The organism is Shewanella sp. SG41-3 (assembly GCF_014164545.1).
GTDB lineage: Bacteria > Pseudomonadota > Gammaproteobacteria > Enterobacterales > Shewanellaceae > Shewanella > Shewanella vesiculosa.
Genome location: NZ_JACJFJ010000008.1, coordinates 1 through 57,671, shown reverse-complemented (window position 1 = coordinate 57,671; position 57,671 = coordinate 1). Strand labels below are relative to the sequence as shown.

At 42.6% G+C, this 57,671-nt stretch carries 43 protein-coding genes (1 of these 43 running past the window's edge); 17 read left to right on the top strand and 26 right to left on the bottom strand.

What is annotated here, in order from left to right:
- The 3 genes from tyrR to phhA form a co-directional block, all read right to left on the bottom strand.
- Positions 1-1,461, bottom strand: partial view of a transcriptional regulator TyrR gene (gene tyrR, locus H5164_RS15605; protein WP_182757030.1) — the 5' portion only. 78 nt of this gene lie to the left of the window's left edge; only the first 1,461 of its 1,539 coding nucleotides appear in the window; the start codon lies at positions 1,459-1,461; the stop codon falls past the left edge of the window.
- Between the two features lie 161 nt (positions 1,462-1,622).
- Positions 1,623-1,964 carry a 4a-hydroxytetrahydrobiopterin dehydratase gene (locus H5164_RS15600; RefSeq protein WP_124016224.1) on the bottom strand — a complete coding sequence of 114 codons (342 nt, stop codon included), beginning with the start codon at positions 1,962-1,964 and terminating at the stop codon, positions 1,623-1,625.
- A gap of 83 nt (positions 1,965-2,047) precedes the next feature.
- The gene (gene phhA / locus H5164_RS15595) at positions 2,048-2,845 is read right to left on the bottom strand and encodes a phenylalanine 4-monooxygenase (RefSeq protein WP_182757029.1); all 798 of its coding nucleotides are present in this window, start codon (positions 2,843-2,845) and stop codon (positions 2,048-2,050) included.
- A gap of 295 nt (positions 2,846-3,140) precedes the next feature.
- Here phhA and galE point away from each other — a divergent pair, with 295 nt between their 5' ends.
- The 3 genes from galE to H5164_RS15580 all read left to right on the top strand — a co-directional run bounded on the left by galE (position 3,141) and on the right by H5164_RS15580 (position 5,394).
- Entirely contained in the window at positions 3,141-4,163 is a 1,023-nt protein-coding gene (gene galE, locus H5164_RS15590; RefSeq protein ID WP_182698863.1) for a UDP-glucose 4-epimerase GalE, read from the top strand.
- 273 nt (positions 4,164-4,436) lie between these two features.
- Positions 4,437-4,922 carry a ferredoxin-type protein NapF gene (napF, locus tag H5164_RS15585; RefSeq protein ID WP_124016227.1) on the top strand — a complete coding sequence of 162 codons (486 nt, stop codon included), beginning with the start codon at positions 4,437-4,439 and terminating at the stop codon, positions 4,920-4,922.
- Between the two features lie 112 nt (positions 4,923-5,034).
- A complete protein-coding gene (locus H5164_RS15580; protein WP_124016228.1) occupies positions 5,035-5,394 on the top strand; it encodes a polymer-forming cytoskeletal protein in 360 nt (119 codons plus the stop codon).
- On the opposite strand, the gene H5164_RS15575 is transcribed toward H5164_RS15580, so the two are convergent.
- The 7 genes from H5164_RS15575 to H5164_RS15545 form a co-directional block, all read right to left on the bottom strand.
- Positions 5,391-5,816 carry a GFA family protein gene (locus H5164_RS15575; RefSeq protein WP_182757028.1) on the bottom strand — a complete coding sequence of 142 codons (426 nt, stop codon included), beginning with the start codon at positions 5,814-5,816 and terminating at the stop codon, positions 5,391-5,393. The two genes, H5164_RS15580 and H5164_RS15575, sit on opposite strands and share 4 nt — an antisense overlap.
- Positions 5,817-5,855: 39 nt before the next feature.
- Positions 5,856-6,539 carry a DUF2982 domain-containing protein gene (locus H5164_RS15570; protein ID WP_124016277.1) on the bottom strand — a complete coding sequence of 228 codons (684 nt, stop codon included), beginning with the start codon at positions 6,537-6,539 and terminating at the stop codon, positions 5,856-5,858.
- 65 nt (positions 6,540-6,604) lie between these two features.
- The gene (locus H5164_RS15565; RefSeq protein WP_182757027.1) at positions 6,605-7,369 is read right to left on the bottom strand and encodes a YdcF family protein; all 765 of its coding nucleotides are present in this window, start codon (positions 7,367-7,369) and stop codon (positions 6,605-6,607) included.
- Positions 7,370-7,585: 216 nt separating this feature from the next.
- Entirely contained in the window at positions 7,586-8,491 is a 906-nt protein-coding gene (gene mak / locus H5164_RS15560; RefSeq protein WP_124016231.1) for a fructokinase, read from the bottom strand.
- 72 nt (positions 8,492-8,563) lie between these two features.
- Positions 8,564-9,364 (bottom strand): 3'(2'),5'-bisphosphate nucleotidase CysQ, encoded by an 801-nt coding sequence (cysQ, locus tag H5164_RS15555; protein WP_182757026.1) that lies wholly within the window; start codon positions 9,362-9,364, stop codon positions 8,564-8,566.
- A 372-nt stretch (positions 9,365-9,736) separates the two neighbouring features.
- Complete coding sequence (locus tag H5164_RS15550) at positions 9,737-12,358, bottom strand: exo 1,3/1,4-beta-D-glucan glucohydrolase (RefSeq protein WP_182757025.1); 2,622 nt, start codon at positions 12,356-12,358, stop codon at positions 9,737-9,739.
- Between the two features lie 10 nt (positions 12,359-12,368).
- On the bottom strand, positions 12,369-13,676 hold the full coding sequence (locus tag H5164_RS15545) for a sugar MFS transporter (protein WP_182757024.1): 1,308 nt from the start codon (positions 13,674-13,676) through the stop codon (positions 12,369-12,371).
- Between the two features lie 383 nt (positions 13,677-14,059).
- Between H5164_RS15545 and H5164_RS15540 the strand changes: the two genes are divergently transcribed.
- The 10 genes from H5164_RS15540 (at position 14,060) to H5164_RS15495 (ending at position 30,545) form a co-directional block, all read left to right on the top strand.
- Positions 14,060-15,391: a GH1 family beta-glucosidase gene (locus tag H5164_RS15540; protein ID WP_182757023.1), complete on the top strand. Its 1,332-nt coding sequence runs from the start codon at positions 14,060-14,062 to the stop codon at positions 15,389-15,391.
- A gap of 94 nt (positions 15,392-15,485) precedes the next feature.
- On the top strand, positions 15,486-16,814 hold the full coding sequence (locus tag H5164_RS15535) for a glycoside-pentoside-hexuronide (GPH):cation symporter (protein ID WP_182757022.1): 1,329 nt from the start codon (positions 15,486-15,488) through the stop codon (positions 16,812-16,814).
- Between the two features lie 55 nt (positions 16,815-16,869).
- Positions 16,870-17,874, top strand: coding sequence for a LacI family DNA-binding transcriptional regulator (locus H5164_RS15530; protein WP_124016237.1), 1,005 nt, complete (start codon positions 16,870-16,872; stop codon positions 17,872-17,874).
- 923 nt (positions 17,875-18,797) lie between these two features.
- Entirely contained in the window at positions 18,798-21,737 is a 2,940-nt protein-coding gene (locus tag H5164_RS15525; RefSeq protein ID WP_182757021.1) for a TonB-dependent receptor, read from the top strand.
- A 365-nt stretch (positions 21,738-22,102) separates the two neighbouring features.
- Positions 22,103-23,698, top strand: a complete 1,596-nt coding sequence (locus H5164_RS15520; protein ID WP_182757020.1) for a tryptophan halogenase family protein — start codon at positions 22,103-22,105, stop codon at positions 23,696-23,698.
- Positions 23,699-23,819: 121 nt separating this feature from the next.
- On the top strand, positions 23,820-24,542 hold the full coding sequence (locus H5164_RS15515; protein WP_124016240.1) for a SapC family protein: 723 nt from the start codon (positions 23,820-23,822) through the stop codon (positions 24,540-24,542).
- Positions 24,543-24,587: 45 nt separating this feature from the next.
- Positions 24,588-25,607, top strand: coding sequence for a cupin-like domain-containing protein (locus H5164_RS15510; protein ID WP_310736195.1), 1,020 nt, complete (start codon positions 24,588-24,590; stop codon positions 25,605-25,607).
- Positions 25,608-25,644: 37 nt separating this feature from the next.
- Positions 25,645-27,138 carry a tryptophan halogenase family protein gene (locus H5164_RS15505; protein WP_182721904.1) on the top strand — a complete coding sequence of 498 codons (1,494 nt, stop codon included), beginning with the start codon at positions 25,645-25,647 and terminating at the stop codon, positions 27,136-27,138.
- 5 nt (positions 27,139-27,143) lie between these two features.
- Positions 27,144-27,869, top strand: coding sequence for a DUF6445 family protein (locus H5164_RS15500; RefSeq protein ID WP_182757018.1), 726 nt, complete (start codon positions 27,144-27,146; stop codon positions 27,867-27,869).
- A 15-nt stretch (positions 27,870-27,884) separates the two neighbouring features.
- Positions 27,885-30,545 carry a glycoside hydrolase family 3 protein gene (locus tag H5164_RS15495; protein ID WP_259396837.1) on the top strand — a complete coding sequence of 887 codons (2,661 nt, stop codon included), beginning with the start codon at positions 27,885-27,887 and terminating at the stop codon, positions 30,543-30,545.
- Positions 30,546-30,637: 92 nt separating this feature from the next.
- Here H5164_RS15495 and H5164_RS15490 read toward each other — a convergent pair whose 3' ends face one another.
- Both H5164_RS15490 and H5164_RS15485 read right to left on the bottom strand, forming a co-directional pair.
- Entirely contained in the window at positions 30,638-32,269 is a 1,632-nt protein-coding gene (locus H5164_RS15490) for a methyl-accepting chemotaxis protein (RefSeq protein WP_182757017.1), read from the bottom strand.
- Positions 32,270-32,365: 96 nt separating this feature from the next.
- Complete coding sequence (locus H5164_RS15485; protein ID WP_124016245.1) at positions 32,366-32,851, bottom strand: DTW domain-containing protein; 486 nt, start codon at positions 32,849-32,851, stop codon at positions 32,366-32,368.
- Positions 32,852-33,064: 213 nt separating this feature from the next.
- On the opposite strand from H5164_RS15485, the gene H5164_RS15480 reads away from it, so the two are divergent.
- The gene (locus tag H5164_RS15480) at positions 33,065-33,679 is read left to right on the top strand and encodes a LysE family translocator (protein ID WP_182757016.1); all 615 of its coding nucleotides are present in this window, start codon (positions 33,065-33,067) and stop codon (positions 33,677-33,679) included.
- A 9-nt stretch (positions 33,680-33,688) separates the two neighbouring features.
- Positions 33,689-34,690, top strand: a complete 1,002-nt coding sequence (locus H5164_RS15475) for an NADH:flavin oxidoreductase (RefSeq protein WP_182757015.1) — start codon at positions 33,689-33,691, stop codon at positions 34,688-34,690.
- Between the two features lie 132 nt (positions 34,691-34,822).
- Here the strand turns inward: H5164_RS15475 and mdoH are convergent, their stop codons facing one another.
- The 11 genes from mdoH to H5164_RS15420 form a co-directional block, all read right to left on the bottom strand.
- Positions 34,823-36,961 (bottom strand): glucans biosynthesis glucosyltransferase MdoH, encoded by a 2,139-nt coding sequence (mdoH, locus tag H5164_RS15470; protein ID WP_259396836.1) that lies wholly within the window; start codon positions 36,959-36,961, stop codon positions 34,823-34,825.
- Positions 36,958-38,550 (bottom strand): glucan biosynthesis protein G, encoded by a 1,593-nt coding sequence (locus H5164_RS15465; RefSeq protein WP_182757014.1) that lies wholly within the window; start codon positions 38,548-38,550, stop codon positions 36,958-36,960. The genes mdoH and H5164_RS15465 overlap by 4 nt, the downstream gene beginning before the upstream one ends.
- A 749-nt stretch (positions 38,551-39,299) precedes the next feature.
- Positions 39,300-39,647: a hypothetical protein gene (locus tag H5164_RS15460; protein WP_124016249.1), complete on the bottom strand. Its 348-nt coding sequence runs from the start codon at positions 39,645-39,647 to the stop codon at positions 39,300-39,302.
- Positions 39,648-39,695: 48 nt separating this feature from the next.
- Positions 39,696-42,908: a DEAD/DEAH box helicase gene (locus H5164_RS15455; RefSeq protein WP_124016250.1), complete on the bottom strand. Its 3,213-nt coding sequence runs from the start codon at positions 42,906-42,908 to the stop codon at positions 39,696-39,698.
- A 675-nt stretch (positions 42,909-43,583) separates the two neighbouring features.
- Entirely contained in the window at positions 43,584-44,708 is a 1,125-nt protein-coding gene (locus H5164_RS15450; RefSeq protein WP_273058799.1) for a HupE/UreJ family protein, read from the bottom strand.
- 10 nt (positions 44,709-44,718) lie between these two features.
- The gene (locus tag H5164_RS15445) at positions 44,719-45,867 is read right to left on the bottom strand and encodes a lipopolysaccharide assembly protein LapB (protein WP_182757013.1); all 1,149 of its coding nucleotides are present in this window, start codon (positions 45,865-45,867) and stop codon (positions 44,719-44,721) included.
- Between the two features lie 141 nt (positions 45,868-46,008).
- On the bottom strand, positions 46,009-46,551 hold the full coding sequence (locus H5164_RS15440) for a cadherin-like domain-containing protein (protein ID WP_259396128.1): 543 nt from the start codon (positions 46,549-46,551) through the stop codon (positions 46,009-46,011).
- Between the two features lie 10 nt (positions 46,552-46,561).
- Positions 46,562-48,148 (bottom strand): DUF4331 domain-containing protein, encoded by a 1,587-nt coding sequence (locus tag H5164_RS15435; protein WP_182757012.1) that lies wholly within the window; start codon positions 48,146-48,148, stop codon positions 46,562-46,564.
- Positions 48,149-48,606: 458 nt separating this feature from the next.
- Entirely contained in the window at positions 48,607-49,320 is a 714-nt protein-coding gene (locus tag H5164_RS15430) for an anti-sigma factor domain-containing protein (RefSeq protein WP_182757011.1), read from the bottom strand.
- Positions 49,317-49,853, bottom strand: a complete 537-nt coding sequence (locus H5164_RS15425) for a sigma-70 family RNA polymerase sigma factor (RefSeq protein WP_124016254.1) — start codon at positions 49,851-49,853, stop codon at positions 49,317-49,319. The genes H5164_RS15430 and H5164_RS15425 overlap by 4 nt, the downstream gene beginning before the upstream one ends.
- 223 nt (positions 49,854-50,076) lie before the next feature.
- Complete coding sequence (locus H5164_RS15420; RefSeq protein WP_182757010.1) at positions 50,077-52,029, bottom strand: monovalent cation:proton antiporter family protein; 1,953 nt, start codon at positions 52,027-52,029, stop codon at positions 50,077-50,079.
- 162 nt (positions 52,030-52,191) lie between these two features.
- Between H5164_RS15420 and H5164_RS15415 the strand changes: the two genes are divergently transcribed.
- Positions 52,192-53,082: a GGDEF domain-containing protein gene (locus H5164_RS15415; RefSeq protein WP_182757009.1), complete on the top strand. Its 891-nt coding sequence runs from the start codon at positions 52,192-52,194 to the stop codon at positions 53,080-53,082.
- Positions 53,083-53,168: 86 nt separating this feature from the next.
- Here the strand turns inward: H5164_RS15415 and H5164_RS15410 are convergent, their stop codons facing one another.
- Positions 53,169-54,620, bottom strand: coding sequence for a RimK family protein (locus tag H5164_RS15410; RefSeq protein ID WP_182757008.1), 1,452 nt, complete (start codon positions 54,618-54,620; stop codon positions 53,169-53,171).
- A 50-nt stretch (positions 54,621-54,670) separates the two neighbouring features.
- Here H5164_RS15410 and H5164_RS15405 point away from each other — a divergent pair, with 50 nt between their 5' ends.
- Positions 54,671-55,789 carry a GNAT family N-acetyltransferase/peptidase C39 family protein gene (locus H5164_RS15405; RefSeq protein WP_259396834.1) on the top strand — a complete coding sequence of 373 codons (1,119 nt, stop codon included), beginning with the start codon at positions 54,671-54,673 and terminating at the stop codon, positions 55,787-55,789.
- Positions 55,790-56,332: 543 nt separating this feature from the next.
- Here H5164_RS15405 and H5164_RS15400 read toward each other — a convergent pair.
- Together H5164_RS15400 and H5164_RS15395 are read right to left on the bottom strand one after the other, a co-directional pair.
- Entirely contained in the window at positions 56,333-56,686 is a 354-nt protein-coding gene (locus H5164_RS15400; RefSeq protein ID WP_182757007.1) for a hypothetical protein, read from the bottom strand.
- 457 nt (positions 56,687-57,143) lie between these two features.
- Positions 57,144-57,449 (bottom strand): hypothetical protein, encoded by a 306-nt coding sequence (locus tag H5164_RS15395; RefSeq protein ID WP_182757006.1) that lies wholly within the window; start codon positions 57,447-57,449, stop codon positions 57,144-57,146.
- Between the last annotated feature and the right edge of the window lie 222 nt (positions 57,450-57,671).

Sequence of the window (57,671 nt, the reverse complement as noted above, 5' to 3'; positions counted from 1 at the left end):
TTGTCGTGTACTTGGGTACGCAGGATACAATCGACGCAATAAACCCGCTTCGTATTCTTTCATGGCTTCATCCAAGGTGCCTTCAAACTCTTCGTCGAAGTAACCAAAACCTTCGGCATAGGATGGTAATTTGAGTTGTTCAACGGTCAGCTCTGTCGAACCATCCCACATGGATACCGCCCTAAAAATGGCATTTTTCAATTGACGCACATTACCTGGCCACGCATAAGTAAACAGATAATCGCGGCAAGTTGCCGAGATCCGTCTTAATGGACTCGATAACTGCTGACTATAATGTTCTAAGAACATTTCGGTTAATGGCAGCACATCGACTCGGCGCTCACGCAGTGATGGCATGTGGTAACTTAATACATGAATACGGTAATATAAATCTTCTCTAAACTCACCCGCTTGGCAGAGTTCAGCTAAATGTTTTTGGGTTGAGCAAATAATGCGCACATCTGCGCGAACTTCTTCATCACCACCAATGCGTCTAAAGGTACCGTCTTGAAGTAAACGCAGTAATTTAACTTGCGCCGCTTTGGACATTTCGGCAATTTCATCCAGAAAAACCGTCCCGCCTTTGGCTTCTTCAAATAACCCGCGTTTTACAACTGTGCCATTGTTGACAAAACCAAATAATTCTTCTTCTGCGACGCTGTCTGGCAGTGCAGCACAATTAATCGCAATAAACGGATGCTCGCGGCGCATACTGGCATCATGACTAGCACGCGCCATGAGCTCTTTACCCGTCCCCGTTTCACCGGTTATCAGCAAAGGCGCATCGAGCTGTGCCATGCGCTTAGCTTGCTTGAGTATGTCTTTCATTTTATCGCTAACCGCTAATACGTTATCAAAACCTGTGGTTTGATTTTGCAGCGCATTAAATTGTTTACCGACTCTAGCAGGTGATTTGAGCGAAATAACGGCACCCGCTAAAATGGTTTTGTCATCATCGTCAGGTAAATAAATGGGTAGCATTTCGGCCAAATACTCGTTCGAGTTAATTTGCACTCGAGTGGCTTGAGCCAATACAGGTATTTCACTCATCCAACGGGCAAAGTTAAACCCCTGAACCCAATGGTTAAGTGACTCCCCTACCACTTCATGTTCAGCCATACAGAGTGTCAACAAGGCCGATTCATTAGCGATGCGCACTCGCCCTTTAGCGTCAGTTGAAAACACTGAGTCGGGTAAGGTTTTAAGTAAGGTTTTAAGGGCATAATGCTCTTGTTCTGACGGCATAAAAGACACAGTACGGACGTCATGAACACTTTCAACCTTACGAATTTGCGGCATTAACTCTCGTAATGTTTCAAAACTGATCTCAGCAAATTGCAGGAATAAGAACCCCTTATTACTGGCATCAATTGCGATTAAGTTAATTCCATGTTTTTCGAGCACGACGAGGATGTCTTTCGCTAAACCCACGCGATCAATACAGCTGACTTCCAAACGCATAATGTAACGATTCCCTATTTATTGAAGTTTTATTGCGGAAATTTGGCATAACGTTAGAGGGATATTGCTTCGGTGGCAAGTGAAGTTTACAGTAGAATTGTAACAGAGCGATTATTTCAGCACATTACGTTAACGTAATGTGCTGAAATCGATGACGATAATTACGCGTCTAACAACTGGTCTGTCTTGGCAGCCATGATAAAATCGTTTTTGTGTAAACCTTTAATTGAGTGTGACCACCAAGTGACCGTGACCTTGCCCCATTCGGTTAATATTCCAGGATGATGACCTTCAGATTCGGCTAAATCAGCTAACTTATTGGTAAACACCATGGCCAGCTTAAAGTTTTTAAATTTATAAACCCGCTCAAGCTGCATAATACCGTCACGAACTTCAACGCCCCAATCGGGGATCATACCGACAAGTTCAGCCAACTCAGCATCACTCACTTTAGGGGCATCTGCTTGGCATGCTTCACACTTCATCTCGGTTAATGCGTTCATTTTTACTCCTAGGCTTAATTATAATAATGTCTAACTTGCATACTGATGAGAAAACAATCCTCTATTCAGTAGCAGTAAATCGATTAAATTGCTTTGATTTTAGGGGCGAACTTAGGCTCAAACATGCCGAATTGGCGGGCCTTGGTCACCATGCTCATAATGTCCATACGGGCAATTTCATCTAAATAATCAATATGGTTAATCACGTAATAGATAGGCTGCATAATATCGATACGATAAGGAGTACGCAGCACATCAAGTAAGTCAAAAGGTTTACGTTCTGGCTCATCACTTAGCGAATAAAGCGTTTCACCAGGAGAGCTTAAAATACCACCACCGTAAATGGCTAATGGCTCATTTTTCGCCTGTACCAAACCAAATTCAATAGTGAACCAATATAGCCGCGCCAGAAATACTCGCTCTTCTTTGGATGCCGCAAGTCCTAACTGGCCATACATATGCGAAAAATGTGCAAATGATGGATTAGTCAATAATGGACAATGACCAAATATTTCATGAAATATATCAGGCTCTTGAAGGTAATCAAACTCTTCTTTGCTACGTATAAACGTCGCTACTGGAAACTCTTTATTGGCCAGTAACTCAAAAAAACGCCCAAATGAAATTAATGCTGGTACCGCTGCGGTTTTCCAACCCGTAGCATCTAATAACACTTTATCGATTTCGGGTAACTGCGGAATACGGTCACTCGACATGCCTAAGGCATCGAGTCCTTGCAGATAAGCATTACAAGCTTTACCCGGCATATTCGTCACTTGGCGCTGATACAATTGTTGCCATAATTGATTCTCATGCTCAGAATAATCAATGTAACCCTGGGCATCAGGTTGATGGGCAATATACTTTGTTGCTGTACTCATAGGTTCCACTTTACGTCAACTTCACTCCCTACATAGTGTGCTAACGTTGACGTTTTGTTAACTCCCTCACAGTTTATTTCATGCGGTTATGTTGCTTTAATCGTAAACAAATAAATACAAACGAGCTATAAGCCCCATGAGTAGGCTAAGGTTTTATCACCATAAATGAACACATTACAGCAAGACTTAACCCAAGTTAATTTAGCGCGCCATCGATAATTTAACTGACGATAGAGCTGGGATAATTTACAATATCATTCACACATGACTCATTAATTCATAGGATGATTTATTTATGGCAATTTTAGTAACCGGTGGCGCCGGCTATATTGGTACCCACACAGTCGTTGAGCTATTAAATGCCGGACAGGAAGTGATCATTGTTGATAATTTATCAAATTCAAGTGTTGAAGCCCTAGCCCGTGTTCATACTATTACTGGTAAGGATGTCACTTTTTATCAAGGCGATATTTTAAATAAAGCTTTGCTACAAAAAGTATTTGTAGACCATAGCATTGAGTCCGTTATCCATTTTGCAGGCTTAAAAGCCGTCGGTGAGTCAGTCGCCGAACCATTAAAGTATTATGAAAACAACGTGACTGGCACGATTATTTTATGCCAAGTTATGGCCGAAAATAACGTTAAAAACTTAGTCTTTAGTTCATCCGCCACGGTTTATGGCGATCCAGCGAGTCTGCCCATTAAAGAAGATTTCCCAACGGGCGCGACCAATCCATATGGTCAGTCAAAATTGATGGTTGAATATATTTTAGCCGACTTGTACAACTCAGATAACAGCTGGAATATTGCTCGACTACGTTACTTCAATCCTGTTGGAGCTCACGAAAGTGGCTTAATTGGTGAAGATCCTAACGACATTCCGAATAACTTGATGCCGTTTATTGCCCAAGTTGCTGTCGGTAAACGCGAAAAATTAAGCGTGTTTGGCGATGATTACGACACACCAGATGGCACAGGTGTTCGCGATTATATTCACGTTGTTGATTTAGCTGTGGGTCACTTACAAGCGCTTAAAAAGCTGCAAACAAAACCTGGATTGGTGACTTATAATCTCGGCACGGGTATCGGTTACAGTGTGTTAGACATGGTCAAAGCATTTGAAACAGCTTGTGGTAAAACCATTGCTTATCAAATCAGTCCACGCCGTCCTGGTGACATTGCCGCTTGTTATGCCGATCCGAGTTTTGCAGCAACAGAACTTAACTGGCGTGCGACTCATACCGTTGAAGATATGGCCAATAGCAGTTGGAAATGGCAATCACATAACCCTGATGGTTATAAAATGCCTAGCGCTTAACAATTTTTAGCTGCAGCGAATGCTAATATCAGGGTGTGTTAATCTTTCAAAGTAAATTTTGCGGCTGTGTGGTGATGATATACCAGGCGGAGCTAATTCATGTAGCGACTTAACATGAATTAGCGATAACCCAGTAGAAACAAGCCACAATCCGCCCAAAACTTGCGATTAAACGCCCTTGTTAGCACAGGTTTTAGCTCGAAGCCATTTTCAGCCTGATAGAGCGACAACCCCTAGCGCCAGCTAATGCGTTTACGTCCAATTAGGATAGCCATGAGCCAAAGTATTAATCAAAGTCGGCGTAATCTATTTAGTCGCAGAAAATCCAATGTCACCCGCCCGCCATGGAGCAAAACAGATCAAGAATTTACTGACAATTGCACCCGCTGTGACAAGTGTATTACCGCCTGCGAAACCCAAATAATTAAACGCGGTGAAGGTGGGTTTCCTGAAATAGATTTTAATCTTGGTGAATGTACTTTTTGCCAGCTTTGCGTTGATGTGTGCCCAGAGCCGGTGTTCGATCTCGCCCAGTCCTTACCTTGGTCAATTCGCGCCAGCATAAAAGACAGCTGCTTAACCTATGAAGGTGTTTGGTGCCAGAGTTGTAAAGATGCCTGCGATCCACGCGCAATTAGCTTTATCATGGCAGTAGGACAAGTGCCTAAACCCTTGATAGATACTGATGCCTGTACGGGTTGTGGTGCTTGTGTATCTCCCTGCCCTTCTAATGCCATACAGATTGGCAAACCGAGCTAATTTATCAAATACGGTATGTTAATCAGTTAGCAATATAGCGAGCGATTTTGGTGTTATTTATTTGCCTTTAACGCTATATTATCAGCCAAAATATAGCCATAAGAGCACTGAGATGTTTGGTCAAAAACAAGCTGCAAATCCGCTGAGTTTTATCGCCCCAGAATGTCACTTAACCGGCAAACTTATTTTCAGCGGTGATGTACTCATTGCAGGGCATATCAACGGCGATATTAAAGCACAAGGCAATGTGACGATTGAACCCAATGGCACAGTCGATGGTGATATTTTGTGCCGAAACTTAATGATTGCAGGCCAACTAACAGGTAAAGCACACTGCAAAAAAATGACCCTGCATGAGCAAGGTATTTTTGAAGGGGATGCGTATTGTGAAAACATCGAAATTTTAGACGGTGGCCAGTTTTTAGGTTATCGCCACGTAGAACCATTGACTCTGATTTCATCAAAAAGCTAATTTGAGCTTTTTGTCAGCGTTTTTCCTGCCTTATAACGCGGACAATTGTCATCGATATTTAACCAGCTAACCTGCTCATCAGTGTGTATATGGTAAGTTGGCTGCACTTTTTGTGGTAGATCAAGCGATGCAATCGATAATGTTATGTACTGCGGATAATCCAGATGTCGGTAAGTCAGAGAGCAACCACAGTGTTGACAAAAACCCCGACGAATATCCTTTGATGAAGCAAACTCTGTGACTTGCCCTTTTAGCCATTGAACTTGTTCATAACAAAAATCCATCCAGCTCATCATCACCGCACCGGCACTTTTTCGACATTGACTGCAGTGGCAGTGATCGGCATCAAATGGCAAACCATTAACTTGATAACGGATGGCGCCACATAAACACCCTCCTTGTAATAGCTCAAGCTGTGCCATGTTACCTCCTAGAAGATCACCACATCCTTTAATAATGGCTTATTCATCACTATTGATTAGTGCTTGTCGCTGCCATTGACGCAACAAAGCGACAAACTCTTTGGGCTCTCGATCTAAACTGTCAATGGATAGGTACACATGGTAACCAAGCTGCTCATTCAAGGTTTGGCAACGATGACCGAACATCGCTAGAACACCACGATAACGTTCACCGTTAACCACTAGCGGGGTAAATTCTGCACCTAAGTAACCTTCTAAACTTTGTAAGTCCTCATCTTGAGTGGCAGCGGTCATCAAAAGTGGCCGCTGTTCGGTTAGTAATCCGGTAGCCAAACGCGGTGAAATACAATCTAATATGGGATTAATCTTTTTAAGTTTGACGCCAATATAAGGCAGTTCAATCATCTCCATATTTTGATTTACCCGCACGCTATCAAGCCGCTGAATATTATGCCATTCAATAAATACCTGACCACGACGATGAAAAAATACCACTCCTGTAGGCATTAGTTTGAAGCTGACCGCTGGCTGATACACTTTAGCGACACCTAACACCAGTGCGACTGAGCCTAAGGCAAAACACAACATACCAGGCACAAAAAAGCCTTTAAGCCCAATAAAAATAATCAAGCTAGTCACTAAACTTAACGCGCCAACAACTGTAAGCGTGATGCCATTTCGCTTAGCATAAGGACTAATTAACATGTGCTCATCACTCACAATAGTGTCCTTGGAATTGATTGATAAATTATTCAAAATACTGCTACCCAACTATTTAGTAAACAACGCTAGTGATTATTCACTAATAGATCTTTAACCCACAACCATAATATACCGACATACTCATGAATGGCTCGCTGTGAATCTAACAAATTATCCGCATTTAAACGCCACCAATCGCTACTATTAGCAATAAAGTCAGTTGGCGCCGCTTGGGGTTGCATCCCTAAAGCGTTAAATATGCGCATAGACCTTGGCATATGTGTCGCTGACGTCACCAATCTAAAAGGCTGAGTACCCAAAAATTGCTTAAGTGCATTGGCTTCTTCAATGGTGTCTTTAGGTTGATTGAAGACCGTAATACTCTTTTTGGGGATGCCTAATTCTTGGGCCGCTTGAGCCATAATAGTGGCATGAGCAGTTGGCTGATTACCGCCGCTCCAACCACTGACCACTAAGGTGCAGTGTTGGCCAAGGCTAAGCTGACGCACGCCTTCAGTTAATCGAGCCAGTGCTGTAGATGATAATTGCTGCACTGCGGTATGGCCTTGCTGCTCACGGTTACCCGATCCCAATACCATCACAACACAAGCCCCTGTTATTGGTTGATGGTTAACTTGATACTGTGACTCTAACGAATCCGCTAAATAATAGCTTACTTGCGCTTGGCTGGTTAATACCAGTAGCGCTATCGCAGCCACCAAGGCAATACGGCCAAATTGCAGCAACCGTGTTCTTTTTGTGCGCCAAAACACGGCTGCTATAACTAATAGCATAATGCTAAGCGGAATGGGCATGACTAATTGCGATAAGATTTTTTTAAGCCAAAACATCGGTATATCACTTGAACAATGAAAACTGTCGCTAGTTTATCGTTATAAAGTCTGAATACAAACCCTATCAAGCAAACAAAAACGGCACTATTAAAGTGCCGTTTGATGAATTAACCATATTGCCAGATGAACGCTCAGCCAAGTGAATCGAAATGACCTTTGGTTTCATTCTCACAAATATCTATCCTGAACAAGGCTCTACTATACAAGTTAAGCCTACTTTTCGTCTTTGCCCCAAAGCCAGGCCGCACCGCGAACGCCAGAAGATGCACCAAACTTGTTTTTAACCACTTGAGTGCCGCATTCGCGACCGACAACGTATTTGGGTAACACTTTTGGTAATTCAGTGTAGATAGCATCAATATTTGATACACCGCCACCTAATACAATCATGTCTGGATCCATCATATTGATCACGTGCGCAAGTGAGCGCGCTAATCGATCAATATAACGCTCAAATGCTGCGGTAGCCAACGGATCGCCTTGTTGCATCATCTCAGAAATTTGGATACCACTGATTGCATCGCCGCCTGCTTCACGAAAATCACGTACAAAGCCAGTACCCGATATAAAGGTCTCGATACAGTCACGATTACCACAAAAACAACTAGTTGAATTAAACTCATCAGCCGTCATCCACGGAAGAGGATTATGGCCCCATTCACCGCCAATCCCATTACCACCGCCATGCACACGACCATTAATAGCGATACCAGCACCACAACCTGTACCAATGATACCGCCAAAAACAACACCTTTTCCGGCAGCGGCACCATCGACGGCTTCAGATACGGCAAAACAATTGGCATCATTGGCTACACGCACTTCACGGTGCAACACTTCGCTTAAATCTTTATCAAGCGGATGGCCGTTAATCCAGGTTGAATTAGAGTTTTTAACCAAACCAGTAAACGGTGACACAACACCAGGAATACCAACACCCACAGAACCCGTTTGGCCTGTTGCGGTTTCAGCATCGGCGACTAAGCCCACAATCGCCGCTAATGTCGCTGGATAGTCTCTTGGAGTAGGAATGCGCTTTCTAAATATCTCAGCGCCATCATCGGCCAACGCCACTAATTCTATTTTGGTACCACCGAGATCGACGCCCATACGCATCATAACTTATTACTCCATTTACTTATTATTAATTAGATTCAATGTTCGATTAACGCAAATTACTTTAAAGCACAATTATTTACGTTCAAACCACGCCAAGGACGCGGCAATAAAATACGGATTTAAAATATTTTCTTTCTGGTTATATTGCAGCGCTGTGAGTGCTGGATACTCAACCACTTTACCACCAGCACTTTCCAATACAGCTTGCGCTGCTGCAGTATCCCATTCACTGGTGAGGCCTAATCTTGGGTACACATCGGCTTGACCTTCAGCCACCATACAAAACTTTAATGAGCTACCAACGCTAAGCATTTGATGTTCGCCAATGGTCTGTAAATAGGCGGCGACATCAGGGCTAATATGAGAACGACTGCCAACGACAACAGGAGGTGTCTGTAATGGCCGCTGACGAATATCTAATATTGATGTCACTCCGTTGTGCTCTAGCCATGCTCCTTGGCCAACAATACCGCTATAACATTTGTCTAATACGGGCGCATACACCACGCCTGCGATAGCTTGTCCCTGATGGATCAGCGCAATATTAACCGTAAATTCACCATTACGTTTAATAAATTCTTTAGTACCATCGAGTGGATCGATCAACCAATAGGTTTGCCAAGTCTGGCGTTCAGCCCAACTAATATCAGCGTCTTCTTCGCTCATGACAGCAATATCAGCAAAATGCTGCTTAAGCCCAGCGATAATCACATTGTGACTGGCAATATCGGCTGCAGTAACTGGACTATCATCTTGTTTCACTTCAATCTGTAAATCAGTTTGCGCATAAACTTGCATAATTGCTTCGCCGGCTTGCTTGGCGAGGAGCACTATCTGTTGTAAGTCTGCTTTAGAAAATACAATATTAGACAAATCAATTCCTTATCAAATTCATATCGCTTTAGCGATCAATACACTATCGATACGTTATTATGCCATTGTTAACATCATAGATTGATAACTTTTTGATTGCACTTGATTCAAAATCGACTCAAAAAACTGACCGAAAAAAACCACCGCGAGGACACAAGATAGCTGCAATACCTCAAAGGCTGCTCGATACTAAGCTAAGCGCCGCTTTGCTCAAAGCAAACAGTGCGTTTTTGCATTCGTATTCAGCAGTCTATGAGACCGCTCAAATCTGACGTGATTGCAGTCAAACGGCTGACGATTATCGACTGACGCCCTGAAGATAATCAGACTAAATCCAGCTCGACCTAAATCAGATCGAGCTGGATTAGGGTTCTAGTAACATTGGATAGTATGGTCGTTTGCAGTCGCTTTAATGACGACATCACTAAAACTAATATCGACTTTAGCGTCAGTACTAAGATAAAACGGCATGGCAATTTTACCAAAGTCCATCGGTTCTCCAGCAAAACAAGCCAGGGAAATGCTTACGTTTTGCCATTCAGCTAATCTAGTATTCACCAGCTTGGCAATATCCACTTGTTGGCGACAATCACCTTGACATGCGAGACCTAGCCACAGAGGTTTTGACACTGATTGCTCAACTTTGATACTAAGAGACAATGCTGAATCACTATTACTGTAAGCTCTTAAGTCACGTGGAAAACTACTTATTAAGCCGACGGTACCTTGCTCGGTGCCATTAAACGACACCAAGCGGGCATCTTCTTGCACGGCGCGATCCATGGTGCGGATATTAAGCGCACTGTTGCTCGCCACGCTGCTGGATAAGGCTTGCTGTTCATTATCAGTTGCTATGTACATTGACCAAGGAGATTTCACTGCACGTTCAAATAGGGCTAAGTCTTCGAGTGTTTGACTGGCGGCTAAATTATCTTCTGATAACGCATCTAAGCTTATCGCATCGGTTGCAACAGACTGATAGGTTAATCCATATCCGTAAGGGATCAGTGGTTGATAGTCAGCTTGTGCTTGCGCACGTTTATCTTGCACTAATGGCACATTGACCTGAGTTTGTTGTGGTGTAGCTGGCCATGAGAATGACAATTTACCCACAAAATCATATGCAACTGTTCCATCTGGCTTAGTAAATAATACATCTGCAATGCCCTGGCCTTCTGTGCCAGGAAGCCAAGCTGCAACAAACGCATCTGACTGGTTAAATTCAGCATTAACCCACATAGGGCGGCCGCTGATAAATACTGATACAACTGGGATACCTTGCGCTTTAAGTTTTTTCAATAATGCTAAATCACGCTTATCGCCACGCTGATATTCAAGGTTATCAATATCACCATTGCCCTCGGCATAAGGTTCTTCGCCAAACACGACAATAGCAACATCAGGTTGTTGTTCAGGGTTAAAGTCACCGTTTACGCTTAAGGTTGTCTTGCCGCCACCTTGGGTGACGACCTGCTCGATACCTGAGTAAATGGAGGTTGCACCAGGAAAGTCGCTATTTTTATTGTCAGTACCTTGCCAAGTAATTGACCAACCACCTGATTGTTTACCAATATTATCTGCTGCATCGCCGGCAACAAGCACCTTCATATTAGGCTTAAGCGGCAATATAGATTGATTATTTTTAAGCAACACTAATGACTCACGCACCGCTTCGCGAGCAACCTCGCGATGACTCGCTTGGCCGATTAACTCAGTTTTACCCGATAACGGTCGATTGGCTGGGCTAGGTTTATCAAACAAGCCGGCACGAAATTTCACTCGTAAAATACGGCTAACCGCATCGTCTATTCGCGCTTGGCTGATCTCACCACTTTTAACTTGGGCAATAGTATTTTCATACAATGGTTTCCATGCATCAGTCGGTACCATAAAAATATCTAATCCAGCATTAACTGACTTGGCACAAGACTCGTTAGTACAACCAGCGACTTGTCCGTGACCATTCCAATCGCCAACCACAAAGCCATCAAAGCCTAATCTATCTTTAAGTACATCGGTTAATAGGTATTGATTGCCATGATTTTTTTCCCCCTGCCAACTATTAAATGAGGCCATAACACTTTGTGCCCCAGCATTAAGTCCGCCGACATAACCTTGGGCATGAATGTCATATAAATCTTGTTCGCTAGCAAGGTTTTCGCCCTGATCGATTCCGTTTTCAGTTCCACCATCACCGATAAAGTGTTTTACCGTTGAAATAACATGTTGGTCTGATAAAAAGTTACCGCTGACAGAACCTTGCAAGCCTTCAACAATGGCATAAGCATACTCTTTTACTATGCGTGGATCTTCAGAATACCCTTCATAGGTTCTGCCCCAACGGTCATCTCGCACCACGGCAACGGTAGGAGCAAATACCCAATCAATCCCAGTCACCATAACTTCTTGAGCCGTAATGGCGGCTATTTTTTCAATCAATTTTGGGTTATTGGCAGCGCCTAAACCAATGTTATGCGGAAATAAGGTTGCGCCAATAACATTGTTATGACCGTGTACCGCATCTGTGCCCCACATGGTAGGAATATTAATCCCGTCGATACTGTCATCGACAGATGCTTGATAAAATGATTCCGCTAAGGCAACCCAATCTGCAGGCGTGGCATGCTTGTCGTTGTTAGGATAAGCACCGCCGCCATTGAGATAAGAACCAAAACCGTATTTACGCATATCTTCAACCGTAATATCGCGAATTTCTGGCTGGATCATTTGGGCAATTTTTTGCTCTAGCGTCATCTTGGCAATTAAGGCATCTATCTTGGCCTCTAATGCTTCATCTTTAGCGATAGCTGGGGGTAATGCAGGCCATATTGTTGATGCCGTTTGCTCCGAAGTTACAGCGGCTTCTGTTGTTTGCTGCTGAGTGCTTTGATTATCACCACACCCACTAACCCCAAGAAAAAGCCCCAAAGTGATTACAGTGGTTTTCATCGGCATTTTTAATTTCGTTGCACGCTGTATTTGAGTCAGTTTCATTGTATTTCCCTTACGCATTGTCTGTTGATACTGGACGTTTTGCATTGCAGCCAATTAACCCGTAGTACCCGATAAAACAGTAACATAGCAAGGGGACAATAAAGGCTAATTGAATCCCCAGGATGTCAGCTAACATGCCCTGAAATAAGGGCAAAATCGCACCGCCAACAATGGCTAAACACAAAATACCTGAGCCTTGGCTAGTGTGTTGTTTTAAATCTTGTAGTGCCAAACTGAAAATCGTTGGGAACATAATTGAGTTACACAGACCGACGAACAACAAGGCCCACATGGCTACCGTGCCAATGCTCATCATGGCTGCAGACACTAAAATACACGCGCACAGTGCGTTAAACGCTAACACCTTACCTGCATTAATTTTCTGCATAACAGCGGCGCCAATAAAACGGCCGACCATAGCGCCACCAAAGTAATAAGCAATATAATGGGCTGCCTGCGATTCAGACACACCACCAATATGATCTTGAGTTAAAAAGCTAATCAGAAAACTGCCAATACCAACTTCAGCACCGACGTATACAAAAATCCCTACCGCGCCCATCACCAAATGCGGATACTGCCAAGCACTTCCCGTTGCAGAGGTGGTCGATGCCGCATCTTTTTTGCCCAATAGCGGTAGTTTTAACATCATAAAAATCAATGCCAATGCAAACAATGACAAGGCTAAAATTAAGTAAGGGGTTTGAACGGCACTGGCTTGTTGCTCTACTGATAATCGGCCAATAACTTCACCTACCTCAGTGATGCTCTCATCATGCTCAACCGTTGATAAAATTAACCAACTGCCAAAAAATGGCGCAACTGTTGTACCTAATGAATTAAATGCTTGGGTTAAGGTTAAGCGAGACGATGCGGTTTCTGCAGGGCCTAAAACACTGACATAAGGGTTGGCAGATACTTGTAAAATAGTAATGCCTGATGCCAATACAAAAAAGGCAAACAAAAACATATTATAAGAAGCATAACTTGCTGACGGATAAAATAATAAACATCCAATACAGGCAATAACCAGTCCGGTAATAATGCCTTTTTGATAACCAATTTTACCGACTAGCGCACCGGCAGGGATCGACACAACAAAATACGCACCAAAAAAGCAAAATTGCACCAGCATCGCTTGAGTGTAATTAAGGTCGAACATATTTTTTAGATAAGGGATTAAAATATCATTTAAACAGGTTAAAAAACCCCACATAAAAAATAATGATGTTAACGCCACTAACGCAAAGCGAAAGTTTCCTTGCTGATGAGTTGAATTAACCGGAGTCGATTCGAGTTGAAGCTGCGAAGTCGTCATGACATTCCCTTATTGTTGTTAATAGTTATCTTGGGTTGCAGTACATAACGCCAGTGAACTGGATGCTCTTTGTCATTACCTAAGAGTTAACTCCCCGTAAACGCTAGGCATTTTCCATATCGCTATTCCCACACTTGTGCAAGCAGATGAGGATTCAATATTTAACCAAATCAATTATTGACCTTTGGATAATTAATCACTAATCTCAATGTAAGCGCTTTCATTTTTAACATATCGATAACTGATGTCAACGGTTTTTAAACGCGAGAGCATAATATTTACGGTTAGGACAATGCGACACTAGGCCTTTTATCAGTGTGTTTTAAGCTAATAAGTTAGTAATAAAAAAAGACAAAATTAATCAATACTAAGTGAATTAAAATATGAAAATTATGTTACCAGCCGATTCAAAAATGCATTCAAAAGCGTTCACCTTTGGTGTGGCGACAGCTTCATTTCAAATTGAAGGTGCTGTGGCAACTCGCCTGCCCTGTATTTGGGACACATTTTGTGCGACGCCTGGCAAAATTCGTGATGGGTCTGATGGCTCGCAAGCATGCGAACACGTTAAGTTATGGCGTGAAGATGTCGATCTAATAGAATCGCTAGGTGTCGACGCCTACCGTTTATCGATCTCATGGCCTCGCGTTATGCACAAAGATGGCAGCCTGAATCCACAAGGTGTGCAGTTTTATACCGACTTACTCGATGAACTAAACCGTCGTGGCATTAAAACCTTTGTGACCTTGTACCATTGGGATTTACCACAACATATTGAAGATAATGGTGGTTGGTTAAATCGCGAAACAGCCTATTTATTTGCTGACTATGCCGACAAAATAACCCAAGCATTCGGTGACAGAGTTTACTCATATGCCACATTTAACGAACCTTTTTGCAGTTCATACTTAGGTTATGAAATTGGCATTCATGCTCCTGGATTAGCTAAAAAAGCTTATGGCCGTCAATCTGCACACCACTTATTATTGGCTCATGGTTTAGCCATGAAGGTGCTGCAAAAAAACAGCCCTAACAGCCAAAATGGTATCGTGCTTAACTTTACGCCTTGCTATAGCGCCACTGATTCTGCCGCAGATATTGACGCAGCAAGTAAAGCCGACCAATATTTCAATCAGTGGTACATCAAACCCTTGTTTGACCGCTGCTACCCAGAGATTATCAATGACTTTGCCGCAGAAGATGTGCCGGTTATTGAAGCTGGCGACTTTGATATTATTGCTCAACCTATCGACTTTCTAGGCATCAACTTTTATACCCGTGCAGTCTATAAAGCCGACCCAGTTAATGGCTTTAGCCAAGTAGACATGGTCGGCAAACCTAAAACAGACATGGGATGGGAAATTTACCCACAAGCCTTTAGTGATTTATTAACCTCTTTAGATGCACTTTATCCTTTACCACCGATCTACATTACCGAAAACGGTGCGGCAATGGATGATAAATTGTTAAACGGTAAAGTGGATGACCAAGACAGACTCGAATACTATAACGCTCACTTAAATGCGGTAAATAATGCCATTGAACAAGGTGTTAATGTTGTGGGTTATTTTGCTTGGAGTTTGATGGATAACTTTGAGTGGGCAGAAGGTTATTTAAAACGCTTCGGTATTGTCTATGTTGATTATGCAACCCAAGAACGTACCTTAAAAGCCAGTGCATACGCGTATAGAGACTTTATTAACGCAAGAACATAATATGTTAACCAGAATAAAGCCGTTATATAAACGGCTTTATTCTATTCAAATAGTTGCATCATTTTAAGCAATAACAACAATAATTGAGGCATGTATGATTAGCACTAGAGAAAAAATAGCTTACGGACTTGGGGACACCGCCAGTAATATTGTGTTTCAAACCGTGATGCTATTTCTAACTTTTTTCTATACCGACATTTTCGGTATTTCGCCTGCATTTGTGGGCACAATGTTTTTAGCTGTTCGCTTAATTGATGCGATCACCGACCCACTAATGGGCGCGCTAGCAGACAGAACCAACACTCGTTGGGGTAAGTTTAGACCTTATCTATTATGGTTTGCCCTTCCCTTTGGCTTTATTAGCGTATTAGCCTTTACTACGCCGGATTTGTCTGAAGACGGTAAAATGATTTATGCCTTTGTCACCTATACCGCATTGATGATGGTGTATACCGCGATTAATATTCCTTATTGTGCATTAGGCGGTGTATTAACAGCGGATCCTAAAGAACGCGTGTCAGTGCAATCATACCGTTTTGTGTTTGCGATGCTGGGCGGATTATTGGTGTCAGGCCTAACCTTACCTTTGGTGGAGTTTTTAGGTAAAGGCGATCAGGCTAAAGGCTATCAACTAACGATTGCCGCGATGAGCATTTTGGGTGTTGCGATGTTTTTAGCCTGCTTTTGGGGCACCAAAGAGCGTCTGCATCCACCTATAGACCAACAAACAAGCTTTAAAAAAGACTTCACCGACATGCTAAAAAATGATCAGTGGCGAGTATTGGCCATTGCGGCAGTCTGTCTATTATCAGGCATGGTATTGCGCACCAGTTTAGCGATTTACTATGTAAAATATTTCTTAAACATGCCTGATTCTATTACCCTTTTCATCACTCTTGGCATGGTTGGTAATATATTCGGTTGTATTTTAGCTCAACCTTTAGCAAAACGTTTTTGTAAAGTAAAAGCCTATATTAGCTTGCAACTGCTGGCGGCGGCCATGTGTGTCGTAAGCTACTTTGTGCCAAGCGATCAAGTGGTACTGGCCTTTGGGATGTTTGTCATATGGGGCTTTACTTTCAATATGGCTACACCACTGCTTTGGGCAAAAATGGCTGATGTGGTCGACTATGGTCAACATAAAAACGGTGTACGCATTACCGGAATGATTTACTCATCGGTCATATTCTTTATCAAACTTGGGGTTGCTATTGGTGGTGCGGCAGCTGGTTGGTTACTGGCAGGTTATGGTTATCAGCCAGATATCATCCAAACTGAACAGACTCAACAAGGAATATTACTTTCATTCACTGTATACCCTGCTATCGGTTCATTGGTAGTGGCCTTTGTTATGCGTTGGTACACCTTGGACAATGAAAAAGTGGACCAAATACACTTAGAATTAAATAGAGAAGTAAAATAAAAGCATGATAGTCTTGGAGCCATGTGCTCCAAGACGGCTTTTAAAAACTAATTATATGGCAACAATTTACGATGTATCCGTAATGGCTGGTGTGTCTCTAGCGACCGTGTCTAGAGTGATGAATAACAACACCAAAGTCAGCGATAAAACCAAACAAAAGGTTCTCGATGCGATGGCCTCTTTAGGCTATCGCCCTAATACTATTGCCCAATCATTAGCCTCAAATTGCTCCAACAGTGTTGGGGTTTTAGTGTCTCAGCTTGACGGTCCTTTTTATGGTCCCATGATGACAGAAATCGAAACCGCCCTTCGAACAGCTAACAAGCACGTGATTATTGCTGCTGGTCATAGCGACGAGAAGCAAGAAAAAGAAGGGGTTGAGTTTTTGATGAGTCGCGGTTGTGATGCTCTTATTTTGGACATTGAGGCGGTATCAGACGATTACTTGATTGAATTGAGTAAAGGCCCAACACCAGTGGTATTTATTAACCGCTATATCGACGCCATCAAAGAACGCTGTGTTTATCTTGAAAATGAGCAAGGCGGTTTCATGGCTACCGAGCACATATTATCACTTGGTCATAAAGACATCGCTTACATTTCAGGGCCATTGTTTAAGCTCGACGTACGAGATCGTCTAAAAGGACATAAACGAGCATTGCAACAATACAATATCGATTTTGATGACACCCTTTGCATTGAAAGTGACTTTAAAGAAGCTGGCGGTTGTGAAGCGATGGAGCATTTACTGTCGATGAATAAAACCATTACTGCTGTCGTGTGTGCGAATGATCAAATGGCCTCTGGGGCAATTGCAGTGTGTTTAGAACACGGAATCCGTGTACCCGATGATATTTCATTTATTGGTTACGATAATATTCCATTTCCACAGTACATCTCACCGAAATTATCGACCGTTAACAACCCTATTCACGAAATGGGTAAAATGGCAGCCCTCTGGGTATTACAACAAGTGTATAACGATAAAGCCGTCTTAGTTGAAAGCTCGTTTACACCAGAGCTATTTGTGCGTGAATCAGCTAGAGCAATCAATCAGTAAGAGTCAACCGAACCATTTAGCGGTTAACCTATCCTGCTGCAATGTCGATAAACGACATCCAAAAAAGCCCGATGATAAGTCCCTCTTCCCATAAGCGGCTCCCCAAGTCAGTAATCGATCAAGAGTGAGTCAACGCTACCTTATGCAGAGGTGATAGTATCTCGTAGCGATTAAAAAGTACTGATACTGACCATCTCACTGTGACGTGCCATCAACCATCTGCTCGCAAACAAATAATGCAATATGCGCTATAGACTAACAACTTAACTACGCATAAACGCACCTTATGAGTAATGAGAGAACAAGCATGGCCATAAAATACCGCAACAGTGAGATTTCAATCAACCTATGCAAGCTATCAACCGCGCAATGATAATCAGTTAACCTTTAGATAATATGTTGTCTCAAGTCCTGTGGGTCATTCACATGCATCTTAATGACTCATACTTTGATTATCGATAACACTGAAATAAGCCCTAACACCATAAGCAACAACCACATCAATTCACTGTCGCAACATGCAACAAAATAATAGCACGCAAGAAAGTTAGTCTAGAATAACCTTACTTGTTCTCAGTAACGGATAAAAACCAACCTAAGTGGTAACAATTCAACCAACAAAAGAAAGCGCTTACATTTTTATTTGAAATGTTCATAAAAAATAAAAAGCTTACTAAACAATAACTAATAAAACAAACATTGAATGACTTCTTATTATGGTTAATGAAATGTAATATTTAAAACTTGTTTTTGTTGACGGCGGTCACAATTTACACTAGTTTTATGTAAGCGCTTACATTAGCTGTTTTATAACATAACCATTATAAATAATGACTACAGCGTTGATGGAGAATTAAAAAAACGATTTGCGCCTAACCCGCAATATTGAGAGAAGCAAAATCTAGTCAATGGGGATTTCCTAGATGAAAACAACAAAATTTACAAAAACCAAGCTAGCGACCAGTTTATCGCTAGTGCTTGGTGTAAGCAGTATGTTACCTGCCTACGCAGCTGATGAAGCTGGTGATGAGAATATTGAAGTACTCCAAGTTACAGGTATTCGTGGCAGTTTAATTAAATCAATGGACGTTAAACGTTCATCAAGTGGAGTCGTCGACTCTATTTCTGCTGAAGACATTGGTAAGTTTCCAGATACCAACCTAGCAGAATCATTACAACGTATTACTGGTGTATCAATTGACCGTTCTAACGGTGAAGGCAGTAAAGTGTCCGTGCGTGGTTTTGGCCCAGACTACAACTTGATCACCCTCAATGGTCGTCAAATGCCAGTAACGACTGGCTCGCGCTCATTTGATTTTGCCAATATCGCATCTGAAAGTATTAGCGGTGTTGAAGTATATAAAACGAGCTCAGCGTCAAACTCCACTGGTGGTATCGGTTCTACTATCAATATTTTGACTCACAAACCATTTAGCTCTCCTGGATTGAAAGCTACATTTGGGGTAAAAGCTGTTGATGATAAATCAACAGATAAAGGCTCAATGACACCAGAATTGTCCGGTTTATATTCAAATACTTTTGCTGACGACAAATTTGGTATTTCGCTATCGGCCAGTTATCAAGAACGCGAAAGCGGTAACCAACAAGCGCAAGTTGGTACAGGCTGGCGTAGTTTTGCTGGTATAGATGACAACAATAGTCAATGGGGCGGTGTCGCTAAAGACGACACTCAAGTAAACCGTCCTGGTGATGATGATATTTACTCAGTGCCGCAGACAACCGTTTATCGTTTTGAAGAGCAACAACGTACTCGTACCAATGGCCAGTTAGTTTTACAGTACAGCCCAGTAGATAGCATAGTCACCAGCCTAGACTATACCTACATGCGTAACGATATCGACACTCAATCTCATGATGTATCAGCTTGGTTTAACTTTGTACCATCTGAAAACGTGTGGAGTGACGGCCCAGTCGCATCACCGCTCATTTATTCTGAAACTTACGGCTCACCTGTAGACTTATCGATGGCAGCTGGCGATTTTGGTGTTCGTAACGAGAGTGGCTCATTAGGCTTTAACATTGAATGGCAAGCGACAGATAATTTAAAACTGACTTTCGATGCACATAACTCAACGGCCGAATTTAAACCCAATAACATTTATGGTTCTAGCAACAATTTAAGTACCGCTGCATTTATACGTACCAGCGCGGCTACTGACTTTAGCGGTGATTTACCAGTGCTTGCGGTTGGTGGTGGTAATGCTGTGACTCCTGCAGACATGTTACTTACTGGTTCCAACTTCTCTAATGCACGCAACAAATCTGAAATTGATCAGTATCAGTTTGATGGCGAGTACTTGTTTGAAGACGCAGGTAGTATCGACTTTGGTGTTGAGCTTACTAATGTCAACAATCACTCTCAGCAAGTTGACGTACAACGTAACGATTGGGGTGGTGTAGGTTCTGCTGGTGATTTCGACGAATCATGGTTCCCAGCCGATACGATTACTGACAAATTTGATGCCAATGGTGGTGACTTCTCACTCGCTGATGGCAACTTTGACATTTTAAATACCATCTTCATGTGGGACTTTGCTGCTGTTCGTGACTTCTCAGCAGCTAATTATACCTCTTCTGTTAGTGGTGATTGTGGTAATGGTTTCTGTCCTTCTACTAATTATGCGGCTCAAACAGACCGTTATACTGAAGAAGAGTCACAAGCTGTTTACGTCCAGTACAACTACGACAACGAAATTGCCGGCATGCCATATGATGTTCACTTTGGTTTGCGTTATGAAAAAACTGACGTGACATCAACAGCTGCTGTAGCGGGCTATGATGGCGCAGTTTGGATTGCAGAAACTGAAATAGCACTTGCTGCCACCGGTGAACAAGTATTTGAAACTAAAACGGGTGATTACGACTACTTACTTCCTAGTTTCAACTTCAACATTGAAGTGGTTGAAGATGTGATCTTACGTGCAGCTTATAGCGAAACCATTGGGCGCCCTAACTACACAGATATCCAAGGCGGTACGGTATTAGCAACTCTCGCAAACCGAACTAATGGTGGTGGATCTGCAGGTAACCCGACACTATTGCCATTAGAATCGGAAAATATCGACTTCTCGGCAGAGTGGTACTACGCACCGTCAAGCTATGTGTCTGTAGGTTATTTCCGCAAGGATACTGCAAACTTCATTAGCAATGGTATTGTTAAAACGACTAACGGTATTTATAACCCAGCATCTGGTGATTTATATAAAGCTGCTGTGGCAGCAACGGGTACAACCGAAGCTGGGGCTGTTCGTGATTATATTTTCGCAAACTATGCTGACAATGCTGCGGTAGATGTTGCTAATCAAACTATCGCCGGTAGTGCTGCAAATAATGATGATCTATTGACCTTCAATATCGATACCCCGTCAAACAGCCCACGTAAGTCGGTGATCGATGGTTGGGAATTTGCTGCGCAACATTTCTTCGGTGAAACGGGTTTTGGTGTCATAGCCAACTATACCTTGGTTAATAGTGATGAAGCCTACAACAACTACTCATTAGCAGACCAATCAGCACTTATCGGCATTAGTGATACCGCTAACGCAGTCTTAGTTTATGAAAACTATGGTTTCCAAGCACGTGTTGCTTATAACTGGCGTGATGAGTTCTTAAACTCACGTGGTCAAGATACTGGGGCAAACCCTAAGTATACTGAAGCCTACTCACAAATCGATTTGTCTGTTAGTTATGATATCGAATCAGTTGAAGGCTTAACCGTGTTTTTCGAAGGACTTAACATTACAGAAGAGTACGTCCGTGTTCACGGCCGTGCTGAAGAGCAAGTGTTAAACCTGACTGAAACCGGCGCACGTTATAGCTTAGGTGCTCGTTATACCTTCTAAGTGAATAACGTTAGCAATATTGAGCTAAGCACCACTTAGCTCAATGATTTAACTTTATACTATGGTGCCTAACACGCTCAGTGTTAGGTGTTATCCATATAAGTTTCCCTTTTAGGTCGTTGAGGTGCACGTAATTTGTCACCTCTTTTTATTGCAACATATTGAGTAACAAGGACGTTACTATTTTTATGCTGCTTATAAGAGCTAAAAACATTGCTAAGAGAAGATGAATAACCAATACGTATTAAGTGGTTACATTTTTCTAAATTCTACTTATGATGAGACTTCAACATAATAAAATCTGCAATAAAAATATTGATAACAACTTAATAATAACAATAGTGCCAAAGGCGTAGGTAGAGATAATGCATAAACCAATCACCCAAATAGTCATTGTTGGTGGCGGTACAGCCGGTTGGATAACCGCTGGATTACTGGCTGCAGAGCATAATGTCGACAAAGGTGTCCTGGCCCACTCTCCTAAGCTCAACATTACCCTTATTGAATCACCAGATGTTGCCACCATTGGCGTAGGAGAAGGCACTTGGCCTTCGATGCGTTCAACTTTAAGCAAAATCGGCATTGATGAAAACCAGTTTATTCGCTGCTGTGACGCAAGCTTTAAGCAAGGTTCAAGATTTATTGATTGGCGCAATGACCCAAGCAAAGATGCCGACAGCAAAACGCCGACTCAGTCAAACAGCTATTTACACCCTTTTAGCCTACCTCACGGTCACCAAGAACTCGACTTATGCCCATTTTGGTTGCCCCATGCAGATCAAGTCAGCTTTGCTGAGGCGGTCAGTAGTCAAGCAGTGTTGACTCAACTTGGATTAGCGCCCAAAACCATTGCATCAGCGCAATATCATTTTCAAAATAATTACGGCTACCACCTTAATGCTGGCAAATTTAGCCAGATGTTAAGCGAACATTGCACCCAAAAGCTTGGCGTTACTCATATTCGTGATCATGTCAGTCATATTATTAATCATGATAATGGTGATATAGCCAAAGTGATCACTGCAGCACATGGTGAAATCCACGGACAATTATTTATCGACTGTACTGGCACTAAATCACTGTTATTAGGTGAGCATTTACAAGTACCATTTTTATCTCAAAAGTCAGTGTTATTTAATGATAGCGCCCTTGCTGTACAGGTACCTTATGAACAAGCAGACAGCCCTATCGCATCTTGTACTCATTCAACGGCTCAGCAAAATGGCTGGATTTGGGACATAGGCTTGCCGACACGCAAGGGCGTGGGGTATGTGTATTCATCAAGCCATACTAATGACGCTGACGCTGAGCAAAGCCTATTAACTTATTTAGGGCTTGATAGCGCCACGGCCGACAAACTAACGCCACGAAAATTATCGTTCAATCCAGGCTATAGAGCCAAATGCTGGCAAAATAACTGTATTGCCATTGGCATGGCTGCAGGATTTATCGAACCGCTAGAAGCCTCAGCATTAGCGTTAATTGAATGGACAGCAGCTACCCTAGCCCAACAACTCCCCTCCAATCGCCAAGTGATGGATACTATTGCGGCAAGGGTTAATCAGCGCTATCAACTGCACTGGCAACAAATTATCGACTTTTTAAAGCTGCACTATGTAATAAGTCAACGTGAAGTTGACCGCTATTGGCGCGATCATCGCGATAAGCAATCAATACCTGATAGTCTGCAAGCGCAACTTGAATTATGGCGCTATCAAGTGCCAAACCAACACGATATTAGCTATAAAGAAGCCTTATTTCCGGCTGCCAGTTTTCAATATGTGCTCTATGGCATGGGTTTTAATACTCAATTACCCAGCCATGTAAAACCATCAATGCAACAACAGGCACAGCAACTGTTTAATGATAATCAGCAACGCACTCAAGTATTAAGTAAAAGCTTACTGAGCAATCGCGATTTGCTAGCCAAAGTCGTGCAATATGGATTTGCTAAGCTGTAATCTAGATTAACTCAGATGGGTTGCTAGGATGGCAGACAGCGAATATCAAATGACTAACTAAGATCACCTACAATAATCATAACTACATAACGTATTTGAACGAACAAGATAGGACATCAAAATGAGCCAACATGTATTACTAAATAGCATCGATCATAAAGACCTTAAGGTTATCACTACCCGTTCTAGTGCGTTAGGCGATAATCTTTGGTTCGGCTTAACCTTTCCGCAAGAATTTCGTAGCATTCAAGCTCATTACCCTATTTTCTTTCATAAAGACGCTACCACTGGCCAGTTTTATGCGGTGGCATTATTTGGTTTTAAGCAAAATGAGAATCTGTTTTTATCTGACGCTGGTTGGAATGCATCTTATATTCCTCTAAGTGTGCGTCGCCAGCCATTTTTGATAGGACAACAAACCGTTCAAGAAGATGGCATTGAGCGTCAGCAACGGGTGATTCACATCGATTTAGACCACCCAAGAGTAAGCCATAACGACGGTGAAGCGCTGTTTTTTCCTTATGGTGGTAACACGCCTTTATTGGATGAAGTCGGTGAAATGCTTGAAGCGATTCATCATGGGCTCAGTGACAGTAATCGTTTTATCGACGTATTAATTGAGCATGAGTTACTGGAATCGTTTACCTTAGACCTCGAACTAGACAATGGCCAAAAACATCAAATGATTGGTTTTTATACCATTAATGAAAACACCCTAGCCGCGTTATCTGCAGAAGTGCTAGGCACTTTGCATCAGCAAGGTTATTTACAAGCCATTTATATGGCTCTGGCATCGCAAAGCAAAGTTCGCGAGCTACTTAACCTTAAAAATGCTCAAGGTTAATCGATAATGGTGAGCCACAATACAAATCCAAACCTATCAGAGCCGATACAAGCTCACTCGACACAAGCTGTCGACAGCGTAAGCGGTTGGACCTTAGAGCAAGTGCTCGCTCATATTGAGCATGCAGATAAGCCCATGGTATTTAAAGGCCTATGCCATCACTGGCCTTTAGTCCAAGCGGGTCTTGAGTCAGCAAACAAGGCAATGGATTATCTGTGTCAATTTTATCAAGGCTCGGCGGTGACCGCATATTATCTCCCCCACGAGCAACATGGACGGGTATTTTACAATCAAGAGGTTAATGGTTTTAATTACCAAGCAGGTCGCCTGGATTTCAACCAATTATTAAGCCGCTTAAAACAAGAAAATGCCAGCCAAACACCTGCGGGGATCTACATGGGCTCAACAGACATACACCAATGTCTGCCGGGGCTGGGTGAACAAAACAGTTTAGATTTATCGCCAACGCAACCATTGACGAGTATTTGGCTTGGTAACCAAACCAAGGTAGCAGCGCATTTTGACTTTCCGCTCAACCTCGCGTGTAACGCTGTGGGGAAACGCACTTTCACCTTATTTCCGCCTGAGCAAATCAGCAATTTATATGTCGGCCCAATGGAATTCGCTCCAGGTGGACAAGACATCAGCATGGTAGATTTTGCAGAACCGGACTTCGAGCGTTTTCCTAAGTTTAAGCAGGCACTTGCGGCATCATTGACCGCACAACTGAATCCGGGGGATGTGTTGTTTATTCCCAGCATGTGGTGGCATCACGTGCGCGGAGTTGACGACTTTAACGTACTCATCACCCATTGGTGGCGCGACACACCAGGCTATTTAGGCAGACCCAACAATGCCCTGCTTCACAGCATGCTAAGCCTTCGATCATTACCTAAAGCACAACGCCAAGCGTGGAAAGCACTTTTTGAACATTACATTTTTAACCACGACGATATTGATGACAGCCATATACCAGACCAAGCTAAAGGCATGTTAACCAAGCCATTAGATGAACTCAACGCCCGTAAGTTACGCGCAGATTTAATCAACAAATTAAAACGATAATGCTGCGAACAGCAAGACATCAAACAGGACGCTCAAGATGAATAAAACAGTCAAAAAAGTAGTGATTGCCGGTGGTGGTACCGCTGGCTGGATGGCCGCTGCCGCCTTCAGCAAACTATTGGGCAAAAATCTTGATATTGTCTTAGTCGAATCAGATGAAATCGGCACTATTGGTGTCGGTGAAGCTACCATCCCTACCCTGCATATCTTTCATCGTTTACTGGGATTAAAAGAGCAAGATGTGATGGCTGCTACCAATGCCACCTTTAAACTCGGTATCCAATTTGAAAACTGGCATGATGTTAATAAAGACTACTTGCATTCATTTGGCTTTTTAGGCAAAGACTGCTGGGCCTGTGGTTTTCAGCACTTTTGGCTTAAAGGCCAACAAAAAAACATGGTCAGCGAAATTGGTGATTATTGCACCGAACATTTAGCCGCTCGCCAAGGCCGTTTTGCTGTGCTGCCAAATCAAGATTACAACCATGCTTACCACATGGACTCCAGTCTTTACGCCAAGTTTCTGCGAAAATTTGCTGAGCAACATGGAATGAGGCGCATTGAAGGCAAGATAGCCGATGTTTTGCAACATGAAGACACGGGCAATATTCGCGCATTACAACTTGAAAATGGTGAGTTCATCGAAGGTGATTTATTTATCGACTGTACTGGTTTTAAAGCCTTACTCATTGAGCAAACCTTAAACTCTGGTTTTGAAGACTGGAGTCATTGGTTACCGTGCGACAGTGCTATTGCCGTACAAACCGAAGCAGTGCAAAACCCCATACCTTACACACGTTCAATTGCCCGTGAATCTGGCTGGCAATGGCGCATTCCGTTGCAAACTCGTACTGGTAATGGCTTAGTATTTTGCAGCAAGTACCTCTCTGATGCCGATGCCACCGAACTGTTACTCAACAATATTGAAGGCCAACCAATCAATAAGCCTAGAGTCATTAAGTTCAAAACCGGTACGCGTCGTCAACATTGGAATAAAAACTGTATCGCCATTGGCTTATCAGCGGGATTTTTAGAGCCGTTAGAGTCAACCAGCATTCATATGATCCAACGAAGCATTGTCCGCTTACTGCAACTGTTTCCATCTCAAGGGATAATTCAAGCCGACATTGATGAATTTAATCAACAAACCAAGATTGAATTAGACAACATTCGCGACTTTATTATTTTGCATTACAAAGTCACTGACCGTGAAGACAGCCGCTTTTGGCGTTATTGCAAAAACATGCCGATCCCAACGTCATTACAACATCGTATCGACATGTTTAGCCAATCAGGCAAAGTCTACAAATACGGCAGTGAACTGTTTGGTGAAAGCTCATGGATCCAAGTTATGATGGGCCAAGGTCTACAACCTAAAGAGTACCATCCAATTGTCGACATGATGGACGATGCTGAATTACAGAGCTTTTTAAACAGCATTAAAGCCACCGTAAAACGCAAAGTTGATACCTTGCCTGTACACCATGATTTTGTGCAGCATTATTGTAAATCAACGGCGATGCAGGGCTAATCCTGATGTCTGTATCAGCAACAACCAAGCCCATTATCAAGGTCAATCATATTGCACCGCAGGTGCAATTGATTGGCCAACAACAAACACCTGTGATTGTGATTGATAATTTTGCTGAAGATATCGCTCAGTTGATCGCTATTGCGGTCAATGACAGCACATTCCGTCAAGATAAAGGCTCATACTACCCAGGATGTCGTACATCATTGCCCAAGCAATATGTTATCGAGGTTCTCAATGCGCTGTACAAACTGATCTACGACGTTTATCGCATTCCAGCATCATTACGATTAAAGCCGCAGCAATATGTCTATTCATTAATCGACAAACAGCCAGAAACCTTGGCTCCACTACAATGTTTGCCTCACTTCGATGGGACAAACCCGCATTACTTTGCCATTTTGCATTATCTTAACGATGCTCCACATGGCAACACAGGCTTTTTTAGGCATAACCTCACCGATCTTGAGCGGATAACGGCGGAAAATATCGAAGACTATTTTACCAAAGCGCAGCCGTTTCTCGACAGCAAAACCCAAACACCAGCCAGTTACTTTGTTGCCAGCGACGAGCATTACAGCTTGTATCATCAAATCGAATATCGTCCAAATCGCTTAGTGATTTACCCCGGTAACTTATTACATTCAACCATAGTAAACCCACAAACTGACATTGATGCAAATCCTAGTTCAGGTCGGCTCACCACTAATATTTTTATAAATTTTCAATAACATAAGGAACACGTTATGGTTAATCCTCTTGGGATAATAATGCCTATTCGCCATAAAAATAAGCCACAAAACAGTGCGTCTAGCACCACCTTAAGCCCTCTTTATAGCGCCCTGTTGATGTGCAGTTTTGTCACCATCAGTCCAGCAGCGCTTGCCGAACACCCTAATATTACGCCTGAAACACTGCATGCATTAACAGTATTGTCCGACAGCGAGAAGTTGCGTATTGGCGATCGTATCAGCCAAGTCGAAGACGAGGTTAACCGCTTATTACCACAGCTTACATTGGCTGAAAAAGTGTCATTAGTACATGCTGCGGGCAAGTTTCACATCCCAGCCATTGAACGCTTAGGAATACATGAAATGTGGATGTCTGACGGCCCACACGGCGTGCGTTATGAAATTGACCGAAATTCATGGGCACCTGCTGGCTGGACTAACGATTATTCCACTTATTTACCACCATTAACCGCAGTAGCCGCCAGCTGGGACCCAAACATGGCCAGCCTGCACGGCAATATTTTAGGTGCAGAGGCGCGTCATCGTAATAAAGACCTTATTCTTGGTCCTGGTGTTAACCTAGCAAGATTGCCATTGTATGGGCGTAACTTTGAATACATGGGAGAAGACCCATTTTTAGTTGCCAGTCTAGTGGTACCTGAAGTGCTTGCGATTCAAGCTAATGATGTCGGTGCAACCGTAAAACATTATGCGTTAAATACTCAAGAGCTCAACCGCACTGGCGTGAATGCCAAACCTGATGAACGCACACTTCGTGAAGTGTATTTACCTGCATTTGAAGCGGCAGTAAAACAAGCCAATGTCCATTCTATTATGGGCTCATATAACGAGTTTCGCGGCACGAATGCCAACCAAAGTGCACATCTGGTTAATACAATATTAAAAGGCGAATGGGGTTTTCAAGGGGTGTTATTAACTGACTGGAATGTCGACATAAACACTTATGATGCTGCAATGAACGGTCTTGATATTGAGATGGGCACCGATGTCGCTGATTTTGACGACTACTTTTTTGCCAAGCCATTACTGGAAATGATTAATGCAGGCAAAATCCCAGTAGCGGTGTTAGATGACAAAGTTCGTCGTATTTTACGATTAGAACTCAGTATCGGCATGATGGATAAGCAGCGCCTATCGGGCGAGCGTAATACTCAGGCACATCGTGATGATGCTCGCACTATTGCAGCCAATGGCATAGTGCTACTCAAAAATGACAGCAATATCCTGCCATTGAACGCCAACAAACTTAAACGAGTATTAGTCTTAGGCCCCAATGCCGACAAGCGTCATGGCTTTGGTGGAGGTTCATCCGAGGTTAAAACCTTATATGAAATTAGCCCGCTAGAGGGATTAAAAGCCAAACTAGGTAACAAGGTTGATATTACCCTAATGCGAGCTGCCAGCAGCAAGTTTATGCCTATTCCTAATGACTATCTGACTACTCGTCATTGGACTGGCACCCCGTCTTGGCAAATTAACTATTATAGTGATAAAGCAATGACCAAGCTTGCCAGTGAATCTTGGATTGCCGATCCGCAGTTTGATGCAAAAGGCCAACGTCAATTTGTGGAGATAAAAGCCAACCTTAAACCAATCGAAAGCGGCAGCCATAGCTTTAATATCAAAGCAGACGGAAACATTGCTCTATTTATCAATGATAAACCTTTATTAACCTCAACCACGGCACAGTCAGATAGCATCATCACTAAAGCAATAAAGTTAACAGCAGGCGAAACCTATGCTGTTAGCTTACGCTATCAGGGCGACCAACAAGCCACCTTGGGCTGGGAAACACCCAACAGCTTGTACAATAGCGAAAAAGAATATTTAGCCGCGGCGAAGAAGGCAGATGCAGTATTTTATTTTGCAGGCTTAAGCCATGCCGATGACCGAGAATCAATTGATCGTCCAGACATGATCTTACCCGGTCAGCAAGATGAGGTTATTGCCAAACTGCTGAAAGCAAATCCCAACACAATCGTGTTTATGATTGGCGGGTCGGCGGTTGAAATGCCATGGGCCGATAGCGCAAGTACGCTTGTTTGGGGCTGGTATGGTGGCATGGAAGCAGGCAACGCCTATGCCGACATGTTATTTGGTGATACTAATCCGAGCGGCAAAATGCCGATAACCTTGCCTAAAAAACTCATCGATACCGCACCTATTGTGTTAAATGATTACAATGCAACTGAGTCGTTATATTCCGAAGGTGTGTTTATTGGTTATCGCTGGTTTGAGCAACAAAAAATTAAGCCTTTATTTGCTTTTGGTCATGGTTTGTCTTACAGCAAATTTAGTTACCAAAACATTAGCCTATCAAGTGCGAGTATTGCAGGCGACGACACCATCACAGTCAAAGTCGATATTACTAACACCAGTAAAGTCGATGGTGCAGAAGTGGCTCAACTGTATTTACACGATGTCAAAGCCAGCGTCCCACGCCCCATTAAAGAGCTAAAAGGTTTTGATAAACTGTGGTTAAAAGCCGGCGAAACTAAAACAGCTAGCTTTACCTTAACTCAACGTGATTTATCATTTTGGGACGTTAACACCAATGATTGGCTAGCAGAATCTGGCACATTTGAAGTGATGATTGGCGCATCGGTTGCAGACATACGCTTACATAAAACCTTTGAGTATCAGCAAGTAAAATAAATCATTATATTCAAAAGATCTAACGAAAAATGGCTTAATGTAATCAACATTAAGCCATTTTTATAACGTTACACTCTCAATTCAATCTCGTGTTAAACAACCTTAAATCGAGCCACTTCTGAGCGTAATGATTGACACACTGAAGCTGTTTTTAGCGCAATTTGTTGGTTTTCAGCAATCACATCATTGCAATGACGAGTTTTATCAGATAACTCAGTTAGATTACGATTAATCTCCTCGGTTACATGGGTTTGTTGTTCAGTAGCCGCAGCGGTATGTGTTGACATATCGGTCACTTTGGCTGTGGCTTGCAAAATTAAATCAAGGGAAATTCGTGTTTGTGAAGATAACTCGACCGTAGTCGCGGTTAAACTCGCACCCGCTTCAATGGTATGAACGGCATCGTTAACACCACGTTGCAGCTGCTCAATCATATTCTGAATATCTTGAATTGATCGTTCTGTTCGGCTGGCCAAGGTTCGTACCTCATCAGCAACCACCGCAAATCCACGGCCTTGCTCACCAGCGCGAGCCGCTTCAATTGCCGCATTTAACGCCAGCAAGTTGGTTTGCTCTGCAATACCGCGGATCACATCAAGAACCGACGCAATTTGTGACGAATTAGTCGACAAGGCTTGAATAACCACCACAGCATTTTGAACAGACGTCGACAGTTGTTGAATATTATCGATAGACAACGACAGAATGCGTTTACCTTCAACCGTCTGATCATTCACATTATTAATTTCAGATGCGGTATCCAATGCATTTTTAGCCACTTCACGAACCGCTGAGCTCATTTGATTGACGGCGGTAACAATACTATCCACTGAATAATGCTGTTCTTGGCTAATTTGGCTGGCAGTTGCAGCATTGCCCGCTAGCTGTCCAATACTGGTATTAACCTCATTAGACTGTTTATCGATAGCAATAATCATTTGCTGTAAATGATCAATGAAATGATTAAATGTTGTGGCTAGCTCGCCAATTTCATCATGTTGCCTAATGATTAATCGACGGGTTAAATCACCATCACCTCGACTAATATCAGTGATACGATCGTTCACATCATTAATTCTATCCACCACCACTTTAGGGCCGTAATAAGCCAAGAAGATAGTCAAAATAATCAGAATGCCAGACACTGTAAATAATATTGTTAGCTGATTTTTTGCTGTTTGAGTATTATTTTGGTCGATTAATTTAACTTGCTCATCGGCACGCTCGCCGGCCGTATTATAAATATCACGCAATCTTGAAAACTCAGATAAAGACACGTCCTTATAACGTTGTTTTGCAGTGGAATAGTCTCCCGCTTTAACTGCACTGATTACCGACGACGAGGCCGTAAACCATTTGTCATATTGAGTATCAAAGCCGTTGAGCCCACTTACCACATCTGGGTAAAGTGTTAACAGACGGCTAAATTCGGCAACTCGCTGCTTAGCTTGATCGGCATTCTCTTGCCAATTACTGATTTGATCATCTCTTTGCTGAGCACTTAGTTCACTACTAAGCAAAAGAACTTCACTTAAATGAGCTTGATATAAATCGCGATCACCATTGATAATGCTTGAAATAGCAGGATTAAATTGACGACTGAGCTCATGGATCTGATCTAGTTGATTTTGACTCTGAGTGGCATTAGTAATGGCCATAATGGCTAAAGCTACTGCAAATATAATGAATATCAATGAGAATTTAGCGCGAATAGTGCTAAACATAGCAACCTCCGATGAATGTTGTAATTTAGGTATTTTTATTATTTGTGATTAAACAACAAATTTATCAATCTATAATGGCTAACGCTTATTCCCCATTCAAACACCGGCCTTAGTGTCAATAAATGTCATCAATAACTCACTTAACTGCTGTGCTTCGATTATGTTTTCCGACTCGGTCAATAAATGTATAACACATTCTGCCGTACATAATCCTCCTTCTATTTGGTTTCGCCTCAGTGGGTATATCGACTTGGGCGAATTAATTAATAACACTTTAGGTAGTGCTTTGAGATATGGACTTTGATTAAACATCTTGCGAGCTTCTTGCCAAGTTGCATCGATAAGCACTAAATATAATAGTCTTTGAGATATCTCGCATACTTTTTGTGAAATATTTTTATCATCACTGGGGAAAACCAACCCCACCTTACCAGCTGCAATCAAACGTAATAATTCAGCATCAGGCTGTTTACGGTGCCACTCAACCACACGAGCGCGCTCGCCTAACACCTGAGACACTAACTTGCCCGTATTATTGGCTCGCAACATTTCGCGAGGATGAGTTAACAAAATAATATTCACAACAATACTCAACTGAACAAATGATTAATTTAATTTCGCAATGTAACACAGATGCAAAAACGATAGAATAAACTCAAGTTAGATAAAAAAATCAATAAAAATTAGATGGATACTTTAGCGTTAACCTGTTCATTACCAGCATCACTTTACGCTATAATCGCAAAAATAGTTTGCTAAGTTATACTATCCCTTAATATGAGTTGAACTGAGATAATGCTATTACAACAAGTTATCGCGCTGTTTTTCACTATGCTCATTTTAGCCATAGTGCCAGGTCCGGCTGTATTTGCGGTGGTATCGCGATCATTTTCGAATGGATTTAATCATGGTACTGCCATTACCTTTGGTGTATTGCTGGGGGATTTTATTTATATCCTATTAGCACTGTTTGGGTTATCGGCAATAGCTAACGCCATGGGGCCAACATTTGAGCTAATAAAATACGCTAGTGCGCTGTATTTATGCTGGCTTGGCGTCAGTATGCTGCGAAACACAGCAAAGGGCGTTCAGTTAGCCACCACGCCCAAGGTCAGTCAGCTTAAGAATATCATCACCGGCACAGCAATTGCGCTAGGCAATCCTAAAGCCTTAATATTTTACGTCAGTTTCTTCCCTGCCTTTGTGCCGATGAACCAAGTAGATGTGACCGATGTTATTATCATACTGGCTACTGCAACCTTGGCTTTTGGTTCTGTTAATCTGACTTATGCTTATTTAGCCTCTAGTGCAAAGCATGTATTTACCTCACCCAATGCGGTCACCATAATCAATCGAACCGCAGGCAGTATTATGTTGATTGCTGGCGTATTGATTGTGTTAAATATTTAGGATGTTGCAATGAGCGCAGTACGCTTTACTCCCCTTACATTAGTCAATGGATTAACCTTAAAAAACCGTGTTGTAGTGCCGCCAATGGCATCCCAAACGGCAGACAATAATGGTTTAGCCACCGAGAAAACCTTTAGCCATTATCAAGGCTTAGCCCAATCTGGTGCGGGCTTAGTGATGGTAGAGTATAGCCATGTCAATCTAGCTGGTCGCAGCGAAGCAAATCAGCTTGGCGCCCATGATGACGCCTGTTTACCTGGACTGAGTCAAATTGCCAAGCTATTACACCAAATGGATGTTAAAACAGGCTTACAGATTACCCATTGCGGCGGCAAAGACAGTGCTGCTATTAGCACCGATATTATGGGCCCTTCTGGCATTGTAGTGCCAGCATACGATCGCGTATTACCCACACCGCGCGCCATGACACTGGATGATATCGCAATATGGCAGCAAGACTTCGTCAATAGCGCTATTCGTGCCGACAAAGCTGGATTTGATTTAGTCGAAATCCATTGTGCTCATGGTTATGGTATCAATCAGTGGTTATCGCCGCTAACCAATCAACGTACAGACCAATACGGTGGCAGTGTTAAAAATCGCGCCAGAATCTTGCTAGAAATGGTCAGTCAGATAAAACAAGCCGCGCCAAGATTAGCCATAATGACCCGTATTCCCGGTCAAGATGGTTACCCAGGAGGCCTATCCCACAGCGATATGGGCCAAGTTAGCCAGTGGTTAGTTGATGCGGGCGTGGAAATACTCAATGTGTCGTCAGGCATTGGCGGTTGGAACAGACCTAAAGATATCCGCGGCGAAGGCTTTTTAGTTGCCGATGCTGCGCCATTGACAGGTAAAACTGCTGCTGCGGTTATTGGTGTTGGCGGCATTGAAACCCTTGATTACATTGAGACCATTTTAACGAACAAGCAAGTAGACCTGGTGGCCGTTGGCCGCGCTATTTTGGCAGGGCCAACTGATTTTGCAACACGTGTGATGGTTAACAATTAATCATGATGTAAAGTCCATCATGGCTCAACGTCATAGTAGCCGATATGAAATCATCATCTAGAGTCTAAGCTTGAGTAGTAAAAAAGGCCCGAATAACGCGTTATTCGGGCCTTATAAATTCTAGGACAGACATTACTTGCCGATTGTTTGCAGCTTTTGTAGATAATCCGCTTTGCTGAGTAAGGCGATGACTTCTGCCGGTTCTAACCATGATTCCAGTTGCGATAAGCTTTCAGCATGCTCCAATTTCCACTCGGCAATGATCCTCGGAGCATAAAACAACGGTTTTTGCTCATCTAAGTCAGGTAACTGAGCAAGGTGCCATGTAAATAACTGTGGATTATTCACCAGTCGACTGAACGGATGCATGTGTTGTAGATGTGTCATTTTAGCCAGGTTGGCTTTCAATTCAACCAGAATGTGAACTGGCTTCTTTTCTTCTGGCGCTCGCAGTAACCCAATGGTTTTAATCCATTTCGTGCGCCGCGCGCCGCCGCTCAACCATGAAAGTGGGATCGATAACATTAACCCTATGGTGATCGGTAATAACCAGTAAAACAATTCCTTACTTAGCAACATTGCAGTCAAAGCAAGTACAACACCAAACACAGTATGGCCAAGATGTGCACGCATCACTGGTATCCAGCTCAATGCGCCGTCATCTCTTGATTGGGGCATCCAGCCACTGTCTTTACCTCGAAATATAGATAACACCACGCCAAACTGCGACACCATCAAAATTGGCGCATACAGAGCAGACATTACCATTTCGAATAAGGTACTCAAGGTTAACAAGATGGGACCACCAAATCTTAAGCACCGAGGAATATTAATCATCGCAGCAAACCAGCCAAAGGCTTTGGGGGCCAATACAATTGCCATTGAAACCACAAACAGACTTAACGCGCGCTCAGAGTCAAATACTGGCCAGGTTGGAAACAGCGATGGATTAGCAAAATACTCTGGGCGAATAAAAGCCGCCTGAACGGCAATCGCCAGCCCCACCATAATTAACGCTAACCAAAAAATGGCACTTAGGTAAGACATGACCCCAGACAAAAGATGTAACCGGGTTGGCAAGGAAAACCCTCGGGCGAACATAAATGCCGAATGCTGTAAATTGCCCTGACACCAGCGTCGATCGCGGATCATCACATCAAGTAACGAAGGAGGGGCTTCTTCAAATGAAGCCTCAATATCGGTATCAAAACGTACCCCCCACCCCGCACGGCGCAGCAGCGCCGCTTCAATAAAATCATGACTTAATACATGGCCGCCAAAAGGTGCTTTACCGGGCAGAATAGGCAAATGACAGGATTCAGCAAAGGCTCTAGTGCGAATGATGGCATTGTGTCCCCAAAAATTTGAAGACAAACCATGCCAAGCTGACAAGCCCGCTGCATAGATGGGACCAAAACATTGATTAGCAAACTGTTGTAGCCTGCTGTACAGGGTATTGGCGAAAACAAGTGTCGGTAAGGTTTGAATAAGGCCGACACCTGGCGCGGCGGCCAAACGACGTGACAGTGTCACCATCGACTTTGCGCTCATAATGCTGTCAGCATCAAGCACTATCATGGCTTCATAATCACCGCCCCAACGTTGCACCCAGTCACCTATGTTACCGGCTTTACGTTCACTGTTTTGGTGACGACGACGATAATACACTGGACACTCTGGTTGATATTTATTGATAAGTGCTAAAAAGGTAGCCTCTTCAGCAATCCAAGCATTAGCTCGATTAGTATCACTGAGAATAAAGAAAGCATACTTGCCTGGCGCTGTAGCAATGAGATCTGCACTCATGGCTTCAATTGTAGCCCTAATGCGCAGCGGATCTTCATTATAAATAGGCAGTAAAATAGCCGTTTTAAAGCTGGGGTCTATTTCGCTCTCTTTTACTAACCGCGGCTTAAGATGCAATAGAAAACCCAATAAGGCCTGCGAGAAAGCAAAAGCAACCCAAAGAAAGTTAATACTAAACAACACTAAAAAGACTATCTGTAAATTGGTAATGTTATTGGTGTTTAGCACCAAATACATTTCCCTTATACCGTAAGTAGATAAGCCCGCAGTGACCATAAACACAAATAATTGGGCAACAAACGTGCGAAGTCTAAACCACATAGTCTGTTGACTGGAATTCAATCGATGACCAGCCTCAGAAACTTCATGACGATTCATAACCAATGGCGATTCGTCAGGCAAGGCTCGTTTACGATGATTTTTTTCGGTCATTGCCGCCGACAAAGCATTATCTTGTTGTATCATAAAGGCCAGTCCTCCGACGTAAATCGATACAACCACGTCATGCCAAGCGGTTTATCGTTATTCCTCAGCTGTACACGCAATTCAGCTACATCGGCATCTTCTGGATCAAAAGTAACAAACACTCTTGCACCATCAACATTAGGATTGGGCTCAATACGGGCCTCTAAAATCGCGCCACTACTGATACTCGCATCAACGCTAATGTTGCTAACATCATTTGCACTAAGATGGCTATAATCGATAACGATCTCGTTTTTATCGGTAAATAACTTACGACCACCAGCCGTTCGAACGACTTTAACTTTGCCCTCAGTTTTGGGAATATTATCTACCCAAGTGAGTTGGTATGAATATGCAAATGGCTGATCTTTTTTCAATCCATTTTCTGGTTTCCAATAAGCAACAATATTGTCATTGGCCTCCGAATCCGATGGGATCTCAACCAGTTCTACTCTGCCTTTGCCCCAATCACCTGTTGGTTCAACCCAGGCGGATGGACGTTGATGGTATTTGGCTTCAAGATCTTGATAGTAATCAACTTGTCGATGTGGCTGCATCAGACCAAAGCCCTTAGGATTTTCGTCCATGAAAGAACTCACCTGCAATCCCCGTGGATTATTCAGTGGTCGCCAAATTTTCTCACGATTACCTTTCTCCATCAGCAAGCCTTCAGAGTCATGCACCGCTGGACGGTAATCAGCTGTATCAGCACGGTCTATACCGCCATGCATAAACATTGATGTTAACGGCGCCAGACCCACATTTTGCACATCTCGCCTTGGGAAAAGCATTACATCGACCCCCATTCGAGTTGGATCGCCAGGGTAAATAGCAAAACGATAGGCGCCGGTTACGCTAACACTGTCAAGCAACGCATGAACCACTATCGCCTTTTGGTGGCTTGATGGACGTTCGATCCAGAATTTTTTAAACAGCGGATATTCTTCGCCTTTAGGATCGGCAACATTAATGGCTAGTCCACGGGTCGACAAACCATAAGCTTGCCCTTTAGATACTCCCCGAAAATAACTGGCCCCCTGAAACACTAAGAACTCATCTTTATAATCATCGCGATTAATGGGGTAATGCAGACGAAAGCCGGCATATTTACCGACTTGTTGCAGTAACTGACCAATTGACTCATCTGGCACTCTAAATGATGATTCAGACACGGCAACCGGAAATGATTTACTGTTTTCGACCACATCAATGTCGACTAGCTGTTTATAGATATAGCCAGGCGCAAATAGTTGTATAGAAAAAGGTGTGGGGGCATTGCCCCAAATAGCGGCATCTTGCTGGAAATTAATTTGGCGATAGGTGGAATAATCTATTTTAGTCAGCGCTTCAGGGGCTTGTTTAGGTTCAATAAAAGGTTTCTGCGACAATTTACGTGCAATCTCGACGACTGTGTCATGGGAGAAGGCCTTACCATCCGTTTTGGGTATTGTTGTCTGAGCGTTAACAAGGTTTGTCCATGAGACGAGTAACACAAATACGACAAGGTTAAGAAAACCTTTGACAGACAATTGGTCATAAATCCTTTGTTTAACCGGTGAATCGCAAAACAGATTCAAAGTCCTTAACATATAAAACTCCTTAATTGAGCATTCACAAAATAACATCACAATATCGCACTAGTAACTGAACTGACCCTCTGCTATTAATCGGAAATAATGTTGATCGAGGTAGGCGTTAATCGAAGATCATTGATATCGGCTTAACCTCAGATTGGGTTAAACAATGGGATAAACGAGCCAAATTTGAATATGAGTTTTACTCATCACAATGTCAGGACAAAGGACGGCTTGATATCCGATATTATCCCGATTTAAGGTTCCTTGTTTGTACTGGGTTTATCACGACAACATGGGCTCAGCTTTGCAAGAGAGTGAAACCAAGTCGTTTGAACATAAAACTTCTATTTATTAATAGTAGAGCCTCTAGTTATTAATAGCAGAAAAACTTAATCATTTTATGTATTTCCCCTACAATATGAATCATCTTTAATACTCCAACGATATTTGGCTTAACGATAAAGCCCGTCTTTCCACCAGCAATCGTGATTATCTGTAATATGCCATTAGGCAAATGCAATCGACTATGCTGCAAGTGTTCCAGGTAAATAAATTGACCTAATAAGATTATAAGCTGAGAGGAAAAGGGTTGAAGTGATGGTTTTGGGATCATGGCTCAATGAAGCCAAAAGGAGTAATAAAATAAGCGGTCATTGGATCACAGCGTGCTGATTAGGGCGTTAATCTAAGGCTACTTTTAAGCATGAGTTAACGCCCATATCGATTGGAGCAAACATGATATGGGCATAGGCAAAATGCACTTAAATCAGGTCTGACGATATTGAGATAATACCTTTAAAAATAAGCGGATAACGCCTAACCCTCTGACCAATATCATCACTCATCACTTGTCGATATAAACGTTCAATGTCGTCATCATCTTCAAACACTAACAACAATCTGTCGATTGCCGTATGCAGACCTTTCTTCAAGTATGGCTGTGCCTGAAACTCAGCAATATTGTGTCTCACAATCGCTATTTTTTCAGGATGAAGCCGAAGCTCGGCAAACACTTGCTCAAAATACGCCATATGTTGAACAGGTGTGGGCCGATTTGAGCGCCGTTGTCTTGGCTGCGACGAACCTCGTTTAAAGTACACTGCTGGCAATCACGTTACCTCATTAACCATATGTTATTCAATTAACTTCACCGTGAGTTAACTTAATAGAGCCAATAAATCATTGGCACTGCCCTGCCATGGACCTTGAGTACCATCCGATAAAATACTGTCCGCTAAACCTTGCTTATGCTGCTGCATTTCTTGAATTTTCTCTTCAACAGTCCCCTGGGCAATCAGCTTATACACAAAGACCGGATTTAACTGACCAATACGATGGGCACGATCAGTTGCTTGCCTTTCTGCGGCTGGGTTCCACCAAGGATCAAAGTGAATAACGGTATCCGCAGTGGTTAAATTAAGCCCGGTGCCGCCAGCTTTTAAACTGATCAAAAACACTGAGTTGCCGCCTTCTTGAAACGCATCAATTTGGGTTTGACGGTCGCGTGTTTGCCCTGTCAGCTTACTGTAAGTAATCGCCAAGCGTTTTAACTCATCTTCAATCAGCGCTAACATGCCAGTAAATTGGCTAAAGATAAGAATTTTACGGCCATCTTCAATCATGTCAGGCAGGTTTTGGATAAGCCAAGTCATTTTAGCGTTATCTTTTACTTGCTGAGCTTGTTCAAGCTTAACTAAACGAGGGTCGCAACAGGCTTGGCGAAGCTTGAGTAACGCATCTAAAAACTCAATATGGCTGCTCGATACGCCTTTTTTAGCAAACAACTCACGCAATTTTTTCTCCATCACTAAGCGGATAGATTCATATAAATTACGTTGGTCTTTTTCAAGCTCCAAGGTTTGGATTATCACCGTTTTTTCAGGTAACTCTGATACCACTTCCTGTTTAGTGCGTCGCAGCATAAAGGGCGCAATACGCTGGCTCAGTAACAAGGATTTTTCGACATCAGCCTGCTTTTCAATCGGACCACGAAACTGTTTATTAAAGTAAGTATGCTGACCTAATAGACCTGGTAAGCAAAAATCCATCAACGATTTTAATTCACCTAAATGATTTTCAAGTGGCGTACCAGATAAGCACAAGCGGAACTTACCTTTGAGGGTTTTAATGACTTGAGTGACTTTGGCTTGGGCATTTTTAATCTGTTGTGCTTCATCCAAAATAATGTGTTCAAACACATATTCACAGTAAATAGCTTCATCACGCAACATTAAAGGATAAGTGGTCACAACCACATCAAACTGGTTAATTTGGTCTAATAATGGTTGGCGTTTATTACCGTGGATCACCACTACATTGAGCGATGGTGCAAACTTGTTGGCTTCTTTTAACCAGTTACCAACTAAACTGGTCGGGCAGACAATTAAACTGGTGCGATGTTCAGTCGCTTCTTGTTTAGCTTTGAGTAGAAATGCCAAAGCTTGAACAGTTTTACCAAGGCCCATGTCATCGGCTAAAATGCCGCCCAGTTGATATTCCTTGAGGAAACACAACCAATCAAAACCCTGTTTTTGGTAATCACGTAATGTCGCATGTAAACCATTGGGTAATTCAACCGGAACAACCCCTTTGAACTCAGCTAGTTTCGTGGCTAAGTTGCGCACTCGCTCGCCATTAAGCAAACGCACATCGCTAGCAGACAAATCATTTAAAATATGTGCACGGTTACGAGGTATTGCAATTACATCACCAGAATGACGATTAAATAATTCTTGGATAATGCTGATGAGTGGCTTAATGGTTTTGGCTTTAATTTTAATAAAGCCGCCATTAGGGCCAGGTAACAGCAATTCATCGTCATCTGCTGGTTCACCATTTTGTTGTAACCAACGAGCCACTAAAGCCAATAACGGTACACTCTGCCCATCAATGTCGGCACTGAGTGATAACGAAAACCAACCCGACTCATCATCGTCAACCAAGTCGACATCAAGTTGTGCATCAGTAATTTGTAAGTCAAAATCATCATCAAAGTGAATGTCCATGCCCAATGCACTTAACGCATCAAGACCATCACTGGTCAACTCAGACCATTCAAAAATAGACTCAGGTAATAAACCGACACTGACATAATAGGGTTTATGTGAACTGACTAAGACAGGGTCGGGCTCAAGCGTCACTAAGCCAATATCGGTTAATGATTGCAGCGCAGCTAATTCATGATCTACCTGTCGATGCACTTGATATTGCACCTGATCCTTTTTAACTAAGCTAATCCGTTCTGGCTTAGTCGAGGCATTGAAAGTAATTTCACCATAACAATGATCGACTCGAATAACCGGTTGCATGATCTGACTGCTGCTGAAAAACTCACGCGTAAAGGTTAAACGTGTAACCAGTTCCGCGGTTATCTCGCAAAAATCAATCTCGCTTGGAACAGGCACGGTTTTAGGTGAAAAATGTTGCAGCATTTTATGGCTAATCGCATCAACTTGAGCCAATGGCACCGGCGGCATATGCTGTAACAAACTGAGTTTTTTCACGGGTAAATCTGTGTCTATTCGGCCTAAATGCAAATAGTCTAGTTCCACATACAAAGGGGGCTCGGTGGCAATAAACTCCCAATTTTCAAGCCCAGGCATACGCATTTGCATTTGAGTATGTTTTTTATCTATCTCACACCAGATAAACTCTGGGGTAATGGCTTTGGCCCAGGTCAATGGAGTGCGATTTTCTTCCCAAAAACACACTTCGGCGGCAAGCATTTTTGTCAGGGCTAAAAATGAAATTTCGCCATCGATATAAATTTTTGAGCCTTGATTGTTAGATGATAATAGCAAGCTAATAATTTGTTTATCTTCAGGATCTATCCACCAAGGCATGCTATAACGAATATCGGCTAATGCCAGCTTACTGCCTTTATTATATTGATCTTTTTTATTTAATTTGCTGCGTTTGAATTCGACAAAAATGCCGTGAGGATCATTAGATAACACATAGATAATGCGGTCTTTTTCTTCCTCTTCATCTTCAAATTCTGCTACCGTTTTTTGTTCATCAAGTTGGCGTAACCATTGATGAATGCGCTGTTCTTCAACCGGTTTTTTATCCACCAGTGCCAGCATAGCTGCAGCAACGTGTTTACAATTGGTTCTGACCGGACAAGTACAATGAGATCGCATCACAATTTTGTGATTAACGTTGACTAGGGTAATTTCTTGACGATAAGGTTCGGCAGCAGATCCCTCTACATAGGCCTCAATATCATGGTTGTTACTGCTGGCAGTAACTTCGAGTACCCGGCCTTGGATCAAATAGTTTTGCGCTTTTTGAATTTGCGTGGCCGAAAACAGTTTCGCAATCATCTCTAATGAAAGCTTAATGGGAAGATTAAACAGTTTCGCCGACATCAATATACCTAATAAAACCGCAGCAAAATAAACACTGGCTGCTGATAAAAAAGTTAACTTGCCATTCTATGGAAGAAAGCGGGCAATATCTAGGCTTAGCTGGTGTTTCGGACAAAAAACTCGTTCAAACACACTATATTATTGAGATTACGCACTCAGCGTTACTATCAATACACAGATACAGCAGCAAACCGAACCATCATACGAATTAACCCGTAAAAAAGTTTTACTTATGTTTGCGACAAATTAGCAAAACCAGTGGCAAACTGGTTTTATGCGACCATTGTTATAATATTATGCCATTAAACGGCAATTGAGACGGGCAATAACCTAGAGGTTTTTTAACGGGTAATGTATCGCCAATCAATATGAATCATCAGTATTGGTTATCAGGTTGTGGCGATGAAAAGATGGCCATAGAGTGTGCCTATTGTTGCTAAGGGATAGTACTTAGAGATATGGCTTAAAGACATTGGGCTTAGTCCAATGCTACTGGGTTAACACTGCTGCTTAAGGGTATGTTAAAGGCTAGTGACCAGACAGTCATGTTGGCGCATTTCTGTATAACCAATACCAGTAAGCGCTAACGCCACGCAGTTTAATCCATTGCCGAGAGTGTAATCTTAATAACAAGTCGCCACAGATAAGCCTGGCGACTTGTTTATTAAACCAATATCAGAAACGCTCTACCGACCACTGAATCGCCATCAAGCCAATCGCGATAGATCCAAGCTGCATGCCCCAGTTTCGATACCAGTTTGTATGGCGTAAAAAGATTAATAACGGCAGCACTAGAGCTAGAATCGCCAGTTGGCCAATTTCAACGCCGACATTAAAAGCTAAAATCGCTAATAGTTTTTGATTTTCTGGCAGTCCAAGTTCACCTAATACTCCCGCGAACCCCATACCGTGCAATAAACCAAATGCAAAGGTAATCCAGCCTAATCGCAACACAATCGGCCAAACATTATTTAGTGCGGCAAACAATACCGATAATGCAATACCCAGCTCAACCCAATGGCTACTAAAATTGAGTATCCCTAATGCTGTGGCCGTTAATGTCACAGAATGCGCTAGTGTAAACGCGGTAATAATCCATGCTGTGTCTTTAAATATTTGCTTAGGATTGTCTATCGGATTCCATTTTCTCTGTTCACGCACTAATACGCAGGTTAACAATAACGCCAGCAGAAATAGAACATGGTCAGTGCCCTTCCAAATATGAATAATCCCTTGATACACATATTCAGTAAATGTGTCACTCACCTGACTTTCACCTAAGTTAATCAATATTATGCGGTTATCATTGCTGATCACACGAGCATATTGATGATCGGACGTGATAATTGTCGTGATAGCTTTATGATCGGAGTCGATATTAAAAAAAGCATTATAATTTATCGATAACGGGCCAGAGCTATCGCAGGCAGCGTTAAATGAACTAACCAAATACCCTTCACTAAAATGCTGATCAATTTGCTGGATTGGATTAAAACTGAGCGGACAATCTTGTTGCCTACTGATCATTAATGATGCGCGTAAATAATCCATCACCGCCACTTGATGAGCTTGTAACTCTGCCCAAGTAAGTTGGCCATCTTGATTGTCATCAATAGAAACGATTTGGTTGATATCGAAAAGGCGCACTTGCCAAGTCCCGTCAACTTGCCCTTGCTTATCCAAGTTAACAGCCAAATAACTGGTGCTCATTTGATGACCAAAACTGACATGACTGAACAGCAACAGTAGCAATAATAAACCGCCTTTTATCATCGAAGAAAATCCTGTTAATGCTTTCACTGATTTATCCTTAGCCTGCTAAATTTTCGACAGTAAGATTGCCACTAGCTTGTACTGACTTTTTATCATTTTTAGCCTGACTGAACAATGCCTTAGCTTGCTCTAATAGCATTCTGTCATTAGTTTGACGTGCTACCTGCCAGTTTATTTTAGCCCAGTAAAGTGCTTTTTTGGGCTGTACATCAACCTTTAAGTAATATTGTGCTAAATCGGATGCATGCAAGCTGTCATGTCTTTGCTCGCGCAGTGTCACGCGTTGGGCAAAAGCCCATTGCCATTTTACAGTATTGCCAAGGTGTTTTTCCGCTATGGCAAGGCGCAACAGTAATGCATCATCCTGCACGGGATGTTGCTCAATGACGTTAGACAGTTTGTCGTACACAACTTGATGCTGATTAAGTGACAACTGCACATCTGACCATAAGGCTAATAAACTGACTGGCGCATTATCCATGTTCGCCTGATCTAAATAGCCTAATGCTGCTTCTGCTAAATCTTGCTTTAATGCCATATCTGCAAGAATTTGCACAAGCCAAGTCTTTTCTGGTTCATTCGCCGGCTGATACAAGCGATACAAACGAGCCAATTCTTGATAGCTTTCGGCCAGTTTGCCATTTTGGCTAGCGACCTCTAGAGCACAGGTAGAAATCAATAAAATATCGGCTTTACCGATTAACGTTAAACACGCTTGTCTTGCTGCGACAATATCCCCCTGTACCAGATGAATATTGGCTTTTAATAACCAACTGTTAACCGCGGTTGGCTTTAATTCAATGGCGCGATCTAACGCTTTTAATGCCCGATCGAATTGATGCTGATGTTGTAATACCCGAGCATATAAGTAATAGGTTTGCGCATTGGGACTGGCATGAGCCATCTTGGTTTGTAACCAAGCTTTTGCGCGGCCATAACGGTAATCCGCCTCACCAGGATATTGTCCTTGTTCAATAAAATCACTGATGTCATCTAAACTCATCTGTTGATCGGTATCATTAAACACCTTCCAAGTTGCAATAACTTCGTTGTTATCCTTAGGTGTATAGGGCGCCGCAAGGCTATTACCGATTAACAATAAGCATAGGCTGACAAACATGCTCATATTAACCATAGAGTGCCGGTACTTTATCATTTGTGTTAACCGCCCTGTTGTCACTTGCATAACGCCTCCAAAATGCCATCCTTGGTCATTTATACCCTGTAATGCACCACTAACACCCTATTAATAAGATGATTAATCGCTGCAATAGCAGGGTATATTGTCCTATTTATATTGTTACCTGAGCTAATAGCAAACGCACTCTTAGTCGAGTAATAAGTCATCGTAAAAATCAGTCGTTGATACATCGTTGTCAACCACACGGCCATTAACACGCAAAGGTGCTGCTTGGCTTGGTTGTGAAAATGCCTGACGACTTAAACTTGAAAACATCACTTGCTCAGCATCAATAGTAATGCTTACCAGCGCAGTAACAGGATCATTTACGCCATCGCTCACAGCCAAGGTAAAACTGTCCATGCCAGTGACTTCATTTGCCGGAGTATAGGTAAACTCACCATTTGCCATTAAGCTCAGCGATCCCAACGTGGGCTCATTCACTAGCGTAAACGTCAGGGTATCGCCGTCCTTGTCGGTGGCAGCTACTTGATCGGTTACCGCAGTTTCAGTCACAGTAGACAGCATCAAACCACTTACCATAGGCGCACTGTTTTTAACCATTGCCATTGGATCATCATCTGAGTTACACCCAGCTAATAATCCTGCGCTGATCACACTGACTAATACCACTGGCTTAGCCATAGCGTTAATAAGCTGGCGAGTCGCATATTGAATAGAAGTATTCATCTTGTGTTCCTTATTTTGAGCCAGAAAGTGGCGTCGCTAAATAGGGGAAGTGATCCATCATCATAGTCGCATCAACCGGTGCGCCATCGGTAAATGGCACAGTACCAACGCTGGCATCATCACTAGTACAAAGGCCTAAATCAGTATCTGTTCCATTAACTGGGATCGGGTAACATAAACGTCCCATGACCACGCGCAGGGCAATATCAACGACATCATCACCAGGACGACGACCATTAGGGAAACCAGCTAAATCATCGCCTGCAACACCAAAAGCGGACTGCATATCGCGAGGTTTTGCTGGAATACCGGTGTTAAGACGCAACATTTCTGATGGCGTCACCGTTTCAAGTTGGTTAACACCGGCAAAGCCTGTTAGAAATGCAGTAACGAGATCATTACGAGGGAAATTGGTTGGTGCTAATGTCTCAATATTTGTGCCTAAAGTTTGATTAACTGCATCTTTAAACAAAATATTGAGCAATTCAGGTAAGCTTGGGTGGGTGACATAATCAGCAAACTGAGTATCATCTTTAGGCTGTGAAGTCGAAAAGGTGTCTTTGTCTTTTAGGCCAATCACTAACTCGTTCACCAGCGGATTACCTAGACGAGAGACTTGAGTTAATGCCCCACCGTTAACTTCAGTTTTACCTACTTTTGCATTTGGATTTAAAATACGCGCTTGCGGTAAACTGGCGGTAGTCCATGCACCGATAGTGCCGTTACCTTGAGTGGTTAAACATGTCTTTGGTACTTCAATTGAAATGGCTGTAACATTTTTATCCATTAAGTCATCATTATCGGCTGATTGGGTAATACCACCTGGAAAACCGCCTTGATCACCAGCACCCGGAGCACTATCACCTTCCACTGGTACATAGTTTACTAAGTCAAAAGTTTTGCCTAAGTTAACCACGAAAGGGTCTTTACGTTGACCGACAAACACCTTACCAGGGCTGGCACAACCGTCGAGGTTAAATTCGTAAATAAATTGTCCAGCATAGCTTGCATAAGCGCTGCTATCACCGAAACTTTTATTACCAATATAATCCAGAGGTTTATGGAACATCCCGCCAGCAGTATTGCTCAACACTGTTGCATTACCGCTATTTTGTGGTCCTTTAACAAGTGTTAACTGATACGACTCGCTAAAATTTGCCGCACTTTGATCTGCTGCTGTAATGCCACCAATATTTTTAAGCGGGACTGACACACTGCGTTGATTTCCAGCTGGACCAACCGTTAACGCAATACCTTGATTATTATTGGCAAGCTCATTGGTAAAGTTAAATTGAAAGGTTAAATCTTCTACTGCATCACCGTCGTTATCGATATGAATGCTGTATACCGCAGCAGGATCCATCGCATAATAGTTAGGTCCGCCGTAGGCGTCTTGCAATGGAATATAGTTAGCGATAAGGGTAACGTAATCTTCACGCCCTGCTTCATAACTGTTAAATGCATAAAAATCGGTAGAATCTAATGTCGGAAAACGCGTGATATTTGGTGCTTCTCGATGACTTGAAGCAAATGCATTAGCGCCTAACAAAGTGCTGCATACCATACTGGCGATTAGGGATATTTTTAGTACTTTCATGACCATTTCCTTATTGTGTAGTAGAGTCATGTAAGTAAACGGCTCAGGTTCCATTTTGGATGCAGAATTTAGCCATTATTGTTGCATTAATTTTAAAATAAAAATAAATTAACACTAAGACGCTGAATTATAAAGATTATAAACCTGTGCTTAATTTGAATTATTTTTGATGATTTTTGAATATTTGTTGATAATCATCTGAAACCTTATCGATTTTGCATCAATAATGCAGCTTGATACCCAGTAAACCTGAGTACATTCACCCCGTCACGGTTCGTCATGATCAATTCCTGCTAGAGTGATAATTTAGTGATAATTTCGCGATAATAAAATCTTTCCCCATAAAAAACGGCCAAGGATATCTCCTTTGGCCGTTTCGATTTATGCTTCAGCTTATTGTTGCGTGAATAAGCATTTACACATCATTGTTATACCGTATTCACAGATCCATCAATGGATTATAAAATTGCCAGCTCTGCGGTATACAACACTTCAGTAGGCATGCCATTCGGTGAACCGTTTAAAGGCTCTAAACTGACCGCCAAAGCAACAATATCGACATCATCAAACTGACTATTTTTCGCTAAACTCAGCTTGCCCGATTTAGGTAACAAGCCCAATGAGATTGGGTTTTCAACACCTTTCGCCACCATCCACAACTCATAATCTTTGTTCGGTAAAGGTTTTAGGTTACTGGTAGAGCGAACTTCAATAGTATTGGCCGTGACTTCAATAAGCCATAATGCTTTAGCTTGCGCACTTTGTACAACGGCAACTTGTTGCGGCGCCGCGACGGGCACAGGTTGGTTACTCACCAGGATGACCGCCATAATAATGGCTGCGGCTGTGGCCATGGAGGCCAAGCCTTTCCAGACGCGATGGCGAGTTGTTAAAGGCACGACATTGAGTGTCTCTGGTGCTTGAGTGTGGCTCAAATTGTCAACAAAACCCAGCGTATGACGAATATTTTGCCACACACGATCATCAGGTTTTACCGGAGGTAATAACTGGTTCATACCATGTAAATGTTGCTCCCATAACCAAGTGCTTTCACGCAGGCTAGGTATTTGCATCATTAATTTTTGAAACCGACGTCTAGCTTGGCCTCGCAATGTGCCCAGCACATATTCTGCAGCCAAGGCATCTTTCAATTGAGGATCATGATAATTCATAACGATAAACACCTCTGTAATTGCTGTAAACCACGACGGATCCAACTCTTAATCGTGCCCAAAGGTAAGTCTAGGTGCCCAACCACTTCATGATGCGATAAACCATTGTAGTACGCTAAATGAATCGCTTGTTTTTGCTGCGGTTCAAGCTCGCTCATACATTGATCGAGTTGATTTTTATGCACTTGCGGACCGTCGTCATTGCTGGGCTCATCAAAAATCGCTTCTTGGCCCTCTTCAAGCGGATCTTCTTTTCTGACTTTTTGATAACGCAGCATGTCTAATGCTCGGTAACGCACTATGCTGATCATCCAAGTGAGTACCGATCCTTTGCCATGTTGATATTCGGTCGCGTTATGCCAAATTTTTACGTAGGCTTCTTGCAGCACCTCTTCAGCCAGCTCTCGTCGACCGAGCATTTTCAAACTAACCGCAAATAATTGACTGCTAGTCGACTGGTATAAATCAGCAAAAGCTTGTTTATCTCCATCCGCACTGGCACTCAGTAAGTTAAGTAATGTGTCTTGATCCATAATATGCCACGCTTCCCGGTAATGATTCGATGTCGTTAATACGGGCTGTTACTGCATATATAGAATAAAAAAAGCCCTTCAGAGTGTATACGTTACAGCCTGCTAATTGGATGCAAGTTTGATAAAAAACGATCAGCGCCCTTTAACATACTGATCCTATGATTGAGAAAATTGATGAAGTAGAAGAGTTATACTCCAGAAAAGTGATGCAAACAGGGAACCACTATCCCTGCAGCAAGTACTCTTCAGCTTTTTCGATACTGCGCGGTTTACCCACCAGCATTAAAATATCATTACGCCTTAACACCCACTCTGGTGGCGGAGGATTAATCTCCTCCCCTTTACGACGCACAGCTCTAAGTTCAACGTCTAATGCTTGCCATGGAATATCAGCAACGGTTTTCCCCACAGCACTGGCTCTTGACGCCAGTGATACTGCATGGAGTAAATCCAGAGTGAAATCAGTTTCGGTGCCCGAAAAAAAACCGTGTAAATATTGGTAATGGTTACGTCGCTCTGATTCTAAACGCTTAATAATACGCGCTAATGGTACTCCACATTTAAACAAGACTTGCGAAACCAGCATCAAACTGCCTTCAAGGGATTCAGGAATCACTTGGGTTGCGCCGGCTTCTTTAAGCTCATGCAAGTTAGCATCATCGCGGGTACGCACGAGTATTTTTACATCGGGAGCAAGCTTGCGTGCTACGGCTAAACACTCTTCAGACTGGCGTGGCTCACAAAATGTCACCACCACTAAACTGGCATCACGGATGCCCATCTTCTTTAACAGTGCCATTCTGCAAGCATCACCAAAATGAATGTTCTCGCCCGCCGCTCTGGCCTCTGACACGCGGGTGGGGTCTAAATCGAGTACCATGTATGGCACGGCTTCTTTTTTCAAAAAGCGCGCTATTGTTTGCCCTACTCGGCCATAACCTAAAATAAGCACCACGTCACTTTCATCAGAATGAGGTAAAACAACCTCAATAGGCTCAGATTTAGCTGCTAACTTGTTACCGCTAACCTTTTTAGCGATATCAAGGCTATGGCGGATCAACCAAGGTGCCATAGACATAGAGATCACTGCCACAGCAACTAATACTGTGCTGACTTCGTTATTGAGCACTTGATAATTCACCGCCAATGCCAATAACACAAAACTAAACTCACCCACTTGACCTAAACTGATTGCCGTACTGAGTGATACCTTAGTATTTTCGCCTACAAGCTTGAGTAAACCATGCACGATCAAAATTTTAGTCAGTACCACTGCGACTAAAATTAATAGCACTTGCCACCAATATTGCATCACCAGGTTGAAATCCAGTAGCATGCCGATTGAGATAAAAAACAGGCCCATTAATAAATCACGAAACGGCCTAATATCAGCCTCTAACTGACGTCGGTACTGACTTTCGCCCAGTAGCATACCAGCAATAAACGCCCCTAATGCCATTGACAGTCCAAGCCATTGAGTAAACGCGCCCGTCACTAAGGCCACAACTAAGGTCGATAATACAAATAACTCATTTGAGCGTGAGCGAGCCACTTCATCGAAAATACGTGGCAGTATCCACTTACCAAATGACATTAAGCCGACAAAAGCCAAAATACCAGTGAGTAATTCCCACATAATACTGTTGAAGCTCATTTCCACATCGCCTTTGGCTAACAGCGGCATTAAAATCAATAACGGCACTACGGCTAAGTCTTGAAATAACAACACACTGACGGATAATTCGCCATGCCTGCGCCTTAACCAGTTTTGTTCGTTTAGCAACTTTAATACAATGGCCGTTGACGACAAGGCAATGGCTGAACCAATCACTATTGCGGCCACTAAATCCTGGCCAACCAACATGGCGATGCCGCCAGCCACAAAAGCCGTTATCAACATTTGGGCGCTGCCCAAGCCAAACACTGTGCGGCGCATGGCCCACAATCTAGGCACAGAAAACTCCAGCCCTAAAGTGAACATCAATAGCACGACACCTAACTCAGCCACAGACTGCATTTGTAACTGGGTAAACCAATGGAAACCACTGGGACCGCTGACCACCCCAGTGAGTAGATAAGCTAAAATGGCAGGTAAGCCGAGACGGCGTAATAATGCAATCGCCACAATCGCAATCACAAGCATCGACAAAATATGGATAAAAATGCTGTGTTCCATTATGGCTTTGGCTCCTCGTCAAAAAAGTGTCGAAAGGGAAATAAAACGTTTTCTAAATACTACAGTAAAACAACAAGCAACTAATAACTATAGAAAAATTTTCATAGGCACGCTTTTTGCTAATAAATTGACAATTAGTTGTAACGTACTGGAGTAAATACTATGGATTTCGCGCTAGCAACAGAGTTCTATCCTGATGATTACTGGTACCGTTCAGACGCTTACTTAAATCGAGAGTCTGATCTAGACCTTGTTCAAGTAATTCAACAACTACATGGAAGTTTAGATCCTCGGACAGTTTTTGCCTGTTTTGGCAAAGTCCTAGGACAACATTTGCCGATTAAAGGACTGCAGTTGACCCTAGATAAACAAAAATTTGTTTGGGGACGTCATTACGGTATTGAATTAAAACATACTATTAACGATAACAATGACAGCTTTGCTATCACTTATCAGTTGTCTGTGCCACTCAACTCGGCGCAGAAGAAATTATTACAACGGCTTGAAAACATGCTCATTCAACCGTTTAATAATGCATTAAAATATCAAGCAATGTCTAATCAAGCCATGTTTGATGCGCTAACTAATTTAGGTAATCGATATTATTATCGTCAAGCTCTTGATATTGCATTAGCCCGAGCGAATCGCAAACAAGGTCAGGTATCATTAGTGGTATTAGATTTGGATAAGTTTAAACAACTCAATGACGTACATGGCCATAAAGCCGGTGATTACGTTTTAGTAGGGTTTGCAGCATTAATTAGTGAAGCGATCCGTAATACGGACCAAGCTTTCAGAATTGGTGGTGATGAGTTTGTGATTATTACTCAAGGAAATGCAGATGCAGCGGCAATTATTTGCCAACGTATTATTGATATGATGCCAAAACATGCTGAACTGACCGAATATAATATTCAATGCAGTTTAGGCATTGCGCAATCATTACCACAGCAACAAGCAGAAAACTTATATGAGCGAGCGGATAAAGCCATGTATGCAGCAAAAGCAGCCGGACGTAATTGTTTTCGGGTCTGTGAAAACAGCATAATATAACGCCGCAAATGCGTAATACAGTACACAACTAATTAACCAAAAAAGACCTTAACAGGTCTTTTTTGCCATAGTCTACGCTATTGAGATTACATTCCGCGAAGCTGAATACGCCTTAAAAATTCAGTCATCACCCTGTCGTAAACTAAATCCCCTAAAAACAAATCTTCTACGCCATGGTCAATACTCGGATTGTCATTCACTTCAATGACATAAGCCTTACCGTCAATTTCTTTTAAATCGACACCATACAAACCAGCGCCAATTAAGTTTGATGCTTTAACCGCCGCATCAACAATATTTTGCGGCACCATTTTTAAATCGATACAGTCAAAATCACCACTACTGACACGGCCGCTTTGATGATGTTGATAAATCTGCCAGTGACCACGACTCATAAAGTAACGACAGGCATAAATAGGTTGGCGATTTAGCACGCCAATGCGCCAATCATAATCGGTAGGCATAAACGCTTGCGCTAAAATTAACGCACTGTGCTCGAAGATAATCGATGCTTGTTCAAGTAAGGTTTCACGGTCGTTCACCTTAACAACCCCAAGGGAAAATGCCCCATCGGGTACTTTAAGTACAATCGGTAATCCTATGGTATTAATCACATTATCGGCCCAGTTTTTATCCGAGGCTTTAAAGATGACACTTTTAGGCACTGGCACTTTATGTTTGTTTAATAGCTCGGTCAAAAACACCTTGTTAGTGCACTTCATAATGGATTCAGGGTCATCCATTACCACCAAGCCAAGTTGCTCTGCCGCTTTCGCAAATCGATAAGTAAAGTTGCTGATATTGGTGGTAGAGCGAATAAATAAGCCATCGAACTCACTTAACCGCGCCAAATCGTGAGAACCAATTTGGACTAAATCCATGCCGATACGATTAGCCGACTTAGTAAATAACTTCAGCGCCGCTTTATCTGATGGTGGCATTTTCTCATGCTCATTCACCAGCATGGCGATTTCATAACGATAGCGTTTCGACGGTTTAGGTAAACGCCATACTTTTTGTGAAAACACCTCTAAATACTTAGCGAATAAATCTTGTTCTGATTCGGTTAAGTCTTGAAAAGCCGCAGGCTCAATGGAGCCAACTTGCCACTTTCCTGACATTTTTAACAAACTCACTTGCAATACCGGCACGGTAAAACGTTCAAAAATTTTGCGAGCAAGCTTGTCAAGCGACGGATTATCACAATAGCCAAAATAGAGCTTCATGGATATTTCAGTCACAGTATCAGACAGCTTATCTAAACCAGCTTGAGGTAAACTAAAAAAACGGTCCTGAGATAAATCATTAATGGTCATCACACGCGGGATCACCCGGTGACCGCGTGCTTCAGCCATTAATGAACAGTAATAACCAGTGCTTAAATAATCATAACTGCGACACAAGTTAATCACTTGCATGGCACTTTGCTCGGAAAACGCCCCCATTTCTAAATAATCATGCACTGTGACCATATGGTCACTGGGTAAATAGGGACGCCAATCATTAACATCGTCGGTGACAATTAAAAAATGAGCCATAAATATCGATTGCCTCTTGTGCGGTTTAGCGCGTAAATTAAGTCACTATCATGTTTGCCAACTCGAGCCAACTCATGCTGCTTCGTCAAGCTATTCCCAGCGATTTATCCCAGCTTAACCAAATCGAATCCAATGCCTTTAGTGGTGATAAAATCAGCTCTCGGCAGATGAAACGCTTTATAAACTCGCCACTGGACAGCTTATTAGTCGCCGACATAGACGGCACCCTTGCAGGTTATGCATTGGTGCTATTTCATCGTGGCACACGTCTAGCAAGGCTATACTCTATTGCTGTTGCGAGCGAATTTAGAGGTCGCAACATTGCCTTTGAACTGGTCAAAAAATGTGAACATACCGTGGTCGAGCGCGGCTTCATTACATTACGCCTAGAAGTGCGAAACGACAACATCGCGGCCAAAAATCTTTATTTAAAAATGGGTTATAAAGTACTCAAAACCTTAGTGCATTATTACGATGACTTAGCTGATGGCGTGCGCATGCACAAACGCTTAGACCCGCCAGGGCCAAGCAAAGTCATCAAGATGCCTTTGTATGTGCAAACCACACCCTTTACGTGTGGCGCCGCTTGCTTAATGATGGCCATGAGTGCGCTAAAAACGCACTATAATCCGAGCCGAGTTGATGAGTTGAGTATTTGGCGCGAAGCCACCACTATTTTTATGACCAGCGGTCATGGTGGTTGCAGTGTGCATGGTTTGGCTTTAGCAGCCATAAAGCGCGGATTACAGATTGAGATGTACAGCCAGTCAACGTCAGTCCCCTTTATTGATAGCGTTCGTGACAGCAACAAAAAAGCCGTCATTACTATAGTGCATGACGACTTTTGTCAGCAATTAGCCTCACAAGGAATTCAGATCCACAATGCATCACCCAGTCTGACTCAACTTCGACATTGGATTGACAGCGGTTATGCTGTGTTATTGATGATCAGCACCTATCGATTTAATGGCGAGAAAGGCCCGCATTGGGTGGTATTAAGTGGTTACAATGAACAGTTTATGTTTATTCACGACCCGTTTGTTGAAGCACAGAAAGATGCCATTAATGCGGCTTATGTACCGATTAGCCAATCGGAGCTGGCACAGGTGATGCAGTATGGGAAGCAGAAACAGGTTTCTTGTTTAGTGGTGAAGTCATCTTTGGCTTAATGATGGTTAAGCTTTTTATGGCCTGCGGCCACAACTGGCTTTGCAAACTTCGTTTGAATTGAGATCGCAAGGTTCCACCCTGCACGGGCCAAAAGGGGATCAACAGCAATCCCCTCTTGGATCACCCCTGCCGTTCCGGCAACATTTTCGCTTTTTAACCAAACAACAGCAGCGAAAAAATTGCGACGGAAATTACTCTAGCTTTTGACTTCGTTTGCAGCCATCTTCGGCCCATCTTACAATAAAGAGTGAAAATGCTAACGCTTCCGATGGGGCGTCCCTTCCCCTCGAAAGCTAGCTCGCCATCCTTGGCTAGCTCACGTATTCTTTTGTAAGGAGTCTTCAACGGCCTCAAGTTCAGAGTTGAATTTAGGCATTTTCATAAAAAACTAACTCGTTTTTGGACAGAAACGAGCTAGGTTTCCAAATCTAATTCGTAAGTTTAGGATTAAAATTTCTATGGATTAACGCTTTAAACAGCGGAAAGTCCGAGCGTATAGGCCGTTGTTTGGCCTGCGAGGGATTTTCCGATGGTTTAACTTGTTATATGTCCCATGCGACATCAGTAACGCCCTCAATGTTTTTTGCGATGTTTTCGATAACTTGTCTTGCTTTCAATTCAGGTGACTTATTGACTTTACCAAAAAACTTCTTAAAAAAGGAGATGCGTTGTTCTGGCCAAATCTGCCATAAAGGAGTTTCCGATTCCTCGTCATTTTTACCGAGGTACACATCAACCATCACTCCGTCGATGTTCATAGCAATACTAAACATATAATCACTGTCGATAGGAGATTCTGGATTAAAATTCAACTTTTTAAGTTCAGAAAACACATACTCAGCAAGAGATTTATTAGATTTAAACATCGCTGATTTGAAATACAGGTTATCACTCACCTCGGTTCCTCCTTGGACATATAACGCAAAGCTTTGGGGCGGCTGGAGCGCAGCGTAAGCCGTCCCAGCCACGATAGTGGCGACAACAGCGTCTTGTTATGAGTCTTTGTTAACATTGCCGTCCTGATCATATTTTGGTTCTTTTAGCTTAAATTCCCCAAATAAAACGAGATAAATCAGAGAGAAAACCCCTACTATTCCAAAAATGAATACAACCCAAAAAATGAAGAAGTTGTCATTCCGAATAAAGCTAAAGCTTTTAAAATGGATTATGCCGCTCTGATATGACCGATATAAACTGCTCGATATAGGCCAGATAAGTAACATTAACAAGATATCTAATAATCCAAACCGCTTGCTAAATCCAGGAATCTTCATCTAAAACTCATAACGCCCCGCGCATGCGCGCGAACGTGTGAGCGTCGCAGGGGCCGCAGGCCCCGAATGCCGCGGTTTGTTATGTGTTTGGGTAGTAAACAATTGAGCTACCCTCGTTTAAAGCTTCTTCGTAAAATCCAGTAAAACCGCGAAAACTATCTGTATCTAGTACATCAACCTTTAGCGGCTTACCAGTGAGATTTTTTAAGTTAGCAAAGCCAAACTTTGCGCATTCCGTAGTCGCGGATTCAAAATTCGGATGTTCACTGTCCTGCGCCAAAAATAACATGCACTTATGAACGTGATTCATTTCAGGGTGGTTGTAATCGTATTCGTTACCACCAACAAACTCACCTTCAAATCCGTATAAAACTACAGTCTTCACGAAGCATCCTTACACATAACGCCTAATTAACGGGCTAAAATGGTAGCGTAGCGAACAGCCCGCTGTTTTTAGTCCTGTTGAATTTCTTGTTATGTTACTTTTCTAGTTGACCACTTACCATACAGGAAAAGGAACAAAACACCTTGAGTTAAACTGTTTAAAAATAGAACTAACGACTGAAGTACAATATGTAAATCATTAAAATATTGAAACAAGACCCAC

Coding starts and splice junctions, on each gene's coding strand:
- H5164_RS15490 (WP_182757017.1), bottom strand. CDS start 32,269: ATGTTTAGCACTATTCGCGCTAAATTCTCATTGATATTCATTATATTT.
- napF (WP_124016227.1), top strand. CDS start 4,437: ATGAGCCAAAGTATTAATCAAAGTCGGCGTAATCTATTTAGTCGCAGA.
- H5164_RS15530 (WP_124016237.1), top strand. CDS start 16,870: ATGGCAACAATTTACGATGTATCCGTAATGGCTGGTGTGTCTCTAGCG.
- H5164_RS15420 (WP_182757010.1), bottom strand. CDS start 52,029: ATGGAACACAGCATTTTTATCCATATTTTGTCGATGCTTGTGATTGCG.
- H5164_RS15405 (WP_259396834.1), top strand. CDS start 54,671: ATGTTTGCCAACTCGAGCCAACTCATGCTGCTTCGTCAAGCTATTCCC.
- H5164_RS15430 (WP_182757011.1), bottom strand. CDS start 49,320: ATGAATTATCATGATCCTCAATTGAAAGATGCCTTGGCTGCAGAATAT.
- phhA (WP_182757029.1), bottom strand. CDS start 2,845: ATGAGTACAGCAACAAAGTATATTGCCCATCAACCTGATGCCCAGGGT.
- H5164_RS15495 (WP_259396837.1), top strand. CDS start 27,885: ATGGTTAATCCTCTTGGGATAATAATGCCTATTCGCCATAAAAATAAG.
- H5164_RS15425 (WP_124016254.1), bottom strand. CDS start 49,853: ATGGATCAAGACACATTACTTAACTTACTGAGTGCCAGTGCGGATGGA.
- H5164_RS15475 (WP_182757015.1), top strand. CDS start 33,689: ATGAGCGCAGTACGCTTTACTCCCCTTACATTAGTCAATGGATTAACC.
- H5164_RS15465 (WP_182757014.1), bottom strand. CDS start 38,550: ATGTTAAGGACTTTGAATCTGTTTTGCGATTCACCGGTTAAACAAAGG.
- H5164_RS15500 (WP_182757018.1), top strand. CDS start 27,144: ATGTCTGTATCAGCAACAACCAAGCCCATTATCAAGGTCAATCATATT.
- mak (WP_124016231.1), bottom strand. CDS start 8,491: ATGATGCGTATGGGCGTCGATCTCGGTGGTACCAAAATAGAATTAGTG.
- H5164_RS15550 (WP_182757025.1), bottom strand. CDS start 12,358: ATGAAACTGACTCAAATACAGCGTGCAACGAAATTAAAAATGCCGATG.
- H5164_RS15505 (WP_182721904.1), top strand. CDS start 25,645: ATGAATAAAACAGTCAAAAAAGTAGTGATTGCCGGTGGTGGTACCGCT.
- H5164_RS15600 (WP_124016224.1), bottom strand. CDS start 1,964: ATGAACGCATTAACCGAGATGAAGTGTGAAGCATGCCAAGCAGATGCC.
- H5164_RS15575 (WP_182757028.1), bottom strand. CDS start 5,816: ATGGCACAGCTTGAGCTATTACAAGGAGGGTGTTTATGTGGCGCCATC.
- H5164_RS15480 (WP_182757016.1), top strand. CDS start 33,065: ATGCTATTACAACAAGTTATCGCGCTGTTTTTCACTATGCTCATTTTA.
- mdoH (WP_259396836.1), bottom strand. CDS start 36,961: ATGATACAACAAGATAATGCTTTGTCGGCGGCAATGACCGAAAAAAAT.
- H5164_RS15435 (WP_182757012.1), bottom strand. CDS start 48,148: ATGAAAGTACTAAAAATATCCCTAATCGCCAGTATGGTATGCAGCACT.
- H5164_RS15410 (WP_182757008.1), bottom strand. CDS start 54,620: ATGGCTCATTTTTTAATTGTCACCGACGATGTTAATGATTGGCGTCCC.
- H5164_RS15535 (WP_182757022.1), top strand. CDS start 15,486: ATGATTAGCACTAGAGAAAAAATAGCTTACGGACTTGGGGACACCGCC.
- H5164_RS15520 (WP_182757020.1), top strand. CDS start 22,103: ATGCATAAACCAATCACCCAAATAGTCATTGTTGGTGGCGGTACAGCC.
- H5164_RS15515 (WP_124016240.1), top strand. CDS start 23,820: ATGAGCCAACATGTATTACTAAATAGCATCGATCATAAAGACCTTAAG.
- H5164_RS15580 (WP_124016228.1), top strand. CDS start 5,035: ATGTTTGGTCAAAAACAAGCTGCAAATCCGCTGAGTTTTATCGCCCCA.
- H5164_RS15540 (WP_182757023.1), top strand. CDS start 14,060: ATGAAAATTATGTTACCAGCCGATTCAAAAATGCATTCAAAAGCGTTC.
- H5164_RS15455 (WP_124016250.1), bottom strand. CDS start 42,908: ATGTCGGCGAAACTGTTTAATCTTCCCATTAAGCTTTCATTAGAGATG.
- H5164_RS15440 (WP_259396128.1), bottom strand. CDS start 46,551: ATGAATACTTCTATTCAATATGCGACTCGCCAGCTTATTAACGCTATG.
- galE (WP_182698863.1), top strand. CDS start 3,141: ATGGCAATTTTAGTAACCGGTGGCGCCGGCTATATTGGTACCCACACA.
- H5164_RS15445 (WP_182757013.1), bottom strand. CDS start 45,867: ATGCAAGTGACAACAGGGCGGTTAACACAAATGATAAAGTACCGGCAC.
- H5164_RS15525 (WP_182757021.1), top strand. CDS start 18,798: ATGAAAACAACAAAATTTACAAAAACCAAGCTAGCGACCAGTTTATCG.
- H5164_RS15545 (WP_182757024.1), bottom strand. CDS start 13,676: ATGACGACTTCGCAGCTTCAACTCGAATCGACTCCGGTTAATTCAACT.
- H5164_RS15565 (WP_182757027.1), bottom strand. CDS start 7,369: ATGTTTTGGCTTAAAAAAATCTTATCGCAATTAGTCATGCCCATTCCG.
- H5164_RS15415 (WP_182757009.1), top strand. CDS start 52,192: ATGGATTTCGCGCTAGCAACAGAGTTCTATCCTGATGATTACTGGTAC.